Origin of the sequence: Streptomyces sp. NPDC085944, from assembly GCF_040686295.1 — a bacterium.
GTDB lineage: Bacteria > Actinomycetota > Actinomycetes > Streptomycetales > Streptomycetaceae > Streptomyces > Streptomyces salinarius.
Window position 1 is genome coordinate 222,667 of the sequence record NZ_JBFBJX010000013.1, and the last position, 41,641, is coordinate 264,307.

The 41,641-nt window shown below is 73.8% G+C and carries 41 protein-coding genes (1 of these 41 cut by a window edge); 21 read left to right on the top strand and 20 right to left on the bottom strand.

The annotated features are described in order from the left end of the window. From AB0P07_RS25550 to catB, 3 genes are all read left to right on the top strand, one after another. Nucleotides 1–234 carry the end of a DUF2264 domain-containing protein gene (locus tag AB0P07_RS25550; protein WP_365554461.1) on the top strand. Its footprint begins 1,662 nt before the window's first position, so 234 of the gene's 1,896 nt are visible here — the last part of the coding sequence; its start codon lies beyond the left edge, outside the window; its stop codon occupies nucleotides 232–234. 415 nt (nucleotides 235–649) lie between these two features. After that, entirely contained in the window at nucleotides 650–877 is a 228-nt protein-coding gene (locus tag AB0P07_RS25555; RefSeq protein ID WP_365554464.1) for a hypothetical protein, read from the top strand. A 135-nt stretch (nucleotides 878–1,012) separates the two neighbouring features. Further along, nucleotides 1,013–3,292 carry a catalase CatB gene (gene catB / locus AB0P07_RS25560; protein WP_365554466.1) on the top strand — a complete coding sequence of 760 codons (2,280 nt, stop codon included), beginning with the start codon at nucleotides 1,013–1,015 and terminating at the stop codon, nucleotides 3,290–3,292. A gap of 54 nt (nucleotides 3,293–3,346) precedes the next feature. Here catB and AB0P07_RS25565 read toward each other — a convergent pair whose 3' ends face one another. Then, the gene (locus tag AB0P07_RS25565) at nucleotides 3,347–4,228 is read right to left on the bottom strand and encodes a YegS/Rv2252/BmrU family lipid kinase (protein WP_365554469.1); all 882 of its coding nucleotides are present in this window, start codon (nucleotides 4,226–4,228) and stop codon (nucleotides 3,347–3,349) included. Nucleotides 4,229–4,300: 72 nt separating this feature from the next. Further along, nucleotides 4,301–5,899, bottom strand: coding sequence for an FAD-binding oxidoreductase (locus AB0P07_RS25570; protein WP_365554471.1), 1,599 nt, complete (start codon nucleotides 5,897–5,899; stop codon nucleotides 4,301–4,303). 71 nt (nucleotides 5,900–5,970) lie between these two features. Here AB0P07_RS25570 and AB0P07_RS25575 point away from each other — a divergent pair, with 71 nt between their 5' ends. Together AB0P07_RS25575 and AB0P07_RS25580 are read left to right on the top strand one after the other, a co-directional pair. Further along, the gene (locus AB0P07_RS25575) at nucleotides 5,971–6,588 is read left to right on the top strand and encodes a helix-turn-helix domain-containing protein (RefSeq protein WP_365554474.1); all 618 of its coding nucleotides are present in this window, start codon (nucleotides 5,971–5,973) and stop codon (nucleotides 6,586–6,588) included. Then, on the top strand, nucleotides 6,585–8,195 hold the full coding sequence (locus AB0P07_RS25580; RefSeq protein WP_365554477.1) for a glycerol-3-phosphate dehydrogenase/oxidase: 1,611 nt from the start codon (nucleotides 6,585–6,587) through the stop codon (nucleotides 8,193–8,195). Before AB0P07_RS25575 ends, AB0P07_RS25580 begins: the two co-directional genes overlap by 4 nt. Nucleotides 8,196–8,322: 127 nt before the next feature. On the opposite strand, the gene AB0P07_RS25585 is transcribed toward AB0P07_RS25580, so the two are convergent. After that, the gene (locus AB0P07_RS25585; RefSeq protein WP_365554590.1) at nucleotides 8,323–8,601 is read right to left on the bottom strand and encodes a hypothetical protein; all 279 of its coding nucleotides are present in this window, start codon (nucleotides 8,599–8,601) and stop codon (nucleotides 8,323–8,325) included. 182 nt (nucleotides 8,602–8,783) lie between these two features. On the opposite strand from AB0P07_RS25585, the gene AB0P07_RS25590 reads away from it, so the two are divergent. After that, a complete protein-coding gene (locus AB0P07_RS25590) occupies nucleotides 8,784–9,149 on the top strand; it encodes an STAS domain-containing protein (RefSeq protein ID WP_365554480.1) in 366 nt (121 codons plus the stop codon). A 5-nt stretch (nucleotides 9,150–9,154) separates the two neighbouring features. On the opposite strand, the gene AB0P07_RS25595 is transcribed toward AB0P07_RS25590, so the two are convergent. Together AB0P07_RS25595 and AB0P07_RS25600 are read right to left on the bottom strand one after the other, a co-directional pair. Then, the gene (locus tag AB0P07_RS25595; protein ID WP_365554482.1) at nucleotides 9,155–9,583 is read right to left on the bottom strand and encodes an ATP-binding protein; all 429 of its coding nucleotides are present in this window, start codon (nucleotides 9,581–9,583) and stop codon (nucleotides 9,155–9,157) included. A gap of 223 nt (nucleotides 9,584–9,806) precedes the next feature. Then, the gene (locus AB0P07_RS25600) at nucleotides 9,807–11,153 is read right to left on the bottom strand and encodes an endo-1,4-beta-xylanase (protein ID WP_365554485.1); all 1,347 of its coding nucleotides are present in this window, start codon (nucleotides 11,151–11,153) and stop codon (nucleotides 9,807–9,809) included. Between the two features lie 278 nt (nucleotides 11,154–11,431). Between AB0P07_RS25600 and AB0P07_RS25605 the strand changes: the two genes are divergently transcribed. The 3 genes from AB0P07_RS25605 to csnA all read left to right on the top strand — a co-directional run bounded on the left by AB0P07_RS25605 (nucleotide 11,432) and on the right by csnA (nucleotide 17,886). Continuing rightward, on the top strand, nucleotides 11,432–14,011 hold the full coding sequence (locus tag AB0P07_RS25605) for a SpoIIE family protein phosphatase (protein WP_365554488.1): 2,580 nt from the start codon (nucleotides 11,432–11,434) through the stop codon (nucleotides 14,009–14,011). A gap of 133 nt (nucleotides 14,012–14,144) precedes the next feature. Next, entirely contained in the window at nucleotides 14,145–16,880 is a 2,736-nt protein-coding gene (locus AB0P07_RS25610; protein ID WP_365554491.1) for a SpoIIE family protein phosphatase, read from the top strand. 160 nt (nucleotides 16,881–17,040) lie between these two features. Next, nucleotides 17,041–17,886 carry a chitosanase CsnA gene (csnA, locus tag AB0P07_RS25615; RefSeq protein ID WP_365554494.1) on the top strand — a complete coding sequence of 282 codons (846 nt, stop codon included), beginning with the start codon at nucleotides 17,041–17,043 and terminating at the stop codon, nucleotides 17,884–17,886. Nucleotides 17,887–18,001: 115 nt separating this feature from the next. Here csnA and AB0P07_RS25620 read toward each other — a convergent pair whose 3' ends face one another. Further along, nucleotides 18,002–18,175, bottom strand: a complete 174-nt coding sequence (locus AB0P07_RS25620; RefSeq protein ID WP_365554497.1) for a CsbD family protein — start codon at nucleotides 18,173–18,175, stop codon at nucleotides 18,002–18,004. A gap of 154 nt (nucleotides 18,176–18,329) precedes the next feature. Here AB0P07_RS25620 and AB0P07_RS25625 point away from each other — a divergent pair, with 154 nt between their 5' ends. After that, nucleotides 18,330–18,476 (top strand): hypothetical protein, encoded by a 147-nt coding sequence (locus AB0P07_RS25625; protein WP_016325212.1) that lies wholly within the window; start codon nucleotides 18,330–18,332, stop codon nucleotides 18,474–18,476. Between the two features lie 37 nt (nucleotides 18,477–18,513). On the opposite strand, the gene AB0P07_RS25630 is transcribed toward AB0P07_RS25625, so the two are convergent. Continuing rightward, nucleotides 18,514–19,983 carry an MFS transporter gene (locus AB0P07_RS25630; protein ID WP_365554500.1) on the bottom strand — a complete coding sequence of 490 codons (1,470 nt, stop codon included), beginning with the start codon at nucleotides 19,981–19,983 and terminating at the stop codon, nucleotides 18,514–18,516. Between the two features lie 253 nt (nucleotides 19,984–20,236). Between AB0P07_RS25630 and AB0P07_RS25635 the strand changes: the two genes are divergently transcribed. Continuing rightward, nucleotides 20,237–21,601: an FAD-dependent oxidoreductase gene (locus AB0P07_RS25635; RefSeq protein ID WP_365554503.1), complete on the top strand. Its 1,365-nt coding sequence runs from the start codon at nucleotides 20,237–20,239 to the stop codon at nucleotides 21,599–21,601. Between the two features lie 102 nt (nucleotides 21,602–21,703). Here AB0P07_RS25635 and AB0P07_RS25640 read toward each other — a convergent pair whose 3' ends face one another. From AB0P07_RS25640 to AB0P07_RS25655, 4 genes are read right to left on the bottom strand one after another with little or no spacing between them, the layout of a single operon-like run. Continuing rightward, complete coding sequence (locus AB0P07_RS25640; protein ID WP_365554506.1) at nucleotides 21,704–22,078, bottom strand: hypothetical protein; 375 nt, start codon at nucleotides 22,076–22,078, stop codon at nucleotides 21,704–21,706. Nucleotides 22,079–22,131: 53 nt separating this feature from the next. Beyond that, nucleotides 22,132–22,656, bottom strand: a complete 525-nt coding sequence (locus tag AB0P07_RS25645) for a roadblock/LC7 domain-containing protein (RefSeq protein WP_365554509.1) — start codon at nucleotides 22,654–22,656, stop codon at nucleotides 22,132–22,134. A gap of 38 nt (nucleotides 22,657–22,694) precedes the next feature. After that, a complete protein-coding gene (locus tag AB0P07_RS25650) occupies nucleotides 22,695–23,480 on the bottom strand; it encodes a hypothetical protein (RefSeq protein ID WP_365554511.1) in 786 nt (261 codons plus the stop codon). Further along, nucleotides 23,477–23,884, bottom strand: a complete 408-nt coding sequence (locus tag AB0P07_RS25655; RefSeq protein WP_365554514.1) for a hypothetical protein — start codon at nucleotides 23,882–23,884, stop codon at nucleotides 23,477–23,479. The genes AB0P07_RS25650 and AB0P07_RS25655 overlap by 4 nt, the downstream gene beginning before the upstream one ends. Nucleotides 23,885–24,073: 189 nt before the next feature. Between AB0P07_RS25655 and AB0P07_RS25660 the strand changes: the two genes are divergently transcribed. After that, nucleotides 24,074–25,159: a YihY/virulence factor BrkB family protein gene (locus AB0P07_RS25660; protein WP_365554593.1), complete on the top strand. Its 1,086-nt coding sequence runs from the start codon at nucleotides 24,074–24,076 to the stop codon at nucleotides 25,157–25,159. A gap of 10 nt (nucleotides 25,160–25,169) precedes the next feature. On the opposite strand, the gene AB0P07_RS25665 is transcribed toward AB0P07_RS25660, so the two are convergent. Beyond that, on the bottom strand, nucleotides 25,170–25,964 hold the full coding sequence (locus AB0P07_RS25665; RefSeq protein WP_365554517.1) for an SDR family oxidoreductase: 795 nt from the start codon (nucleotides 25,962–25,964) through the stop codon (nucleotides 25,170–25,172). Between the two features lie 191 nt (nucleotides 25,965–26,155). Here AB0P07_RS25665 and AB0P07_RS25670 point away from each other — a divergent pair, with 191 nt between their 5' ends. Beyond that, nucleotides 26,156–27,316 carry a hypothetical protein gene (locus tag AB0P07_RS25670; protein WP_365554520.1) on the top strand — a complete coding sequence of 387 codons (1,161 nt, stop codon included), beginning with the start codon at nucleotides 26,156–26,158 and terminating at the stop codon, nucleotides 27,314–27,316. 125 nt (nucleotides 27,317–27,441) lie between these two features. Here the strand turns inward: AB0P07_RS25670 and AB0P07_RS25675 are convergent, their stop codons facing one another. After that, nucleotides 27,442–28,026: a maleylpyruvate isomerase N-terminal domain-containing protein gene (locus tag AB0P07_RS25675; RefSeq protein ID WP_365554522.1), complete on the bottom strand. Its 585-nt coding sequence runs from the start codon at nucleotides 28,024–28,026 to the stop codon at nucleotides 27,442–27,444. A 197-nt stretch (nucleotides 28,027–28,223) separates the two neighbouring features. Here AB0P07_RS25675 and AB0P07_RS25680 point away from each other — a divergent pair, with 197 nt between their 5' ends. Genes AB0P07_RS25680 through AB0P07_RS25690 form a run of 3 tightly spaced genes read left to right on the top strand, consistent with a single transcriptional unit; the run spans nucleotide 28,224 to nucleotide 31,932 of the window. After that, nucleotides 28,224–28,784, top strand: a complete 561-nt coding sequence (locus AB0P07_RS25680; RefSeq protein WP_365554524.1) for a 2Fe-2S iron-sulfur cluster-binding protein — start codon at nucleotides 28,224–28,226, stop codon at nucleotides 28,782–28,784. Further along, the gene (locus tag AB0P07_RS25685) at nucleotides 28,781–29,773 is read left to right on the top strand and encodes a xanthine dehydrogenase family protein subunit M (protein ID WP_365554526.1); all 993 of its coding nucleotides are present in this window, start codon (nucleotides 28,781–28,783) and stop codon (nucleotides 29,771–29,773) included. Before AB0P07_RS25680 ends, AB0P07_RS25685 begins: the two co-directional genes overlap by 4 nt. Nucleotides 29,774–29,802: 29 nt before the next feature. Continuing rightward, the gene (locus AB0P07_RS25690; protein WP_365554529.1) at nucleotides 29,803–31,932 is read left to right on the top strand and encodes a xanthine dehydrogenase family protein molybdopterin-binding subunit; all 2,130 of its coding nucleotides are present in this window, start codon (nucleotides 29,803–29,805) and stop codon (nucleotides 31,930–31,932) included. Between the two features lie 78 nt (nucleotides 31,933–32,010). On the opposite strand, the gene AB0P07_RS25695 is transcribed toward AB0P07_RS25690, so the two are convergent. Next, on the bottom strand, nucleotides 32,011–33,531 hold the full coding sequence (locus AB0P07_RS25695; RefSeq protein WP_365554532.1) for a hypothetical protein: 1,521 nt from the start codon (nucleotides 33,529–33,531) through the stop codon (nucleotides 32,011–32,013). 205 nt (nucleotides 33,532–33,736) lie between these two features. Here AB0P07_RS25695 and AB0P07_RS25700 point away from each other — a divergent pair, with 205 nt between their 5' ends. From AB0P07_RS25700 to tgmB, 3 genes are all read left to right on the top strand, one after another. Further along, nucleotides 33,737–34,057 carry a YkvA family protein gene (locus AB0P07_RS25700; protein ID WP_365554535.1) on the top strand — a complete coding sequence of 107 codons (321 nt, stop codon included), beginning with the start codon at nucleotides 33,737–33,739 and terminating at the stop codon, nucleotides 34,055–34,057. 118 nt (nucleotides 34,058–34,175) lie between these two features. After that, the gene (tgmA, locus tag AB0P07_RS25705; RefSeq protein WP_365554538.1) at nucleotides 34,176–34,367 is read left to right on the top strand and encodes a putative ATP-grasp-modified RiPP; all 192 of its coding nucleotides are present in this window, start codon (nucleotides 34,176–34,178) and stop codon (nucleotides 34,365–34,367) included. Between the two features lie 16 nt (nucleotides 34,368–34,383). Next, on the top strand, nucleotides 34,384–35,370 hold the full coding sequence (gene tgmB, locus AB0P07_RS25710) for an ATP-grasp ribosomal peptide maturase (RefSeq protein ID WP_365554541.1): 987 nt from the start codon (nucleotides 34,384–34,386) through the stop codon (nucleotides 35,368–35,370). Between the two features lie 45 nt (nucleotides 35,371–35,415). On the opposite strand, the gene AB0P07_RS25715 is transcribed toward tgmB, so the two are convergent. From AB0P07_RS25715 to AB0P07_RS25740, 6 genes are all read right to left on the bottom strand, one after another. Further along, nucleotides 35,416–35,631, bottom strand: a complete 216-nt coding sequence (locus tag AB0P07_RS25715) for a hypothetical protein (RefSeq protein ID WP_061440771.1) — start codon at nucleotides 35,629–35,631, stop codon at nucleotides 35,416–35,418. A gap of 108 nt (nucleotides 35,632–35,739) precedes the next feature. After that, nucleotides 35,740–36,225 (bottom strand): hypothetical protein, encoded by a 486-nt coding sequence (locus tag AB0P07_RS25720; RefSeq protein WP_365554544.1) that lies wholly within the window; start codon nucleotides 36,223–36,225, stop codon nucleotides 35,740–35,742. 295 nt (nucleotides 36,226–36,520) lie between these two features. Continuing rightward, on the bottom strand, nucleotides 36,521–36,781 hold the full coding sequence (locus AB0P07_RS25725) for a DUF5133 domain-containing protein (RefSeq protein ID WP_365554546.1): 261 nt from the start codon (nucleotides 36,779–36,781) through the stop codon (nucleotides 36,521–36,523). 171 nt (nucleotides 36,782–36,952) lie between these two features. Continuing rightward, nucleotides 36,953–38,722, bottom strand: coding sequence for an ABC transporter ATP-binding protein (locus AB0P07_RS25730; protein ID WP_365554548.1), 1,770 nt, complete (start codon nucleotides 38,720–38,722; stop codon nucleotides 36,953–36,955). 217 nt (nucleotides 38,723–38,939) lie between these two features. Then, the gene (locus tag AB0P07_RS25735) at nucleotides 38,940–39,485 is read right to left on the bottom strand and encodes a hypothetical protein (RefSeq protein WP_365554551.1); all 546 of its coding nucleotides are present in this window, start codon (nucleotides 39,483–39,485) and stop codon (nucleotides 38,940–38,942) included. Between the two features lie 28 nt (nucleotides 39,486–39,513). After that, entirely contained in the window at nucleotides 39,514–40,092 is a 579-nt protein-coding gene (locus AB0P07_RS25740) for an ATP-binding protein (RefSeq protein WP_365554554.1), read from the bottom strand. Nucleotides 40,093–40,273: 181 nt separating this feature from the next. On the opposite strand from AB0P07_RS25740, the gene AB0P07_RS25745 reads away from it, so the two are divergent. Together AB0P07_RS25745 and AB0P07_RS25750 are read left to right on the top strand one after the other, a co-directional pair. Further along, nucleotides 40,274–40,501 (top strand): DUF397 domain-containing protein, encoded by a 228-nt coding sequence (locus AB0P07_RS25745; protein ID WP_365554557.1) that lies wholly within the window; start codon nucleotides 40,274–40,276, stop codon nucleotides 40,499–40,501. 134 nt (nucleotides 40,502–40,635) lie between these two features. After that, a complete protein-coding gene (locus AB0P07_RS25750) occupies nucleotides 40,636–41,559 on the top strand; it encodes a helix-turn-helix transcriptional regulator (protein WP_365554560.1) in 924 nt (307 codons plus the stop codon). Nucleotides 41,560–41,641: the final 82 nt, after the last annotated feature.

Genomic DNA, 41,641 nt, shown 5'->3' on the forward strand with positions numbered 1-41,641 from the left:
GGCACCGCGTTCGTGCCGTGGGCGGAGCTGCCCCGGCTGTCCGGCGCGGCGGGCGGCACCTCCCTGCACGTCAGCCTGGCGGCGCTGAGCGGCGAACCGGTGAACGTCCCGGTGGCCGACGCGGTCGCGCAGGTGGTGCCCGGCGAGGACGGCGTGGAGGTCGTCTGGGCGGCCGACGGCGCCCGCACCCGGGTCTCGTTCGGGCCGGTGGGGGTGACGCACACGGAGGGCTAGGGGGTGTCGTTTGGATCGGGCCGGCTCCAGGCAAGGGTGCCGTGTGGTCGACCCGAGCGGGGGCGATGGGGGCCCCTCCCGCGCGAGCGAAGCCGAGCGTGGGGGAGCGTGCAACTGCAAGGGCGGAGGAGGGCGGCAAGGCGGAGCGTCGACAACCGACGACAACGCCGCTGGGGGCACCTCTCACGCCCTTCAGGCAGTGGGGGAGCGCGTGCCGGACCCCGCGACCCCGGCAAGAACCGAACGACGCCCCCTGGGCCTGTCCGGCGATTCGAGGGCTCCGACCCGTGTCCGCGGTCGGAGCCCTCCCGCATCCCCCACCCTCGTGCACCCTCCCCCGTGCGCCCTCCCCCGGTGGCGCGCCACGGTCGGGGCGGTGAGGCTGGAGCGGCACCCGTGAGAAGGAGCCGTCTCCATGCGCAAGTCGTCGTGCACCATGATCGCGGCCGTGGCCCTGTGGCTCCTGTGCGCCGCCGGAGCGGGGGCCGCGGAGCTCGGCGCCCCGGGCCTCTTGCGGCAGGTGACGGCGACCGAGTGCATCGAGGGCGGCGGAGTGATCATCATCTCGGCGGACGGGGACGGGACGGGGTCCTTCACGACGCTCTGCCGGGGCGGCATCCACGACGGACAGACCGTCACCTGAGCCCACCGCCTCCGTTCCTCGCGCCCATGCCTTGAGTCCCGAACGCTGGGTACGCGGTCACGGCCCACCACGGCAGTCGGTACCCGAACACGACCGGGCGCGTGCAGCGGCCCGCCCAGAAACGGAGAAAGGCCGATGAGCGAGGCCAACCCCCTCAAGCGAGCAGCCCGCAAGGTGACCGAGGGCCTGCACGGCGAGGCCGGCGGGCCGCCGGACGGGATTCCCGGCAGGCCCGGTCCCCAGTCGCCTCCCGTCGCCGAACCCACCGAGCCCTGCGAGCCGCTGCCCCCGAAGCCGGACCAGACGGGCCCGGACACCGTTTCGCCGACCGGACAGCCCACGGGCGCGGACCAGGCGCGGGTGGCACAGTCCGGCAGCTACCTGACGGACGCCCAGGGGACGCGCCTGTACGACACGGACCACTCGCTGAAGGCCGGGCCGCGCGGCCCCGTGCTGCTGCAGGACCACCATCTGCGCGAGAAGGTCATGCACTTCGACCACGAGCGCATCCCGGAGCGCGTGGTCCACGCCCGGGGCGCGGGTGCGCACGGAGTGTTCCAGAGCTACGGCACGGCGGCCTCGGTGACCAAGGCCGGGTTCCTGGCCGCCGACGTGGAGACGCCGGTGTTCACGCGCTTCTCCACGGTGGTCGGCTCGCGCGGGTCGTCGGACACCGTGCGGGACACCCGCGGGTTCGCGACGAAGTTCTACACCAGCGAGGGCGTCTTCGACCTGGTCGGCAACAACATCCCGGTCTTCTTCATCCAGGACGCCATCAAGTTCCCGGACGTCATCCACGCGGCGAAGCCGCACCCGGACCGGGAGATTCCGCAGGCACAGAGCGCCCACGACACCTTCTGGGACTTCGTCTCGCTGCACACCGAGGCGACGAACCACACCATCTTCTTCATGGGCGACCGGGGCATCCCCCGCTCCTACCGGATGATGGAGGGCTTCGGCGTCCACACCTTCCGGCTGGTGAACGCCGAGGGCGCCACGACGCTGGTGAAGTTCCACTGGAAGCCCAAGCTGGGCGTGCACTCACTGGTCTGGGACGAGGCGCAGATCATCAACGGTGTCGACCCCGACTTCCACCGCCGGGACCTCGCGGACGCCATCGAGGCGGGCGCGTATCCGCAGTGGGAGCTGGGCATCCAGACCTTCCCGGACAACCCGGAGCAGACCTTCGAGGGCATCGACCTGCTGGACCCGACCAACTTCGTGCCCGAGGAGCTGGCGCCGGTGCAGCCGGTCGGTCTGCTGACCCTGAACCGCAACCCGTCCAACTTCTTCGCCGAGACCGAGCAGGTCGCCTTCCACGTCGGGCACCTGGTGCCGGGCATCGACGTCACCGACGACCCGCTGCTCGCGGGGCGGCTGTTCTCGTACCTGGACACCCAGATCACGCGTCTGGGCGGTCCCAACTTCCCGCAGCTGCCGATCAACCGGCCGCAGGCACCGGTCAACGACATGCTGCGCGACGGCATGCACCAGAGCGCCGTGCACCGGGGCGTGGCGCCCTACCGGCCCAACTCCCTCGACGGCGGCTGCCCGTTCACCGCGGGAGCGGACACGAACGCGTTCGTCGAGGCTCCGGTGCGGGTGCCGGAGGGGAGGAAGGTCCGCGAGGCCCCCGAGTCGTTCGCGGACCACTTCAGCCAGCCGCGCCGGTTCTGGCTGAGCATGAGCCCGGTGGAGCGCGAGCACATCATCGGCGCCTACACCTTCGAGCTGGGCAAGTGCTACGAGCAGGCGATCCGGGAGCGGACGCTGCAGGTCCTGGCCAACATCGACCCCGAGCTGTGCGCGGGTGTCGCCGAAGGGCTCGGACTGCCCGCCCCGGAGCCGACCGTGCCGCCGGCCGACGTCGAGCCCAGTCCGGCGCTGTCCCAGGTCGGCGGGACCTGGCCACTGGACGGCAGGGTCGTCGGCATCGTGACCGGCGGGGCGGACCTGGAGGGCGTGGCGGCCGTACGGGAGGCGGTGCTGAACGCCGGGATGGTGCCGCTGGTCGTGGCGCCGACCGGCGGCACCCTCGGCTCCGGCGACGCCGCGCTGACCGTGCAGCGCAGCTATGTCACCGCACGGTCGGTCGAGTTCGACGCCGTACTGGTCGCGGGGACGCCCGACATGGGCGGCGACGCCTACACCCCGCGGGACTACAAGGCGGGTCCGGCGCCCGCGGGTCCCGGGACGGTCGACCCGCGGGTGAGCCTGCTGCTGTCGGAGGCGTTCCGCCACGGCAAGGCGATCGGGGTCTGGGCCGGCGGGACACCGGCGCTGGAGGCTTCCGGTGTGCCCACCGACGCACCGGGTGTGATCGTCGCCGACTCCGGCACGGCCGCGCTGGAACAGGTCACGGAGCTGATGGGCTCGCACCGGGTGTGGGAACGCTTCACCACGCCGCGGGGCTGATCCGCCGGGCCGTGGGGCCGGGCACCGGCGTCGGTGCCCGGCCCCCTGGTGTGTTCAGCACAGGACGCGCAGTGCGCCGGGCAGCACCCTGGCCGTGACCGGGACGACGGCCTCGACCTCTCCGTCGGCGCCGTAGGGTATCGCCCGGCTCGCCTCGATGCGGACCTCCCGGCCGCGCAGGACGTGCACTTGGGGCCGGTGGACGTGGGCGCCCGTCGCCAGTTCGTTCATCAGGGCGAAGAAAAGCCGCCGCGGCGCCTGGTGGATCATCACCACGTCGAGCAGGCCGTCGTCCACGCGGGCCGAGGGGGCGACGAGGCGGTTGAAGCCGTAGTAGCCGGAGTTGGCGGCGACCACGGTGTAGCCGGTGAAGGCGTGCTCCTCGCCGTCGACCGTGACGCGGTAGCGCGTCGCGCGCCAGCCCGCCACGGCCCGGACCGCGCCCGCGTAGTAGGAGGCGGCACCGCGCAGCAGGCGTGTGGTGTTGGCGTGCCGGTTGGCCACCGCGTCGACACCGGCGTACACGCTGCCGAGGACGACGGTGCGGTCGTGGACGGCGGAGGTGACCTCGACGGTGTCGACGGGCCGCGGGTCGCCGTGCAGCAGCACCTCGGCCAGCCGGGTCGGCTCGGTCGGCAGCTTCAGGGCGCGGGCGAAGTCGTTGCCGCGCCCGGCCGGGACCAGGCCGAGCACACCGCCGGTGCCGCTGAGGGCGCCGCCGATCCCGCCCGCCATGCCGTCGCCGCCGACGGCGAGCACCACCCGCCCCGACGCTCCGGCCCGCCGGGCGAGTTCGCGGGCGTGGGCGAGGCTGTGGCTGTACTCGGTCTCCAGCTCCGCCCCGGCCTCCCGCAGCAGCCGGGCCACCCCGAGCAGCGCGGCGGCCGAGGTGGCGCCGCCCGCGGTGGGGTTGACGACGGCGGTGAACTGTCGCATCGGTGTGCCTCCGGGCCGACGGGTGGTGCCGGACTGTTGTCTCACGGGGTCGGGGTGCTCGGTCGGGCGGGGTCAGTCCGCGGGCAGCAGGACGCCCGGACTGAGCAGTCCGGCGGGGTCCAGGCTCCGCTTGACCGCGCGCAGCGCCTCGACGCCGAGGGGGCCCGCCTCCCGGACGTACCAGTCGCGGTGGTCGGTGCCGACCGCGTGGTGGTGGGTGATGGTGCCGCCGGCGGCGAGGATCGCCTCGTTCGCTGCGTGTTTGGCCCGGGTCCAGTGGGACACGGCGTCCTCGCCCTGGGCGGAGACGACCGTGAAGTAGAGGGAGGCGCCGTTCTCGTAGACGTGCGAGATGTGGCACATGACCAGGGGCGGGGTGCCGGCCTCGGTGAGGGTGCCGGTGAGCGCCTCGCGGACGGCGGCGTAGAGGGCGGGGAGGCGGGACCAGTAGGCCGCCGTCTCCAGGGTCTCCGCGAGCGCGCCGGCGTCGAGCAGCGAGTCGCGCAGGTACGGCGCCGAGTAGCGGCCGTGGGCCCAGCACTCCCCCGGTTCGTCGCCGGCGAAGGTGCCGCCGCTCTCGCGCAGGACGTCGGCGGCGTCCTCGCGGCGGTGGGCGGTGTCCTCCTCGGTGCCCTCGAAGCCGACGACCGCGAGGCAGCCGGCGTCCTGCTGCTCCAGTGAGGCTCCGACGGCGTCGGGCTGGGCGAGGCCGATCAGGGTCTCGGTCTCGTCGGACAGCCGCAGCACCGTGGGCCGGGGGCCGTCCTGGGAGAGCCGGCGCAGGGCCGCGGCCCCCTCGTCGAAGGAGGCGAAGCGCCAGCCCTCGTAGCGGCGGACCTTGGGCACGGGCCGCACCCGCACGGTGACGGCGGTGATGACGCCGAAGGCGCCCTCCGAGCCCAGGACGAGCTGGCGCAGGTCGGGTCCGGCGGCCGAGCGCGGAGCGCGGCCCGTGTCGAGGGTGCCCGAAGGGGTGGCGAGGGTGAGGCCGAGGACCATCTCGTCGAAGCGGCCGTAGCCGGCGGAGGCCTGTCCGCTGGAGCGGGTCGCGGCGAAGCCGCCGACGGTGGCCCACTCGTAGGACTGGGGGAAGTGGCCGAGGGTGTATCCGTGCTCGGCGAGCAGCGCCTCGGCCTCGGGGGCGCGCAGGCCCGGCTGGAGGGTGGCGGTGCGGGAGACCTCGTCGAGGTCGAGCAGGCGGTTCATGCGGCGCAGGTCGAGGGCGACGAACGAACCGCCGTGCCCGGGGGCGAGGCCACCGACGACGGAGGTGCCGCCGCCGAACGGGACGAGGGCCAGCCCGTGTTCCGCGCAGGCGGCCAGTACGGCGAGGACCTCGTCGTGGCCGTCCGGCAGGACGACGGCGGCCGGGGTGTCGGCGGTGTCGCCGGCCCGCATCCGCAGCAGGTCGGCGGTGGACTTCCCGCGGGTGTGCCGGATGCGGCTCTCCGCATCGGTGCGCACGTCGTCCGCGCGGCCGCCGACGGCCGTTTCCAGCGCACGACGGGCACCCTCGCCCAGCGGCGAGACGGGTACGGCGATCTCCGCCAGCGGGAGCGCGGGGGCCTCTCGGGGGGTGACGCCGAGCAGCTCGCGCAGCAGTCCGGTCACCGTGTCGGGCAGCGGCGTCGCCCTGGCCGGGTCGCCCCAGCCGTTCCACAGCATGTCCATTGCCTGTCGTCCTCACGGTCGTTTCGGGGGATGCCGTCCGCACCGCCCCACCGGGCGTTACACTGTGACACATGACGCCCAACCGTCACAACCATGCGAGCAGGCAGACCCCCGCGGACAACGACACGGTGCTGGACGCCGTGCGCGACTGCGTGATGGCCGTCGGGGTGCGCCGTACGACGATGACTGACGTCGCCCGCCGCGCCGGCGTCTCCCGGATGACGCTGTACCGGCGCTGGCCGGACGTGCGGTCACTGGTCGGCGACCTGATGACCCGGGAGTGGATCGCGGTGGCCACAGGCGCGATCCCCGGGCCCGGTCAGCACACCGGCACCCGCTCGCGCATCGTCGACGGTCTGGTGGCCGGGGTGGAGGCGTTCCGCGCCCACCCCCTCTTCCGCAAGATCGTCGACGTCGACCCCGAACTGCTCCTGCCCTACGTCCTCGACCGGCGCGGGGCCAGCCAGGAGGCGCTCCTGGAACTGCTGGCCGACGCGCTGGAGGAGGGCCACGCCGACGGATCGGTGCGCCCGGTGCACACCGGGCGGCAGGCACGGTCGGTGCTGCTGGTCGTCCAGTCCTTCGCCCTGTCGCTGCGGACGATGACCGACGAGGACGACGCCGAGCTGGCCCCGGCGGCCCTCCTCGCGGAGCTGCGCACCGTCCTGGAGAGGACCCTCACGCCATGAGCACCGCCGACCGCCCTGCCGCCGGGGCCTCCCTGTCCGCCGCACGGCGCTCGCGCGAGCTGGCCGACACCGTCGGCGGCCCCGTCGTGGACGTCCTCGTCGTCGGGCTCGGCGCGACCGGCGCGGGCGCGGCCCTGGACGCCGCCGCACGGGGCCTGAGCGTCGCCGCCGTGGACGCCCACGACCTGGCCTTCGGCACCTCCCGCTGGAGCTCCAAGCTCATCCACGGCGGCCTGCGCTACCTCGCCTCCGCCCAGCTGGACGTCGCCCACGAGAGCGCGGTGGAACGCGGGGTGCTGATGGAGCGCACAGCGCCCCACCTGGTGCGCGCCCAGCCCTTCGTACTGCCGCTCACCCCGCTCGTCTCCCGCGGCCAGGCCGCCCTGGCGTGGGCGGGGTTCCGGGCCGGCGACACCCTGCGGCTCGCGGCGCGCACCGCCCGGGCCACGCTGCCCGCGCCGCGGCGCCTGTCCGCCGTGGAGACCCGCCACCTCGCCCCGGCGCTGCGCTCCGACCGGCTGCGCGGCGGACTGCTCTCCTGGGACGGCCGGCTCACCGACGACGCCCGGCTGGTGACGGCGCTGGCCCGGACCGCCGCGGCCCGCGGGGCACGGATCCTGACCCGGGTCAGGGCCCTGGAGCTGACCGGATCAGGCGCCCGCGTGCGCGACGAGCTGACCGGCGAGGAGGGGGTGATACGGGCCCGCGCGGTGGTCAACGCCTCGGGGGTGTGGGCCGGCGGCCTCGTGGACGGCATCCGGATTCGCCCCTCCCGCGGCACCCACCTGGTCCTGCGCTCCGAGCACCTCGGCACGCTCCCGGCGGGCCTTCACGTGCCGATCCCCGGCGAGACCAACCGCTTCGTCCTCGTGCTGCCCCAGGACGACGGCCGCGTCTACGTCGGTCTCACCGACGAGCCCGTGGACGGGGCGGTGCCCGACGTGCCCGACGTGCCCGAGACCGACGTCGGCTTCCTGCTCGACGTGCTCGGCTCGGTGCTGGAGGTGCCGGTCCACCGCGAGGACGTGGTCGGCGCCTTCGCGGGGCTGCGCCCGCTGCTCGACACCACGTCGTCGGACCGGCCCGGCGCCGGGCCCCGCACGGCGGACGTCTCCCGCCGGCACGCCGTGCTCACCTCGTCCGAGGGCGTGATCACCGTGGTCGGCGGCAAGCTCACCACCTACCGGCGGATGGCCGAGGACGCCGTGGACGCCGCCGTCGCCGCCCGGGGCCTCGCCGCCGGACCGTCCCCCACCGCCGCGCTGCCCCTGGTCGGCGCCGCCGCCCCGCACGCCCTGGCCCGGGTCCGGGCGCCGCGCCGCCTGGTGCGGCACTACGGCACCGAGGCGCCGGCGGTGCAGGCCCTCGCCGCCCGCGATCCCCGCCTCGCCGGGCGTGTGCTGCCGGGCCACCCCGTCACCGGGGCGGAACTGCTGTGGGCGCTGCGTCACGAGGGCGCCCTCGACGCGGCCGACCTGCTCGACCGGCGCACGCGCATCGGTGTGGTCCCCGAGGACCGCGCGGCGGCCCTGGACACCGCGCGCGACCTCGCCGGCGAGACGGGCGGCATCGGGGGCATCGGCGAGGTCACGGGCGACCGGGGCTGAGACCGGCCGCGGCTCCCGGTCCGTACGCGTCCGCCCGGCCCGACGGGCTGGGGCGTCGGGCCGGGCGGGTCGGCCGAGCGGGGTCGGCCGGCGCGGCAGGCGACCGGAGGGGCGGGCGCCTGCCCGGTCAGGTGCCGCCATCGTCCTCCTGGACGGCCTTGCGGAGCCTTGCCTCGATCTTGTGCCGGGACTGGCCTCCCTCCTTGACGAACTCCGTCATCGCGGTCCGCGCGTCCCGGTCCAGGTCGCGCCAGGCCCGTACGGCCGTCTCGTAGGTGTGGGACTGCCGCGGGGTCCACTGATGCTGCGTGGGTGACCCGTACGAGTCGCGCAGTTCCTCGACCCGGTGCTGTGCCAGGTCCGCCGCGCGGCGCTTGTGCACGAGCTCCTCGAATGTGTGTGCCACCACACCTCGACGGTAGTCAGTGGAGCGCCTGCGCGCGCGTCGAGCCCGTGGCGGCGGGATCTGCGGTGCGGGCCGATGCACTCCGGTCCGACCAAGTGGGCCACGCCGACGGCGAAGAGCCTTAACATCAAGCCACCGACGACGGCCGGGCGCGTCCGGCACAGACGAGAGCTGGGGGCAGCGTGGCGGAGATCGAGGGAGCGGCAGTACCGGAGCGGCTGCTGATCACCCGTACCACCACGGGCGACGGCGTCAGTCTCGTGATCCTCTCCGGGGAGGTCGATCTCGACGGCAGCGGTCAGCTGGGCGATGTCCTGCTGGCCTCGGTGGAGTCCGCGCCCGGCACGGTGGTGGACTTCGGCGAGGTGGGGTTTCTGGACTCCAGCGGCATCAACGTCCTGATCTGCGCACACCGGGCCGCCGAGTCCCGTGGCGTCTGGTTCCGGCTCGCCGCACCGCGCGATGCCGTCGAACGCGTGCTGCGGCTGGTGGGCGTCGACGCGCTCATCCCCTGCTACCCGAGTGTGGAGCAGGCCTTGACCGCCTGACCGCGTCAGGTCAGCGGCAGGTGCGCGTACACCGTTTTCCCCGTCGCGTGCGGCTTGGTGATGACCGCGTCGCACAGCCGCGTCACGATCTCCAGCCCGTGCCGGCCGACCCGGACGGGGTCGCGGGGCAGGAAGGTGGGGAACGCGTCCCCCGTGTCCGACACCGCGATCTCCACACCGTCGCCGACCAGGGTCAGCTCCAGCCGGCAGGGGCCGGGCGCGTGCCGCAGCGCGTTCGTCACCAGCTCGCTGACGACCAGCCGGGCGGCGTCCAGGAAGCTGTCCGCCGGCTGCACGCCCCGCTCGGCGAGACGTGCGGCGAATCCGCGCACGACGTCCCTGGCAGCGGGGATCATCGCGGATCCGCCCCTGAACTCCACCGCCGCGGACACGACGGAGCCGTCCGCGGTGTCGGGTCCGTGCGCCGGGGTCATACCGAGCCTCACCGTCCGGTCCGAAGCCGAGTGGGGAGCGAAGGCCCCGACTCTCACGATACGCACCGGCGCGCCTCCCACGGTCCCTTCGCCCCAACTTCCGCCGGACGCGCCGCTTTCCGAGCGGAACGCCCCGGCATCGCGGGACCGGCACCGCGCCCGTCCCGGTCGGCGCGGGACGGGGGCGGTGCCGGAGACGGAAGCGGTCGAACGGCCGGCCGGATCAGGAGGCGGTGCAGGTGCCGACCGTGGGCGCGGCGTCGGTGCCGTTCTTCGCCGCGGTGAACCCGAAGCTGGTCGAGGCACCGGCCGCCAGGGTGCCGTTCCAACTCGGCCGCACCGTCATGACGCTGCCGCTCCAGGTGGGTGTGCCGTTCCAGAGGGAGGAGACGGACTGCTGCGCCGGCAGGGTGAGCGTCACGGACCAGGTGCTGACCGGCTCGTTGCCCGCGGTGATGGTGACCTGGCCGTTGTAGCCGCTGTTCCAGTCCGCGGTCCTGGTGTACGTGGCCGTGCAGCTCGCGGTGCCGTCGCCCGGGTCACCGGGGTCTCCGGGGTCGCCCGAGCCGCCGAGGGCGGACAGGACGGCGTCGTAGGCCGGCTTCTCCTGGTAGGTGCCGTCGAACAGCAGCGGGGTGCCGCTGCTGCGCCACGAGTACTTGTCGGTGACGCCCCAGACGGTCATGCCGGTACAGCGGTCCACCGCGAGGCAGGCCTCGACGACCTTCGTGTAGTCGGCGGCCTGGGCCGAGCCGGAGCCCTCGATGTCCAGCTCCGTGATCTGCACGTCCACGCCGAGGTCGGCGAAGCGCTGGAGGTTTTGCCGGTAGTCGGACGGGACCGGGGAGTTGCTGTTGAAGTGGGACTGGAAACCGACGCAGTCGATGGGCACGCCGCGGGACTTGAAGTCCTTGACCATGTTGTAGACGGCGTTGCTCTTCGCGTTGACGCCGTCGGTGTTGTAGTCGTTGTAGCAGAGCTCGGCGGCCGGGTCGGCGGCGCGGGCGGTGCGGAACGCCTCCTCGATGAAGCCGTCGCCCAGCTTGTCCTGGAAGGGCGAGCTGCGCCGGGCGCCGCTGCCGCCGTCCTGGAACGCCTCGTTGACCACGTCCCAGCTGTGGATCTCTCCCTTGTAGTGCCCCATCAGGCCGTTGATGTGGTCCTTCATCGCCGTGCGCAGGTCGGAGGCGCCCAGTGAGCCCACCCAGGAGGGCAGTTGGGAGTGCCAGACCAGGGTGTGGCCGCGTACGTCCATGCCCCGGCTCTGCGCGTGGTCCACGATCCGTTCGGGGGAGGTGAAGGTGAAGGTGCCGCGGCTGGGCTCGGTGGCGTCCCACTTCATCTCGTTCTCGGGGGTCACCGAGCTGAACTCGCGGTCCAGCGTGGCGGTGTAGTCGGCCTCGCCGAGGTGGCTCGCCGCGACGGCGGTGCCGAAGTAGCGGCCCTGTCCGGCGGCCGCGGACCCGAGCGTGTCGGCGGCTTCGGCGGAGTGGGCCGCGGCCGTCAGCGCGGCGGCGGCCACGAGACCGGCGGTGGCCGCTCTCGACAGGCGTCTCAACGTCATGCCCATTTCATCCCGTTCCTTGAATCGGTGCGCGAAGGCCGTTCGGAAGGGCGGAAGCCGCCGAACCTCGCCGCAAAGGTCGAAAGTTTCGGTCTGATTTCCGAATGTCGCGGAGGAGATTACGGACTCCCCTGCGCCGGGTCAACGCCCCGTGACGGTGACGTCACGGTCACCCGTGCGGCCCGACCGCGTGCGCGACCGGGCCCGGGGGGCGCATTCTGGCTGTGTCGCCCGCGCAGCCCGTGTCGCCCGCGCGGCGGCGGCGCACGGACGAGGTGGGGCCGATGAGCACAGGCGCCGACGACGCCGGGCCGACCGGCCGGGTGCCCGGACGGCTGACCGCGGCGCTGATCGACGCGTCGACCCGGGCGATCGGGGCGGCCGGCGGCCATGTGGGCGGGGTGTACCTGCGCTCCCCCACCCCCGGCGTGCTGCGGCTCGCCGTCCTGGCCGGACTGCCCGGTGCACTGTTCCGCCCCTGGTGGCGCCTGCACGCCGACAGCCCGTTCCCGGTGGCCGACGCCTACCGGCTGGGGGTCCGCGTGGTGCTGCCCAACGCCGCCGAGACCATGCGCCGGTACCCGCAGTTCGCGGCCGGTCTGCCCTTTCCCTTCGGGTCCCTGTACGTGCCCGTCGCCGGTGCGAGCCGGACCTACGGCGTGCTGACCGTCCTGCGTCCCCCCGCACCGCACGCCGCCGACGTGCTGGAGGGCGCGGACCGCGTGGCCGGGCTGGCGCAGGACCTGGGCGCGGCCCTGGACCGGCTGGACGCCGAAGGTGCCGCGCCGCCGGTCGTCTGGGAGGGCGAGCCGCTGTGCGTACGACCGCCTGCCTCGGGCCGGCCCGCGCAACGCGCCGGAAGTTTCGGCTGGGATCCGGACACCGGCGCCGTCACCCTCGACGAGCCGCTGTGCGCCCTGCTCGGCATCGCGGCCGGGGCCGCCGGAGTGCCGGCGTCGCTCGGGACGCTCACCGGGGTGCTGGCCCCCGACGACGGTCACCGGATCGCCGCGGCGCTGCGGGACACCACCGCGGGCCGGCCGCCCCGGCTGCCCCTGTACGTGCGCACCGTGGACGGTTCACTGCGCCTGGTGGAGCTGTGGCGGCCGCGGTGGGCGCCGCCCGGCGGGCCGGTGCGCGGCGCCGTGCGCGACCCCTTCGACGGCACCGTGGCCGACGCCGCGGCCGACCTGCTGCCGGAGGGTGTCCTGTGCGTCGACCGGCTCGGCACCGTCGTGTACGCGAACCCCCGCGCCGCTCGCCTGCTGGGCGCGCCGCGAGCGGGGCTGGTCGGCCGCTTCCTGTGGGGGGCCGTGCCCTGGCTGGACCAGGCCGCCTACGAGGATCATCTGCGCGGCGCCCTGCTCTCCCCGGAGCCGGTCCGCTTCCACGTCCGGCGACCGCCCGACGCCGGCCGGCGGACCGCGCCGCAGCCCTACGAGGGCGACTGGCTCGCCGTCAGCGTGTATCCCGGGCCGGACTTCCTGACCGCCACGCTCCGCCCGGCCAACCGGGTGGCCGACGCGTCGGCCGGCCGCACGCCCGAGCACGGCGTGCCGGAAGGGGGCGCAGCCGAGGCGGCCCCCGAGCCCGACGTGGGCGACCCGGCGCCGCCGGTCGCCGCCACGGCACCGGAGTACCGCCCCATCGTCCTGGCCGTGGCCCTCACCGAGGCGGTCACCGCACGCCAGGTGTCCGCCGTGGTCGTCCGGGAGCTGCTGTCGGCGTTCGGCGGCCGCCGGCTCGCGATCTACCTGCTCCAGGACCGGCACCTGCATCTTGCGTGGGAGACGGGCTTTCCGCCCGGCTTCCTGGCGCCCTTCGAAGGGGTGCCGCTGGACGCCCGGCTGCCCGGGGTGGAGACGCTGACCAGCGGCCGGCCGCTCTTCTTCGACACGATGCAGGACCTGGCCGCCGCGTATCCGGGCATTCCGCTGGACGCCACGGAGGGTGCCCGCGCCTTCCTGCCGCTGATCGCCTCCGGGCGTCCGGTCGGCTCCTGCATCCTGGGCTTCGAACGGTCCCGGGGCTTCGGCGCCGAGGAGCGCACGGTACTCACGGCCCTCGCCGGCCTCATCGCCCACGCCATGGAGAAGGCCCGGCGCTACGAGTCCGAGACCGCACTCGCCCGCGGGCTGCAGGAGGTGCTGCTGCCCCGGCGGCTGCCCGCGCACCCGCTCCTGGAGACCGCGGGCCGCTATCTGCCCGGCACCCAGGGCATGGAGGTGGGCGGGGACTGGTACGACGTGGTGGCCTCGGGGGAGAGCATGGCCCTCGTCATCGGGGACGTACAGGGCCACGGCGTGCAGGCCGCGGCGACCATGGGGCAACTGCGCAGCGCGGTGCGCGCCTTCGCCCTCGGCGACCGTCCGCCCGACGAGGTGATGAGCGGCGTCAACCGCCTGCTGGCCGATCTGGACCCGGGCCTGTTCGCGAGCTGCTGCTACATCCGGCTCGACCCGGCCACCGGACGGGCCTGCGCGGCGCGGGCAGGACACCCGCCGCCGCTGCTGCGCCACCCGGACGGACGCACCGAGACCCTCGACCTGCCCGGCGGGGTGGTGCTCGGGGTGGACCCGCGCGCGTCCTACCCGCTGACCGAGTTCACGGTCGAGCCCGGCGCCGTCCTCGCCCTCTACACGGACGGTCTCGTGGAGCGGCCCGGCGCCGACATCGACGACGGGATCAACGCGCTGCGCCTCGCGCTGGCCCGGGCCGGCGCGCCCGCCGTACGGCCGGGGAACCGTTCGCTGGCCGGTGTCGCGGACCGGATCGTCGTGACCGCCCGCCACACCACGGACCGCCCCGACGACATCGCCCTGCTGCTCGCCACCCGCCGGGTCCGCCCCGGGAGCCCCGGGTGAGGCCCGCCGTGGACGACCCGACGGCGCCCGGCGGAAACGCCCGGGTGCCCCGTTGGGCGGTCCGCCGTGTCCCAGGGGGCGCCCCTCGCCTCCGGGGGCCCGGCAGTGTAGACATGAGCACATGGTCCGACTGATGGGTCGATCGGGAGAACGGTCACCCCGTCGTCCCGGCGGCCCGCACGTCCGACACCGGCAGGACGCGGACCGGTCACGACGGGGAGCGGACGCGGGGCGGCCCGCCTCGGCGCTGCGCTCGGCGCTGTCCGGACGCAGCGTGGCCGGCCAGGTCTTCGTGATGAACGTGGTCATCGTGCTGCTGCTCGTGGTGGCCGCGGCGGTCGCGCTGGTGCTCCAGGTGCGGCACGACAGCCAGGTGGAGGCCCGCAACCGTTCCGTCTCCGTGGCCTCGACGTTCGCCAACTCCCCCGGCATCCTCGAGGCGCTGCGCAGTCCCGATCCCACGGCGGTGCTCCAGCCCCGCGCCGAGGCGGTGCGCAAGGCCACGGGCGTGGACTTCGTGGTCGTCACGAACTCCGAGGGCATCCGCTACACGCATCCCAAGCCGGACCGCATCGGCAAGAAGTTCGTCGGAAACATCGCGCCCGCTCTGGCCGGGAAGACGGTGACCGAGGAGATCGAGGGCACCATCGGACCGCTCGTCCAGGCCGTCGTGCCGGTCAAGGCGGCCGGCGGGAAGGTGGTGGGCCTGGTCTCGGCCGGCATCACCACCGAGAACGTGGGCGGGGTCGCCGACCGCCAGCTGCCCCTCGTACTGAGCGCGGCGGCCGTCGGACTGGCCCTCGCGACCGGGGGCACGGCCCTGGTGAGCCGGCGGCTGCTGCGGCAGACGCACGGCCTGGGGCCGAACGAGATGACCCGGATGTACGAACACCACGACGCCGTCCTGCACAGCGTCCGCGAGGGCGTGCTCATCGTCGGCGGCGAGGGCAGGCTCCTGCTGGCCAACGACGAGGCGCGGCGCCTGCTCACCCTGCCGCCGGACGCCGAGGGCCGGCACGTCGGCGCACTCGGGCTGCCGTCCGACCTGGCGGAGCTGCTGGCCTCCGGCCAGGCCGCCACCGACGAGGTGCACCTGGTCAAGAACCGGCTGCTGGCCATCAACCTGCGGCCCACCGACGTCCGGGGCGGCCCCGCCGGCAGCGTCGCGACGCTGCGCGACTCGACCGAGCTGCGGGCCCTGTCCGGCCGGGCCGAGACCGCCCGGGAACGCCTGGACATCCTGTACGCGGCCGGGGTGGGCATCGGCACCAGCCTCGACGTCACCCGCACCGCCGAGGAGCTGGGCGAGCTGGCCGTGCCGCGGTTCGCGGACTACGTCACCGTGGACCTGTTCGACACCGTGCTGGCCGGCGGTCAGCCGGACTCGCTGACTCCGCTGCGCCGGATCGTGCGCAGCGGAGTCAGCGACGAGGTGCCGCTCTATCCGGTGGGCCGGCAGATCCGCTACGTCGACTCCTCGCCGCAGGGCCGCACGCTGCGGACCGGCCGGGCCGTCCTGGAGCCCCGCCTCGGCGAGGCACCGGGCTGGCAGGCGCAGGACTACGAGCGCTCCGCGCAGGTGGTGGAGTACGGCGTCCACTCGCTGATCACCGTCCCGCTGCGTGCGGGCAGCCTGGTGCTCGGGGTGGTGAGCTTCTGGCGCTCGGTCAAGCCCGAGCCGTTCGACGAGGACGAGCTGGCTCTCGGCGAGGAACTGGTCGCGCGGGCCGCGGTCTCCATCGACAACGCGCGCCGGTACACCCGCGAGCACAGCATGGCGGTGACCCTCCAGCGCAGTCTGCTGCCCCGCAGGCTGCCCGACCAGAACGCCCTGGACGTCGCCTACCGCTACCTGCCCGCGCAGGCCGGGGTCGGCGGGGACTGGTTCGACGTGCTGCCGCTGTCCGGGGCCCGGGTGGCGCTCGTCGTCGGCGACGTCGTCGGGCACGGGCTGCACGCCGCGGCCACCATGGGCCGGCTGCGGACGGCGGTGCACAACTTCACCGCTCTCGATCTGCCGCCCGACGAACTGCTCGGGCTCCTGGACGAGCTGGTCGGCCGCATCGACCAGGACGAGGCGGCCGACGACAGCACCGCCCCGGTGACCGGTGCGACCTGCCTCTACGCGATCTACGACCCGGTCGCCGGCTCCTGTGTGATGGCCCGGGCGGGCCATCCGCCGCCGGCCCTGATCCGGCCCGACGGCACGGTGGAGTTCCCCGAAGTGCCCGCAGGGCCCCCGCTGGGCCTGGGCGGTCTCCCGTTCGAGACGACGGAACTGCGGCTGGCGGAGGGCAGCCGGCTCGTGCTGTACACCGACGGGCTGGTCGAGGACCGCATGCACGACATCGACGTCGGTCTGGAACAGCTGCGCCGGGCGCTGGAGACGGCCGGCGAGACGCCCGAGGAGACCTGCCGTACCGTCCTGGACGCCCGGCTGCCGGACCGGCCGGGCGACGACATCGCGCTGCTGGTCGCCCGCACCCGGACCCTGGGCCCCGACCAGGTCGCGGAGTGGGAGGTCCCGAACGATCCGGCGGCGGTCGGCGAGGTGCGTTCCCAGGTCACCCGGCGGCTGGGCGACTGGGGCCTGGACGAGCTGGTGTTCACCACGGAGCTGATCCTCAGCGAGCTGGTCACCAATGCCATCCGGTACGGCGGCGAGACCGTCCACGTCCGGGTGGTGCGCGACCGCAACCTGATCTGCGAGGTGTTCGACAGCTCCAGCACCTCGCCGCATCTGCGCTACGCGGCCATGACGGACGAGGGCGGGCGCGGCCTGTTCCTGGTCGCCCAGCTCGCGGAGCGCTGGGGCACCCGCTACACGCCGGCGGGCAAGGTCATCTGGGCGGAGCAGCCGGTGCCCTGACGGGCCGCGGAGGCGCTCCCCCCCAACGGACCCGGGAGCCGCGGGCCCCTCGGTCCGTACCGATTTCGTGCGGGACGGGTGTCCGGCGCGCCGGTTGTCTGGTAGGAAACTTTCCTATCAGTGCCCGGCACTCCCGCCCCCCACCACACCTGGAGATTCCGTGAGGCACCCCTTCCCCGACCCGGCGCGCCCCGCAGGCCCCTCGCGCCGTACCGTCATCGCCATGGCATGCGCGTCCCTGGCGACAGTCCCTCTCCTCACCCCCTCGCGAGCCGCGGCGGCGTCCGCGCGCGCGACGGGGCTCGACGACCCGGCGAAGAAGGAGATCGCCATGCGACTGGTGTCGAGCGCGGAGAACTCCTCGCTCGACTGGAAGGCTCAGTACCGCTACATCGAGGACATCGGCGACGGCCGCGGCTACACCGCGGGCATCATCGGCTTCTGCTCCGGCACCGGCGACATGCTCGACCTGGTGGAGCTGTACGCCGGGCGCAGCCCCGGCAACGTCCTCGCGCCCTATCTGCCGGCACTGCGCCGGGTGGACGGCTCCGACTCGCACGAGGGCCTCGACCCCGGCTTCCCGGACGACTGGCGCCGGGCCGCCGACGCGGACCCCGAGTTCCGCCGGGCGCAGGACGACGAGCGCGACCGCGTCTACTTCGACCCCGCCGTACGGCGCGGCAAGGAGGACGGGCTGCGGACGCTGGGGCAGTTCGCGTACTACGACGCGATCGTCATGCACGGCGACGGCGGCGACCCTCTGAGCTTCGGCAGCATCCGCGAGCGCGCCCTGGGCCGGGCCCGGCCGCCGGCCCGGGGCGGGGACGAGGTCGCCTACCTGCACGCCTTCCTCGACGAACGGGTGTGGGCCATGAAGCAGGAGGAGGCGCACAGTGACACCAGCCGGGTCGACACGGCCCAGCGCGTCTTCCTGAACGAGGGCAACCTGGACCTCGAGCCGCCGCTGGACTGGCACGTGTACGGGGACGCCTATCACATCGGCTGACCCCGTGCCCCGGTGAGGCCACCGGTTCCTTTCCGGGGCCGCCGGGCACGACACGGGCCGCGGATCCGGCCGTTGCCGGGTTCCGCGGCCCGTGTCCGTCCGTTCCGTTCTGGTGTCAGTGCCGGAACGCGTCCTTGCCCTTCTCCTTGGCCTGCCGGGCGTCGCCCTTGGACTGCGCGGCGCGGCCCTCGGCCGTCATCCTCTCGTTGCCGACGGCCCGGCCGGCCGCTTCCTTGGCCTTCCCCTTGGCCTGCTCCATCTTGGCCTTGGACTTCTCATTGCCGGCCACAGTGGTTCACCTCTCGGTGTTGGCGTGCGGTGTCCTGCCCGGCGGGTCGCCCCGCGCGGCGGGTCCAAACGTGCGAACGCCCGGCAGGGGTGTCCGGCGGGGCAGCGGGTACGAGCAGCGGCAGGAAAGCACGTCGTCGACTCGGAGGAACGTCATGGCCGGAGTACTGGACCGGATCAAGCAGTTCGCGCGCAGTCCGCAGGGCCGCCGGGCGGCGGAGCAGGTGCGCCGGGCCGCCTCGGACCCCCGTCGCCGCGCGCAGGCCCAGGAGATGCTGCGCAGGTTCGGCAAGCGCCGCTGAGCGCCGACTCGCCGCCTCGCCGCCCGGAGGCGGGCGGTCAGTTCTGGCCGGCGTGGATGTGACTGTGGGACGTCTCCGGCGGGCAGTTCCGGTCGTGACCGGGACGGTTGCGCCGCCAGTCGCGGACCGCGACGGCCAGCGCGCACAGCATGGCGGCGACTCCGGTACCGACCGACAGGGCCACGGCCGCGTGGTAGTCCTCGTGGGTGGCGTTCAGCGTCAGGTAGAAGAGCCCCGGCAGCGCGGCGGTGCCCACGGCGCCGCCCAGCCGCTGGCCGGTCTGCAGGGCACCCCCGGCCGCGCCCGCCATCCGCACCGGCACGTCGCGCAGCGTCATCGTGATGTTGGGGGAGATCACGCAACCGCTGCCCAGCCCACCGAGCAGCAGGGCCGGGGCCGCGAACCAGGCGGCCACCCCGGAGGGCGCGAGCCAGAGCAGCAGCGCGGTCGCGCCCAGCCCCGCCATGACGGCGACCAGTCCGCAGACGGTCAGCAGGCGCCCCAGCCGTTCCACCAGCCGACCCGCCACGGCCGCGGCGACGGCCGAGCCCACCGCGAACGGGGTCACCGCCAGGCCCGACATGAGCGGTGAGTAACCCAGCCCGTTCTGGAAGAAGAGCGCGAAAACGAGCCACACTCCGCTGAATCCGACGAAGTACAGGGCGCCCAGCCCCGCGCCGGTGGCGTAGCCGCGGGTCTCGGTGAGCAGTCCCGGCTCCAGGAGCGGCTGGCCGCCCCGGCGGGCGACGCGTCGCTCCCAGCGGGCGAAGGCGACCAGGACCAGCGCTCCCACCGGGAACAGCCACCACGCCTCGGTCAGGCCGCCGCCCTCGGCGAGGACCAGCGGCAGCATCACCGCCAGGATCCCCGCGCCGAGCAGTGCCACCCCCACCGGATCGAGGCGTCCGGGGCCGCCGGGCGCGACCCGGGGCAGCAGGCGGAAGCCGAGGAGCAGGGCGAGCAGGCCGACCGGCACGTTCACGTAGAAGATCCATCGCCAGCCCTCGGGGCCGGCCAGCGCCAGGATCAGGCCGCCGACGACCGGCCCCACGGCGCTGGACACTCCTACGGTGGCACCGAAGAGGCCGAACGCGCGCCCGCGTTCCGCGCCCCGGAACAGCTGCTGGATGAGGGCCGAGTTCTGCGGTGCCAGGCTGCCGGCGGCGACTCCCTGGGCGAGCCGGGCGGCGACGAGCAGTTCGATGCCGGGCGCGGCCCCGGCCGCGGCGCTGAAGAGGACGAAGGCGGCCAGGGCGACGAGGAAGACGCGGCGCCTGCCGAACGCGTCGCCGATCCGCCCAGCGGTCACCAGGGTCAGGGCGAACGCCAGCGCGTAGCCGGAGACGACCCACTGCACGGACGCCGGCGAGGTGTGCAACCCCGCCTGCATGGAGGGCAGGGCCACGGCGACGATCGTGACGTCCAGCAGGGTCATGAACCCGGCGACCAGGGTGACCCACAGGGCCCGCCACCGGCGGGGATCGGGTTCGTCGTCCGGACGCTGCACACGGGCTCCCCTCGTGAGGCTGCACGGGACGCGCCACTTCGCCCCCCGCCTGCGTCACCCGTGACCGGACCTTCAAACACGGGTCCCGCCCGTGCCCCGTCCGGGCCGCCGAACCCCCTACCAAAACCTGAACCATGAGATCCCATAAGGTGCACTTATGACCTCATAGACCGGACCCGCGTACCGACTTAGGCTTGCCTTAGCTTAGGCTTCCCCGAGAGTCGATCTGTCACCGCTCGAAGGGAACATCAACATGCCCCGCCCACTGCGGGTGGCCATCGTCGGATCCGGCCCGGCCGGGATCTACGCCGCTGACGCCCTGCTCAAGTCCGAAGTGGCCGCCGACCCCGGTGTTTCCATCGACATCTTCGAGCGCATGCCCGCCCCGTTCGGACTCATCCGGTACGGCGTCGCGCCCGACCACCCGCGCATCAAGGGCATCATCACGGCCCTGCACCAGGTGCTCGACAAGCCGCAGATCCGCCTCTTCGGCAATGTGAACTACCCGAGCGACATCAGCCTGGACGATCTGCGCGCCTTCTACGACGGTGTGATCTTCGCCACCGGCGCCACGGCCGACCGGGCGCTGTCCGTCCCCGGCATCGACCTCGACGGCTCCTACGGCGCGGCCGACTTCGTCGCCTGGTACGACGGACACCCCGACTTCCCGCGCACCTGGCCGCTGGAGGCGGAGAAGGTCGCCGTCCTCGGCGTGGGCAACGTCGCCCTGGACATCGCCCGGGTCCTCGCCAAGACGGCGGACGAGCTGCTGCCCACCGAGATCCCGCCGAACGTGTACGAGGGACTGAAGGCGAACAAGGCGCTGGAGGTCCACGTCTTCGGCCGCCGCGGCCCGGCCCAGGCGAAGTTCAGCCCGATGGAGCTGCGGGAGCTGGACCACTCCCCCAACATCGAGGTGATCGTCGACCCCGAGGACATCGACTACGACGAGGGTTCGATCGCGACCCGGCGCGCCAACAAGCAGGCCGACATGGTTGCCAAGACCCTGGAGAACTGGGCCATCCGCGATGTCGGCGACCGGCCGCACAAGCTGTTCCTGCACTTCTTCGAGTCGCCCTCGGAGATCCTCGGCGAGGACGGCAAGGTGGTCGGCCTGCGCACCGAGCGCACCGAGCTGGACGGCACGGGCAACGTCAAGGGCACCGGCGAGTTCAAGGACTGGGACGTCCAGGCGGTCTACCGGGCCGTCGGCTACCTCTCCGACCAGCTTCCCAAGCTGCCCTGGGACATCGACTCGGGCACGGTCCCGGACGCGGGCGGCCGGGTCGTCCAGGAGTCCGGGGAGCACCTGCAGTCGACGTACGTCACCGGCTGGATCCGGCGTGGCCCGGTCGGCCTGATCGGCCACACCAAGGGCGACGCCAACGAGACGGTGTCCAACCTGCTGGACGACTACGCGAACGGCCGTCTCCAGACGCCCGCCTCGCCGGCTCCCGAGGCCGTGGACGCCTTCCTCGCCGAGCGGAACGTCCGTTTCACCACCTGGGACGGCTGGTACAGGCTCGACGCCGCCGAGAAGGCACAGGGCGAGCCGCAGGGGCGTGAGCGCGTGAAGTACGTCGAGCGCGAGGACATGCTCCGGGAGAGCGGCGCCTGAGCCTCGGTGTCCGGCACCGGCCGCCTCCTCGGGGTGGGGGCCGGTGCCGGACCTGTCCGCCGGGGCCGTCCGGGTGCGTCCCGGGCGAACGCGGGGGCGGGTTCAGACCTCCAGGTCGCTCTCGATCCGGCGCAGCTGGTGGCGGGCCATGGCCAGGTTGGCGCGGCTCGCGTCCAGCACCAGGTAGAGGAACAGCCCGTTGCCGCCGCGGCCCTTGAGCAGGCGGATCATGTGGTACTGGGTGTTGAGCGTGATGAGGATGTCCTCGATCTCGTCCTTGAGCCCGAGGTGCTCCATCGTGCGCAGTTTGGACCGCACGACGTCGGTGTTGCCCGCGGCGGCGACCTCCAGGTTGAAGTCCTTGCCGCCGCCCAGGGTGCCGAGCGCCATTCCGCTGGTGTAGTCGACGAGCGCGACGGCGGTCGCTCCGTCGATGGAGCTGAGGCATTCCTTGAGCGAGGTCTCCAGGTTGGCCATGGTGGTTTCCTTTCCGGACGTGATCGGTGTGCGTTCGGTACGCGATCGGTGGGTCAGGTCGGCCGGTGGTGGCCGCCCGCCTGGGGAGCGGGCTGGTGGGCGGGGCGCTGCGGGGTGCGCACCGGCAGGGTGCCGATGGGGCGGGCCGGCCGGTCGGGGAGCGCCGTGACGGGTTCGGCGCCCGGGGCGCGGCCGCGTTCGGGACCGAGGCCGGCGGCGACCAGCTCCCCGATCCGCGCGCCGCTGCGCCGGCCCTCCAGGTGCAGCCGGCCCACGTTGACCCGGCCGTCGGCGAGCAGGGTGAGCACGGCGGCCGGACCGGCGGCGTACGTGGCGACGTAGCCGTCGGCCCCGCGCAGCAGCAGTTCGCGGAAGCCGCCGCGGGCGGTCGCCTCGGCCATGCGGTGCGCGACGCCGAGGGCGGCCGCGGTGAGCGCGGCGAGCCCCTCCGGCTCGGTGCCCGGCGCGTCGTGGGCCAGGACCAGCCCGTCCACGGTGGCCGCGAGCGACCCGGTCAGTTGGGGCACGCGGTTGCGCAGCCGGTGCAGTTCGTCCAGGACGTCGCTCTCGACGGCCATGAGCAGTCTCCTTTCGTCGCGCCTGCGACGCGCGCGGATCACAGGGCCTCCAGGGCGTCTCGGAGCCGTCGCAGCAGGGCCGTGTCGGGGTCGTCCCACACGACCCCCGGCGGTTCGGGTCCGGGCGGCAGGGGCGGGGCCGCGGGCGCCGCCGCGCGGACGAGGCCGTCGGCGGCCAGGCGGCGCAGTTCGACGAGGGTGTGGTAAGTGCGGCAGGCGAGCGCAGAGGCGATCTGCGCGGCGGTGCGGACGCCGTCGACCTGGGTCAGGGTGCGGCCCCGCCGCACGGGCAGGGCGGCGGTCCCGGTGCCCGGCACCCGGGTCAGCGGAAGGGTGTCGATGGCGGGGTCGGGCCATATGCGGTCCAGCAGCGCGCGCCGGCGTCCGGACTCGCGCACGACGACGTCCACCGGCACGGAACGGACCGCGCCGAGCCAGTGCACCGCGCCCGGCCGGAAGCGCTGCGCGCGGGTGTCGTGGGCCAGGACGAAGTAGGCGGCGTCGAACAGCGCGCCCAGGTGACAGACCTCCAGCGCGCCGGCGGCGAGCCTGCCGCTGTCCACGAGCCGGTGGCCGACCCGGTGCTGTGTCCCGCCCCGGTCGACCGCCTCCCACCAGCCGTCCGGCGGGACCGCGCCGCTGCGGGTGAGCAGCGCGCCGAGGTCGGGGGCGAAGGCCGACTCCACGTGCACGACACGGCCCGCCTTGAGGTAGACGATGCCCCGCTCGCCCGACAGGGCGCCGGTCGCCCCTTCGGCCGCCAGGGCGCCGAGGGCGTCCGCGGTCGTCTCGTACGCGGTCCAGGTGGTGGTCACCCGGGTCATCCGAGCACCAGCCGGTCGGCCATCTCGGCCAGCCGGATGCGGGCCAGGGCGAGGTTGCCGTCGTTGCGGTCGAGCCACAGGTGCAGGAAGACGGTGCTGTCGAACGGGGTGCTGACGAACCTGAGCAGGTGATAGGCGTCGCCGGTGGTGGCGATCAGGTCCTCCACCGGGGGTTCCTGCCCGGGCTCGGCGCCGCCGGCCTCGGCGCCGTCCGCCGCCAGGGAGCCGCTCTCCGCGACGTGCCGGCCCAGCTCCGCCGTCTCCGCGGCGGTAGCCTCCCAGTCGCCGCCCGGCGCCTCGCCGACGGCGCCGAGAGCGAGCCCGCTGATCCAGTCGACCAGCGACGCGCCGCGCGCGCCGGGCAGCCTCATGGCTTCCAGCAGACTCTCGTCGATTCCGGGCACGCCGGATCCCCTCCCCTGCACGGCAGTACCGCGAACGTGACGACGACACTACGGAAAGTGCACGCATCAGGTGAGTGCTTTGGCATTTTCCAGAGGAACATGCCCGCGCCGAGGGATACTGCGAGGTTCGGCCCGGTGCACGAGCGGATGGACGCGCGTGGCCACACCGAGACGGGCAACCCGGCGGGCATGGCCCTACTGCATCTCTCCCGTCGCGGGAAGCACACGAAGGACACATCGGCGAACGCACCGGCTTGCGAGGGGCCGGACGACGACTACGGTCCGGACGCCGCCACCGAGGAAGCCGCGCCGGACTCCCCCACCGAACTGCCGAAACGTTCGTGGATCGCGCTGCTGCGGCGTGTGGTCGCCGAGTTCAAGGACGACGAGCTGACCGACCGCGCCGCCGCCCTGACCTACTACGGGATCCTGGCGCTTTTCCCGGCCCTGCTGGTGCTCGTGTCGCTGCTCGGCATCGCCGGGGACTCGGCCACCCAGGAGGTCCTGGACAACGTGAAGAAGCTGGCGCCCGGCTCCGCGCGGGACGTCCTCACGAACGCGGTGCAACAGCTGCAGGCCAGGGCGGGCCTGGGCTCCGCGCTCGCAGTGGTCGGTCTGGTGGGTGCGGTCTGGTCGGCGTCCGGCTATGTCGCCGCCTTCATCCGGGCGGCCAACGCGGTCTACGACATGCCCGAAGGGCGCCCGGTGTGGAAGGTGCTGCCGCTGCGGGTGGGGCTGACCGTGGTGCTGCTCGTGCTCGCGGTGGTCAGCGCGCTGATCGTGGTCTTCACCGGGAGCCTCGCCCGGCAGGCGGGCACCGCCCTGAGTATCGGGGACACCGCCCTGACCGTGTGGTCGATCGCCAAGTGGCCGGTGTTGGTCCTGCTGGTCACCTTCATGATCGCGATCCTGTACTGGGCCGCGCCGAACGCCCGGGTCAAGGGCTACAAGTGGATCTCCCCGGGCAGTCTGCTCGCGCTGCTGATCTGGCTGCTCGCCTCCGCCGGGTTCGCCTTCTACGTGGCCAACTTCGGCTCGTACAACAAGACGTACGGCACCCTGGCCGGCGTGATCATCTTCCTGGTCTGGCTGTGGGTCACCAACCTGGCCGTCCTGCTCGGCCTGGAGTTCGACGCGGAGCTGGCCCGGCAGCGGGTCATCGACGTCGGACACCCGCCCGAGGAGGAACCGTACGTGGAGCCGCGCGACACACGGGCCTGGGACGAGGCGGACCGGCGACGCGCCGCCGGGGACGAGTGCGAGGGACCGGCATGAGAAGGGGCGCCTACGGGAGGATCGAGTCGACGTAGCCGCCGTCCACCCGGACGGCGGCCCCGGTGGTGGCGGACGCGAGGGGGGAGCTGAGGTACACCACCAGGTTGGCGATCTCCTCGGGTTCGATCAGCCGCTGGAGCAGCGACTGCGGCCGGTGTTCGCGCATGAAGACGCGCTGTGCCTCGTCCCAGGGCAGGTCGCGGTCGACCAGCTGGTACACGAAGTCCTCGACACCCTCGGTGTGGGTGGGGCCCGCGATGACGCAGTTCACCGTGACGCCGCTGCCCGCCGCCTCCTTGGCGAAGCCGCGGCCGACTCCCAGCAGGGCCGTCTTGGAGACTCCGTAGTGGATCATCTCGGCCGGGATCACGACGGCCGAGTCACTCGCGATGTACAGCACCCGGCCCCAGCCGCGGTCCCTCATCCGGGGGAGATGGGCGCGCGTCAGCCTGACCCCCGCGAGGACGTTGATCTCGAAGTAGCGGCGCCACTCGTCATCGCCGATCTCCAGCGCGGGCGCGGCGCCGAAGACACCGAGGTTGTTGACGAGGACGTCCACGTCGGGCAGGGCGTCCAGGGCCCGCTCGGCGCCCTCCGCGGTCCCGAGGTCGGCGGCGACCGGCACGAACACGCCGTCCGGCACCTCGGCCCGCAGCCTCTCGACGCTCTCCGCCAGGCGCCCGGCGTCGCGTCCGTTGACGCCCACGGTGGCACCGGCCCGGGCCAGCCCGGCGGCGATCGCCGCCCCGATGCCCTGCGAGGAGCCCGTCACCAGTGCGGTGCGTCCGGCGAGGTCGAGGTTCATCAGGTCGCTCCTGTCGTGCCGTACGGTCGGTCGGGTTGCTCCTGCCCACCTTCGCCCACGCACGTCGCGGCCCGGTCGGCCGCACCGTGCGCCGCGCCGCGGCACGCCCGGTCGGCGGACCCCCGGTGCTCTCGGCTGACCTGCGGCGACAATACTTGCCTACGTCCGTGCCCCTGCTGCCCGATGGACCCATGCCGACCTCTCCCACCGCCCGCCCCACGTATCCGCCCACGCTGTGGGCCGCTCGCGGCCGCCATGTCGGCTCCGCGGCCGAGGACACCGTCCGGCACACGCTGCAGCGACTCAAGGACGACCACGTCGTCGACGACTTCCTCGAACCGCCCGACGAGCCGACGCAGGAGTCCGGACCGGCGGGGACGCCGGGGCCGCGGATCTTCGAGGCGCGCTGGAGGGTTCCCGGGGACGTGACCGTGCGGGCCCGGCTGATCCTGGAGCCGGCCTCGGCGGGCGGGCAGGAGTGGACCCTGCTCGCGGAGGCCGAGGAGGCCTGGGACCTGGCCTGGCCCTCCCCCGCGACCGTGTTCTGGCCGGACGACCCGGACGTCACCTGGGACCGGGACACCGCCACGGGGCTGCGGCTGCGGGGCATCAACACCCTGCCGGACGACGACAGGGCCGTACGCAGGCTGATGAAGGAAGCGGGGCGCAGCCCCTGGAACGTCCACGTCGTGGTGCACGAGGCGATGACGCCGGACCACCGCGGCCGGGTTCCGCTCGCGCAGTGGCTGCCGCCCGGTCTGCGCCACCGGGTGGTCGAGCACCGCGCCGCGCCGCAGCAGTTGCGGGTGGTGAACTGGGCCCTGGACGACTTCGGCGTCCAGGTCCCGCGCGGCGGCGCCGTGGTGCTGCCCGGCACGCCTGCCCCGGACGACTACGCGGCCGGTGACTTCTCCGTCCGCACCGTCTTCCTGGACGGCTCCGAGCCCACCGCGCTGATCGCGGCGGTGACCTCCTTCGCCGCGCTGGCCAGGCCGCTGCCGGACGACGCGGTGGCGGCGCTCGGCTCGCTGCGGGAGGACTGGCGGCTGCTGACGCTGGAGGAGGAACTGGCGCGGGAGCGCAAGCTGGTGGCGATGTACGCCGAGGCGCTCGAGGCGATGACCCAGTCCCGTGACCTGTATCGGGAGGCGGCGGAACGGGCGGCCGAGGCCCTTGCCGTGTACCGCGAGTCCGCCGGCGCCGCCCCGGCCGGGCCGCCCCCGGCCGATCCACCGGCGTCCCCGCTGCGCGGGCTGACCCGCACACTGGACCGGTTCCGGGCCGCCAGCCGAACACCGCGCCCCCGGTCCGACGACGGGGCCGCCGGCGAACCGCCCCGGTCCGGCGGGTGATCCCGCCGCCCGGCCGACGGGCGTGACGCTCCCCCGGCCTCAGCCGACCGTGGTGGTCATCCGGCCCCAGCTGAACAGGGGGAAGCGGTCCGTGTCCGCTCCCAGGGCATGCTGTTCGGTGGGGGTCAGGGGCGTGCGTCCGGTGGCCGCGCGAGCGTAGTGCTCGTCGCCCCAGTCGATCGGCACCGGGCGGCCCAGCAGGCCGTCCAGGGGGCGCGGACCGCGGCGAGCCCGGCCGGTGCCGGCCCGGGCGCGGCGGGCAGGGCGACGGTCAGGTCGAGATGGTGGACGGTGGCGTCCACGGCCAGGGTGAGCATGAGGTCCCCGGCGGTCAGGACGTGCCCCTGGGTGAGGACCGGCCGGTCCGGCGCGGCGGCGCCCGCGGCCCGCGCGGCGGCGGCGAGGGTCTCCAGGCAGACCTCCTTGAGCTGCCCGAAGTCGAGGAACATGCTCACGGCGACCCGGTTGTGGCGTCGGCCGTGGGCGGCGCCGACCGGGTTCGGTGCCCAGTGCGTCCAGTAGGTGACGGCGTCCCGGTCGGGCGGGGCGGCGGCCGGGGTGTGCAGCGCCACCAGGGCCCGCCGGGCGTCGGCGAGGAGGTGGAACATGAGGTCGCGCACCGCCCACCCGGTACAGCCGGTCGGCAGCCACGACTCCGCGTCCCCGAGCGGGCGGACGACGCCCGCCAGCGCCTCGTAGGAGTCGCGCACGACGTGCGCCGGTTCCGTGAGGTCTCCGCATCGCGTGGTCGTGGCATCACCCTGGGGACGCCGTCTTGATCGGCCCGCGCCGGTCGAGGACCGCGGCTGCCGGGGCCCGGCTGAGGGCACCCTCACGTGTCATCCGGCGCGAGGGGGATACGCGGACGGCACAGGAGCCCGGCCCGTCCCGGAAGGTCAGTGACGCCATGGACAGCCAGCACGAGAGCCCCGCTTCCCGCCCACCGGAGTCCTCCCGTTCTCAGACCACGCTCCGCGTCAACGGCAAACCGCACACGCTCACCGTCGACCACCGCCGGGTCCTGCTGGACCTCCTGCGCGAGGATCTCGGCCTGGCGGGCGCCAAGAAGGGCTGCGACCACGGGCAGTGCGGCGCCTGCACGGTTCTGGTCGACGGGCGGCGGGTCAACAGCTGCCTGCTGTTCGCCGTCGCCCTGGACGGCTGTGAGATCACCACGGTCGAGGGCCTCGCCGGGGACGGCGAGAAACCGCACCCGCTGCAGCGCGCCTTCCTCGATCGTGACGCCTTCCAGTGCGGCTACTGCACACCGGGCCAGATCTGCTCCGCGGTCGGCGCGCTCGCCGAGGCCGCGGCCGGACACCCCTCCCACGTCACCGACCCGGCGACGCCCTCCGGGGCGCCGGTCGAGCTGGACCGGGAGGAGATCCGGGAGCGGCTGAGCGGCAACCTGTGCCGGTGCGGTGCGTATCCGCGCATCGCCGACGCGGTCGAGGACGTGATCCCGTGAAGCCCTTCGCCTACGTACGCGCGGGCAGCGTCGAGGAGGCCACCGACGCGTTCGCCGCCCACCCCGGCGCCCGTTACCTCGGCGGCGGCACCAACCTCGTCGACCTGATGAAACTGGGCGTGGAGACGCCGGCCGCCCTCGTCGACGTCACCCGGCTGCCGCTGGACACGGTGGAGGAGCTGCCCGACGGCTCGCTGCGGGCCGGGGCGATGGTCCGCAACAGCGACCTCGCCGCCCACCCCGCCGTGCGCGACCGCTACCCCGCCCTGTCCCAGGCGCTGCTGGCCGGCGCCTCCGGGCAGTTGCGCAACGCCGCCACGACCGGCGGCAACCTGTTGCAGCGCACCCGCTGTCCCTACTTCCAGGACGTGTCCAAACCCTGCAACAAGCGCGAGCCCGGCACCGGCTGCGGCGCGCTGCAGGGCGTGCACCGCGACCATGCCGTACTGGGCCATTCCGACCAGTGCGTCGCCACCCACCCCTCGGACATGGCGGTGGCACTGGCCGCCCTCGACGCGCGCGTGGAGCTGCGCGGCCCCGAGGGCGGCCGCAGCGTGCCCGCGGCCGACTTCCACCGGCTGCCCGGCATGCACCCGGAGCGGGACACGGAGATCCACCCCGGTGAGCTGATCACGGGCGTGGTGCTGCCCGCGGCCACCGCCGGACTGCCCTCGGCCTACCGCAAGGCCCGCGACCGGGCGTCGTACGCCTTCGCGCTGGCCTCCGTCGCCGTCGTGCTGCACCTGGCGGACGGGGTGGTGGAGCGGGCCGGGATCGCCTTCGGGGCGCTGGCGCACCGGCCCTGGCGGGCCCGGCGGGCGGAGGACGCGCTGGTGGGCGCGGCGCCCACCACGGCGGCGTTCGAGCACGCCGTCGACCTGGAACTGGCCGCGGCCGAACCGCTGCGGGACAACGCCTACAAGGTGCCGCTGGCCCGTCGGCTGGCCCTTGACGTACTGGGCCGGCTCGCTCCGCCGGCCACCACCTGACGGACCCCGGCGTCCACGAGGAGGACTCCATGACCGCCACCGATGCCGTCCTGGGCGCTCCCGTCGAGCGCCGGGAGGGGCGGGAGAAGGTCACCGGCACCGCCCGCTACGCCGCCGAGTTCGACGCGCCCGGCCGGGCCCAGGCCTGGCCCGTGCCGGCGACCGTCGCGCGCGGCCGGGTGACCGGCGTCGACACCGCGCCGGCGCTCGCGCTGCCCGGCGTGCTCGCGGTGCTCACGCACGAGAACGCGCCCCGCCTCGGCGATCCCGACGACCCGACCCTGTCGGTGCTGCAGGGCCCGCACGTCCCGCACCGGGGCTGGTTCGTGGGCGTGGTGGTGGGCGAGACGCTGGAGGCGGCCCGCGCCGGTGCCGCCGCCGTGCGCATCACCTACGAGGAAGAACCCCACGACGTGGCGCTCACCGCCTCGCATCCCGAGGCGTACGTCCCCGAGTCGGCCAACGGGGGATTCCCGGCCGTCACCGAGCACGGCGACCCGGACGCCGCCTTCGCCTCCTCGGCGACCCGGGTGGACGTCGAGTACTCGGTGCCGCCGCTGCACAACCACCCCATGGAGCCGCACACCAGTACGGCGCGCTGGGACGGCGACCGGCTGACCGTGCACTGCTCCAGCCAGGGCACCACGGCGGTGCAGAAGGAACTGGCGCGCCTGTTCGGGCTGCCCGAGGATCGGATCACGGTGCGCGCCGAGCACGTGGGCGGCGGGTTCGGCTCGAAGGGCACCCCGCGTCCCGAGGTGGTGCTGGCCGTGATGGCGGCGCGCGAGACGGGGCGGCGGGTGACCGTCGCGCTGCCGCGCCGCTACCTGCCGGCCGTCGTCGGGCACCGCGCCCCGACGCTGCACCGCCTGCGCCTGGGTGCGGACGCCGGCGGCCGGCTCACCGCCCTGGTGCACGAGGTGACGACGCACACCTCGCGGGTGAAGGAGTTCGTGGAGCAGGCCGCGGTCCCCGCCCGCGTCATGTACGGCACCCCCGCGCTGCGCACACTGCACCGCGTGGCGGCGCTGGACGTGCCCACACCGTCGTGGATGCGCGCGCCGGGCGAGTGTCCCGGCATGTACGCCCTCGAGTCCGCCATGGACGAACTGGCCGCGGAAGTCGGCGTCGACCCGCTGGAGCTGCGGATCCGCAACGAACCGGAGACCGAGCCGGACAGCGGAAAGCCCTTCAGCAGCAGGCACCTGGTGGAGTGTCTGCGCGAGGGCGCCCGGCGCTTCGGCTGGGAGGACCGCGACCCCCGTCCCCGCTCCCGCTCCGCCGGGTCCCTGCTCGTGGGCAGCGGGGTGGCCTCGGCCACCTACCCGGTACTGGTCTCCCCGTGCGTCGCCTCGGCGCGGGCGCTGCCGGACGGCGGTTTCCTGGTACGGGTCAACGCCACCGACATCGGCACGGGCGCCCGTACGGTGCTCGCGCAGGTCGCCGCCGACGCCCTCGGCGCCCCGCTGGAGCGGGTGCGGATCGAAGTGGCCGACAGCGGCATCGGATTCGCCCCGGTGGCCGGCGGTTCCTCGGGCACCGCGTCCTGGGGGTCGGCCGTGCACGGGGCGTGCGCCCGGCTGGCCGCCCGGCTGGCGGAGCACTCGGGGCCGCTGCCCGACGAGGGGGTCACCGCCGAGGCCGACACCTCCGGCGAGGCGGACGCCGAGAGCCCCTACGCCCGGCACGCGTTCGGCGCCCATTTCGCCGAGGTGACCGTGGACACCGTCTCCGGCGAGGTACGGGTGACCCGGCTGCTCGGCGTCTTCGCCGCCGGGCGCATCCTCAACGCCCGTACCGCCCGCTCCCAGTTCATCGGGGGCATGACGATGGGCCTGGGGATGGCGTTGACCGAGGACAGCACGGTGGACCCGGTCTTCGGCGACTTCGTCGAGCGAGATCTGGCCTCGTACCACGTGCCCGCGCACGCGGACGTCGCGGACCTGGAGGCGCACTGGGTCGACGAGGAGGACGACCACCTCAACCCCATGGGCAGCAAGGGGATCGGGGAGATCGGGATCGTCGGCTCGGCGGCGGCCGTCGGCAACGCCGTCCACCACGCCACCGGCATCCGCTTCCGCGAACTGCCGCTCACTCCGGACCGGGTGCTCACCGCCCTGCTCGCACACGAGCATCCCCCGGGCATGCTCGGGGTCTGAACACCAGCGTGCCCGTGGCCCGCGCCGGACGTCGTCCGGCGCGGGCCACGTCGTGCGGGCGTACGCGGGCGGACGCGCTCAGTCCGCCGCGGTACGGCTCGCCACGGCCACGCGGCGAGCCGGCCCGCGCCGCGCGGAGGCCGGCGCGGCCACCCGCACGCACAGCGCCGTCAGCGCGACGAGCGAGGCGGCCACGGCCACCGCGACCGCGATCCAGGTCGGGGCGAGCGTGAGGTCGGTGACCGGGGACACCCGCGCCGAGGCGGTGGCGCTCCCGTAGAGCTTGGCGGCGGCCAGCGCCGCCGGTCCCACCACCGCGGCGGCCAGCAGCGGTACGGCCGACCGCACGGTCAGCAGCAGGGCCAGCACCAGGCAGAGCGCCGACAGGCCGAGGGCCACTCCGTAGGCCTGTGCGGAGGCGTCGCCGCGGTGGAGCGGGAAGTAGACCACGCCGCATCCGGCCAGGACCGCGGCGGTGAGCCAGGCCGGCCACACCGGGCCCCGGGCGGTCCGCCGTGCCGCACGCGCCTCGTCACCGTCGCGCGCCGAGCGTGCCTTGTCGCGGTCGCGCGCGGCACGGGCGTTGTCGCGGTCGGGGGCGGCGCGGGGCTTGTCACGGTCGCGCGCCGAACGGGTCTCGTCGCCCTCGCGCGCCGCAGCGGTTTCCTCCCGGCCGTCGCGTCCGCGGCTGAACGGGCGTGGCCGCATGCGGCGTTCGCGGCCGCGGCGGTCCGCTCCCGCGAACGCGCCGCCGCGTCCCGCCGACCGGGCGGCGGGCTCGCGGCCGCCGTCCCCGTCGGCCGCGTCCTGGGCCGCCCGCAGCCGCCGGGCGTCGGGCCGCTCCGGGCGCAGGTGTCCGTCCTCGGCGAGCCGGCCGATCAGTTCGACCAGTTCCTCGACCGGCCGGCCGGTGGCGGCGGCCCGCACGGCTTCCTGACCGCAGTGCGGTTCCAGCGGCGTGCGGTGCAGCAGCGCCATCAGCCGGGTCACGTCCTCCACGGAGCGGCACTCCGCCGCGGCGCGGATCGCCTCGTCCGCGCTGTCCGAGTGGCGCGGCGGCCGGGTCAGCAGGCCCACCAGCCGGGTGACGTCCTCGACGGACCGGTTCACGCCGACGGCACGGAGCGCGTCGATCGTGGCCTGCGCGTACTGCGGCGACTTCTCCAGCGTGGTGATCAGGTCGACGACCTCCTCCAGCGGCCGGTCGGCCACGGCGGCGCGCACCAGGTCGCCGACGGGATCACCGTAGGCCCGCGCCGCCGCGTCGTGGACGTCGGCATGGGCGTGCGGGTCGGCGTGGAGGTCCGCGTCGGCGTCGGCCTCGCGAGGGCCGGGCCCGGGCTGCCGGGGGCCGGGACCGTCGGAGCCGGAAGCGGGGAGGTCGGGGTCGGGCTCGAGTTCGGGCAGGTCGTCGTCGAAGTCGACGTCCCACATGTCGCTGTCCCGCTCGGGTGAGGGCCGTTCCGCGGCGGTCCGGGCGCCGGGATCCGCCCCCGGCGATCGTGCCGTGCCGGTGGTCGTGGTCGTCTCCCCGGTGGGCAGGTCCACGGCGGATATGGCGTACTCGGGCGAGCGAGCTGATGAAGAGCCGGTGGTCATGATCTCTCCGTGTGATGGGGGTGCGGCCGCCCTGCGTCCCCGACATGCGACTCGCGCTGTGTGCTGCCATTACTAGGCACGCCCACGACGCCGTGCCACTCCGGTGGGCCAAGGGGATGAGAGACCCCGTCCGCCGGTCTTGCGGCCGCCGGGAGCGGGCATCCGGACACAAGGGCGCGTGCCGCGCGCCGCGAAGGAGGGGCCCGTGGATACGACCACTGTGATCGTCGTGGCGGTGCTGCTCGCGGCGCTCGCCCTCGCGGCGGCGGTCGCCGTGCTGGTGCGCCTGGTCCACACCCGGCGGGACCTCAGGCGGGCCGGCCTTCCCACGGGGCCGCGCTGGGTGTTCTGGGGCGCCGTCCTCTACCTGGTGCTCCCGGCGGACCTGTTGCCCGATCCGGTCTACCTGGACGACATCGGCGTGCTGCTGCTGGCGCTGCGCTCCACGCGCGGCCGGATCGGCGGCCGGCGCGGGGCCGGCGACCGGCGTCGGACCACCGGCCCGCCCGGTGACTACGCAGCGTAAGGAAACCAATCACCCGTTCGACTCGTATAAGTCTCTGGAAGCCGAAGGAAGTCGGCGGACCAGACGGCGGCGCCAAGGGCCGTCGTCTGATCGGCGCAGCACCGACTAGGGAGAGACGATGACACCGTTCGCGCTCAACTACGCACGGCCGGCAGTGGAGTTTCAAGCCACCACTCCGTACGTCTACGACTCCGGGCTGCAGTTGAACGTGCTCCTCGACGGGCGGGTGGCCGCCTGCGACCACGCGCTGCTGAGAGAGCTGGGGACCACGACCTCCACCGCGGGGTCGAAGACTCACTTCGACGACTGAACACGGGCCGCCGAGAATGACCGTGTTGATCCTGACCAGTGAAGAGGACGTCACCGCGGACATGGTGGTGGTGCACCTGAACGCGTCGGGAGTACCGGTGGTCCGCCTGGACCCCGCCGACCTCACCGACTCCGTCGCGCTGTCCGGCGAGTTCGTGCACGGCTCCTTCCGGGGCCATCTGTCCTCGGGGGGACGCCTGGTGAGCATCGGCGGGCTGCGGTCCGTCTGGGTGCGCAGGCCGGGCGGCGCGGCCACCCGGGCCGCCCAACCGTCCGCATGGCTGACCGAGGAGTCCGGCCAGGCGCTGTACGGCATGCTCCGCGGTTCGGGGGCGCGCTGGATGAACCAGCCCGATGCCGCGCACCGGGCCAGGTACAAGCCCTGGCAGCTGCGTCTCGCCCAGCAGTGCGGGCTGCCGGTGCCGGCGACGCTGATCACGACGTTTCCCCGGGCGGCCCGCGAGTTCGCCGAGCGCTACCCGGATCTGGTGGTCAAGCCCGTCTCGGGCGCCCATCCGCAGGATCCGCCCCTGGCCGTGCCGACCAGCCGGGTCCCGCCCGAGGCGGACTTCTCCGCCGTCGCCCACGGCCCGACGCTGCTGCAACGCCGGGTCGCCAAGCGTGCCGACATCCGGCTGACGGTGGTCGGCGAGGAGTTGCTGGCCGCTCGCAAAACGGCGCTCGCGCAGCTGGGCCCCGACGACGTGGACGTTCGTTTCACCGCCTCGGGCGAACCGTGGCGCCCGGCCGAGGTGCCGCCGCGCGTCGCCGAGGGGGTCCGGGCCTATCTGCGGGCGGCCGGGCTGGCCTACGGCGCCCTGGACTTCGCCGAGGACGGCGACGGCACCTGGTGGTTCCTCGAGTGCAACCAGTCGGGGCAGTTCGGCTTCGTCGAGGTGGACACGGGCCAGCCGATCGCCCGGACCATCGCCGACTGGCTGGCCCGGCCCGGCGCCGCGGATCCGGTGGAAGCGGGGGGTCCGGGCACGGTGGCGGCCGGGTGAGATCCGGTGCGCCCGTCACGGGGCCCTGCGCGACGTGGCCGTCCGTCAGCTCGGGCGCGGGCCGGGCAGCAGGGCGGTGCGCTGCCAGCCGGCGCCGGGGGACGGCCGGCGTTCGGCACCGGGCAGGTGTCCGGGGGCGCGCAAGGGACGCATGACCACCTCCAGTTCCCTGCTCACACGCTCGGCGTCCCGCCGCACCTGGTCGGGGACGTCACCGCGTTCGGCGACGAGTCGGTCGTAGATGGGGGAATCCTGGAACACCCGTCAACGTGCCTTTCGTGTCGTCCGCCCCCGTACGGAGGCGCGACTGAGCAGTCTAGGCGCCCGTTCACGCGGGGGTGCGCATTCCGCCAGGATGTGAACGGTCCTTCAGACACCGGTGGTGGAGCCGGGCCGCACGATCATGAGGACGGTCACCGTGGCCCACGACAGGTTGAACATGCCGGTGAACATGGCCAGCCGGGCCGTACGTGCCCGCTCGACGGGCCGCAGGTCGGTCAGTTGTTCCAGAAGCTCCTCCTGGCGCGGCAGGACGAAGGCGACCAGGAGTCCCGCGGCGGCCGCGGTGAGGGTGATGGACACGACGAGCCAGGCGTCGCCCAGGACGCCCATCGAGGCTCCGGTGGCGAAGCCGAGGACCGGCACGGCGATGCCGAGACCGGCGTAGACCCGGCAGATGCGGTGCAGCAGCCGGACGGTACCCACGTCCCCGGAGGCCGCCCCGCCTCCTCCCCCGGCGGTCACGCCCACCGGCACCCGGCGGACGGCCGCGGGGAACATGCCGGCCGCGACGGTGACGGGCCCTACGGCGAGGATGGCCGCCAGGACGTGAAGGGACAGCAGGATCTTGGTCATGGGCCGGGCTCCGGGAGACAGTTCGGGCGAGGCGGTGATCGAAGTCCAAGGTAGGAAGCCGGCGGACGGCCGCACAGCGGCGGAAACGACAGCTTCCAACGGATTCTCGCCAGCACCTCCGCCGAGGCCCTCCCGGAGCGGTTCCGCCGGGTGGTCGGGGCCACCCCGTACGCCCACCGTACGGCCTTCCGGGCGAAGGGCCCGGTCTCTGGGGCGGGTGCACAGGTTCCCGTGTCGTGGCGCGGACCGGGGCGTCCGGTTCGCACCACGACACGGGCCGTGCGGTGCGGGGATGTCACACGGCCAGCGACAGGCCGCTGTCCCCGTCCGCGTCCAGCGAGCGGACCTCCTGCGCGCACCCCTTGGCGAGCAGCAACGCGTCCGCCTTCGCCACCGCGTCGTGCACGGCGGTCGTCGCCATCATCACGCACAGGGTGTAACTGACGTCCGCCAACTCCCGCGCCGCCTCCGGCCTTTCCCTCTCCGCCTGAGCGATCCGCAGCGACGCGTACCGCGTCAGCAACTCCCTGACGACCTTCGGGTCCGGTTCGAGCACGAAGCGCCCCTCTCTCGGTTTTCGCTGCGTATGCCCGTACCCAGGGGAAACAGTCACATCACGCACGGCCGCGTTCACAATTGACCAGATCCCGTCCTTTCCTGTCTGAACGCCATCAGGAGCGGTCGACGAGTTGGTTGAAAGCGGACGGATGGGCGGTCCCTGCGACGGTCAGGCGACCTGACCGCTGTGCAGTGCGCTGTACGCTCCTCCCCCGGCGAGGAGTTCCTCGTGGGTACCGGTCTCCAGGATCCGGCCCTCGCCCATCACCACGATCCGGTCCGCGCCCCGCACGGTGGACAGCCGGTGCGCGACGACGAACGTGGTGCGCCCGCGCAGCAGCCGGGCCAGTGCCTGCTGGACCAGCGCCTCCGAGCGGGTGTCCAGCGCCGAGGTGGCCTCGTCCAGGATCAGCACCCGGGGGTCGCGGATCAGGGCGCGGGCGATGGCGAGGCGCTGGCGCTGTCCGCCGGACAGCCTGGCCCCGTGCTCCCCGACCAGGGTGTCCAGTCCGTGCGGCAGCCGGTCGACGAACTCCAGGGCGTTGGCGTCGCGCAGGGCGGCGCGCACCGTCTTCTCGTCGGCGTCGTCCATGCCGTAGGCGACGTTCTCCCGGATCGTGCCGTCGAACAGGATCGACTCCTGCGGCACCACCGAGACGAAGCGCCGGTAGGTGCGCAGGTCGAGGGTGTTCATGTCGGTGCCGTCGAGCAGCAGCCGGCCCGAGGTCGGCCGCAGGAAGCCGATCACCAGGTTGAGCACGGTGGACTTGCCGGCGCCGGACGCGCCCACCAGGGCGATGGTCTCGCCGGGTTCGACGGAGAGGGTGAAGTCGCTGACCGCGGGCCGCCCGTCGCTCTCGTAGAGGTGCCCCACGCCTTCGAAGGCGACGGCTCCGCGCAGCGAGGTCAGCTCCGCCTTGCCCTCGTTGTCCTCCAGTTCGGGCGCCTGGAGCACCTCGCCGACCGAACGGACGGACTCCAGGCCCTTGGTGATGACCGGGGCGAGGCCCGCCAGCGTGGTCGTGGAGTTGGTGAGGGTGGTCAGGAAGGCGCTGAGCATGACGACGTCGCCGGCGGTGACTCCCCAGACGCCGTAGTAGGAGATGAGCGCGGCTCCCGCGAGGACCAGCACCCCGACCACGTTGAGCACGACCCAGGACAGCGAACCGAAGCGGCCGTTGACCAGGTCCAGGCGCATCCCGGAGGTGAGCAGCCGGTCCAGGGTGCCGTCCATGCGGCGCAGCGCCTTGCCCTCCAGTCCGTGGGCGCGGGTGACCGGGATGAGCCGGGTCATCTCGGTCACCCGGGACGACAGGGTCTCGACCTCGTGGCGGAAGTGTTCGTTGTGGGTGCGCAGCCGGGCGCGGAGCCGGGCCACGAGGAGGGAGGCGGCGGGAACGACGACGAGGAAGACGGGCAGGAACTCGGGGGTGCGCACGGCGATGATGACGAGGCCGCCGGTGAGGACGGTGAACGCGCCGAGGCCGGTCTCGGCGGTCTGCTGCACCATCTGTTCCACCGTCTCCACGTCCCGCACGACCTTGGCCTGCAGGACGCCCGCGCTGACCCGCGAGTGGTAGCCGATGGAGAGTTGCTGCATACGCGTGCACAGCGCGGAGCGCAGGGCGGTACCCATGCGGCGCACGCTGCCGTAGAGAAGGCGTACATACAGCAGGTGCAGCGGGTAGTTGACCACCAGGATGAACATGATGATCCCGGTGCTGGTCCACAGGTCCTCGATCGGGCCGTGCTGCACGACGGTGTCGATGATGGCGGCGGTGATCAGGGGAAGCAGCCAGACGGGGCTGTGCTTGACGGTGAAGACGGCGACCGCGCCCGCCAGTCGGCGGCGGTCGGCACGGAACAGGTAGACGAGGGTGCGTATCGGGTGCTCGCCCCGGTAGCGGTGGTCGAGCGGCTTTTCGGGCGGCGACGCCATCGGCGTGGTCCTCCTGGTGACCGAGTGGGGAAAGCGCTTGCTTCCCGCGCTTTCCTACCCCGTCGGCCGGGAGTACGCCACACCGTTCCGCACCGTGGAAGGCCGTGACGGACGTTGAACGCCGCTGAAGGTCGCGGCAGGCCGCGGAGGGGACCCGCGCCTTCTCCCCCGTGGAGGGCGCGGGTCCCGGTCTCCTCGGCCCTCGAGTTCGCGGGGGTCAGTCCCCGAGGGTGCGGGCGAGTTCGGTGCTGGCGCGCATGATCTCGGTGTCGTCCTCGGCCAGCAGCCGCTCCAGCCCGTCCCGCCGGGCGCGGACGGCCTGCCGGGCCGCGCGCTCCCAGGCCACCGGGTTCTCGCGGTGGTTGAGCAGCTTGGGGTAGGCGATGGCGGTGGTCTCCCACTGCCGGGCGTCGGCGATGTTCTTCAACAGCTGGATGATCTGCGCCCGGCAGCTCACTTGGGGCCGCTGCGCCAGCTCCCACAGGAAGGGCACGGTCGCGGCGGTCGCCTGCTCGACGACGAAGCCGTACTGGCAGATGCGCTTGCGCAGGTCGCCGAGGGCGGCGCGGGCGGTCTCGGCGTCACCCCGGGCCACCTTGCGCAACAGCCGGGGAATGGCCGCCGCCGAGCCGGTGGAGTCCTGGATGTCGCTCCAGGGCACGCCGTCCAGGCCGGCGAGCAGGGCGGTGGTGCGGTGCGCGCCGGGTGGCGCGTGACGGTCGGTGCGCTGGATGCTCGGCTCGGGTGTCGGAGCGCTGCGCATGGTGTGGGGCCCTTCCGCGGCAGTCGGGTCAGGTGAGGGGGCAGGTCGACAACGTGGCCCAGACCGTCTTGCCCGCCGGAGGACGCGGGGCCCAGCCCCACTCCTCCGCGAGCGCGTCGACGATGCACAGGCCGCGTCCGTGCTCCCGGAGTGCGGAGCCGTCGGACGGGTTGAACACGGGCGCGTTGTCCCCGGGGTCGGCGACGGTCAGGGTGAGCCGGGCCGGGCCCAGGGCGAGCCCGAGCCCGATCTCCGGCACGCCGGCCGCAGTCGGCGGCACCGCGTGCGTCACGGCGTTGGAGACGAGTTCGGTGACCACGAGGACCGCGTCGTCACCGCGATGTTCGAGCGACCACCCGCGCAGCGTGTCCCGTGTGAAGACCCGCGCCCGGGCGAACCCCTCCCGGCTGCACCCGACGCGCAGCACGGCGGAGGCCGGGCCACCACCGAGGGCGAGGCGGCTCTCGTACGAGGCGGGCAGCGACCGGTCGGTCCGGCCGGCGGCCTCTCGCGCCGGGTGCGGGAGCCCTGCCGGGCGGCTCGTCGCGCCTGCCTCCGACACGGGTTCGCCGGGCGACCGGAGCGTTGGATGCGCAGGTGACGGCACAGCATCTCCCTGATGCGACGTCAGAACGGGACCTCAACCGGGGGGTTGACGCCACAGCTAGTATCCACGCTTAGAGCGCTCGCGTGCAATTGCACGAGAAATTGCGCGAAAAAGAGTCGGATGGGGGCGCTCGGGGACCGGCACGGCTCGGTCCGCTCCCCCGAACAGCAAGGAGACCGCGGTGCCACCAGTGCGCAACGGAGTGCAGGCCAGCTCGTTGGACGCCTGCTGGAAGAAGAGTCGGCACAGCAACGCCGAGGGCAACTGCGTCGAGGTCGCCCTCGTGGACGGAGGCATCGCGATGCGCAACTCCCGCTATCCGGACGGTCCCGCGCTCGTCTACACGCCGGCGGAGGTGGCCGCCTTCCTCGCCGGGGCCAAGGACGGCGAGTTCGACCACCTGCTGTAGGGCGGCGCGGGGCGGCGGTCCCGAAAGGAGGCCCAAACGGAGCCCAACTACCCGATTTCTACGGGCAGATGCGGCGAGCACCGATGGGATGAGATAGTGTTTCCTTCAAGTCTGCCGGTCTGCTGGGAGTCAGGATGTCCGCCGCGTCGCATCGCATCTCCCGTCTCGAGCCCTACCTGGAGCGGGCCGAGCCGGCTCCGACCCTGCTGAAGATGCTCGTCGGCGTCCAGCTGGCGGGCTTTCGCGAGGACGCCGGCCTCTCCCAGGACCAGGCCGCCCGCGACGTGGGGTTCAGCGGCGCGAAGCTCTCCCGCATCGAATCGGGCAAGGGCCGCAAGCCTCCCACGGAGACCGACGTACGCGCGCTCCTCGAGCGGTACGGCACCGACGCCTACGAGGCCTCGGTCCTGCTCAGGCTGTTGCAGCGGGCCGGCGAACCGGGCTGGTGGCAGCGGTACGACAAGCGTCTGATGCCCGAGTGGTTCGACCGCCTCGTCGGCCTCCAGGAGGCCGCGTCGACCATCCGTACCTTCGAGATCCAGTACGTCCCCGGTCTGCTCCAGACCCCCGCCTACACCGAGGCCGTGGTCCAGCGCGGGCTGCCGAACGCCGCCGCGGGGGAGGTCCGGCGCCGCGTCGAGCTGCGCAAGCGCCGGGCGGAGTTGCTGAGCCGCGCCGACGCACCGCAGTTGTGGGCGATCATCGACGAGTCCGTGCTGCTGCGCGTGCTGGGCAGCCGCGAGGTCATGCGGGAGCAGCTGGAGCACCTCGTCCGGATGGCGAAGCAGCCCCATGTGACGCTGCAGATCGTGCCGCTGGACGTGACGAACGCGTCGGCGCCCGCGATCCCGGTCACCTATCTGCGTTTCGGCGGCGCCGATCTGCCCGACGTGGTCTATCTGGAGCACATCAAGAGCGCCAACTTCCTGGAGGACCGGGACGAGACCGAGGAGTACCGGGTCGCGCTGGACCGGCTGGCCGACGAGGCGCTGACACCGCGCGAGTCGCTGGACCGGCTGCGCGAGACGATCGCGATGCGCTACGCCGCCGACAAGTAGCGAGCGACGACGCCCGGCTCCTCCTTCACGTCGTCCGTGCCCTTCTGCATCGCGCTCGCGGTACGGGACATGGGGATGACGC

Coding starts and splice junctions, on each gene's coding strand:
- AB0P07_RS25555 (WP_365554464.1), top strand. CDS start 650: ATGCGCAAGTCGTCGTGCACCATGATCGCGGCCGTGGCCCTGTGGCTC.
- catB (WP_365554466.1), top strand. CDS start 1,013: ATGAGCGAGGCCAACCCCCTCAAGCGAGCAGCCCGCAAGGTGACCGAG.
- AB0P07_RS25565 (WP_365554469.1), bottom strand. CDS start 4,228: ATGCGACAGTTCACCGCCGTCGTCAACCCCACCGCGGGCGGCGCCACC.
- AB0P07_RS25570 (WP_365554471.1), bottom strand. CDS start 5,899: ATGGACATGCTGTGGAACGGCTGGGGCGACCCGGCCAGGGCGACGCCG.
- AB0P07_RS25575 (WP_365554474.1), top strand. CDS start 5,971: ATGACGCCCAACCGTCACAACCATGCGAGCAGGCAGACCCCCGCGGAC.
- AB0P07_RS25580 (WP_365554477.1), top strand. CDS start 6,585: ATGAGCACCGCCGACCGCCCTGCCGCCGGGGCCTCCCTGTCCGCCGCA.
- AB0P07_RS25595 (WP_365554482.1), bottom strand. CDS start 9,583: ATGACCCCGGCGCACGGACCCGACACCGCGGACGGCTCCGTCGTGTCC.
- AB0P07_RS25600 (WP_365554485.1), bottom strand. CDS start 11,153: ATGGGCATGACGTTGAGACGCCTGTCGAGAGCGGCCACCGCCGGTCTC.
- AB0P07_RS25605 (WP_365554488.1), top strand. CDS start 11,432: ATGAGCACAGGCGCCGACGACGCCGGGCCGACCGGCCGGGTGCCCGGA.
- AB0P07_RS25610 (WP_365554491.1), top strand. CDS start 14,145: ATGGGTCGATCGGGAGAACGGTCACCCCGTCGTCCCGGCGGCCCGCAC.
- AB0P07_RS25625 (WP_016325212.1), top strand. CDS start 18,330: ATGGCCGGAGTACTGGACCGGATCAAGCAGTTCGCGCGCAGTCCGCAG.
- AB0P07_RS25635 (WP_365554503.1), top strand. CDS start 20,237: ATGCCCCGCCCACTGCGGGTGGCCATCGTCGGATCCGGCCCGGCCGGG.
- AB0P07_RS25640 (WP_365554506.1), bottom strand. CDS start 22,078: ATGGCCAACCTGGAGACCTCGCTCAAGGAATGCCTCAGCTCCATCGAC.
- AB0P07_RS25645 (WP_365554509.1), bottom strand. CDS start 22,656: ATGGCCGTCGAGAGCGACGTCCTGGACGAACTGCACCGGCTGCGCAAC.
- AB0P07_RS25650 (WP_365554511.1), bottom strand. CDS start 23,480: ATGACCCGGGTGACCACCACCTGGACCGCGTACGAGACGACCGCGGAC.
- AB0P07_RS25660 (WP_365554593.1), top strand. CDS start 24,074: ATGGCCCTACTGCATCTCTCCCGTCGCGGGAAGCACACGAAGGACACA.
- AB0P07_RS25665 (WP_365554517.1), bottom strand. CDS start 25,964: ATGAACCTCGACCTCGCCGGACGCACCGCACTGGTGACGGGCTCCTCG.
- AB0P07_RS25670 (WP_365554520.1), top strand. CDS start 26,156: ATGCCGACCTCTCCCACCGCCCGCCCCACGTATCCGCCCACGCTGTGG.
- AB0P07_RS25680 (WP_365554524.1), top strand. CDS start 28,224: ATGGACAGCCAGCACGAGAGCCCCGCTTCCCGCCCACCGGAGTCCTCC.
- AB0P07_RS25690 (WP_365554529.1), top strand. CDS start 29,803: ATGACCGCCACCGATGCCGTCCTGGGCGCTCCCGTCGAGCGCCGGGAG.
- AB0P07_RS25695 (WP_365554532.1), bottom strand. CDS start 33,531: ATGACCACCGGCTCTTCATCAGCTCGCTCGCCCGAGTACGCCATATCC.
- tgmA (WP_365554538.1), top strand. CDS start 34,176: ATGACACCGTTCGCGCTCAACTACGCACGGCCGGCAGTGGAGTTTCAA.
- tgmB (WP_365554541.1), top strand. CDS start 34,384: ATGACCGTGTTGATCCTGACCAGTGAAGAGGACGTCACCGCGGACATG.
- AB0P07_RS25720 (WP_365554544.1), bottom strand. CDS start 36,225: ATGACCAAGATCCTGCTGTCCCTTCACGTCCTGGCGGCCATCCTCGCC.
- AB0P07_RS25730 (WP_365554548.1), bottom strand. CDS start 38,722: ATGGCGTCGCCGCCCGAAAAGCCGCTCGACCACCGCTACCGGGGCGAG.
- AB0P07_RS25735 (WP_365554551.1), bottom strand. CDS start 39,485: ATGCGCAGCGCTCCGACACCCGAGCCGAGCATCCAGCGCACCGACCGT.
- AB0P07_RS25750 (WP_365554560.1), top strand. CDS start 40,636: ATGTCCGCCGCGTCGCATCGCATCTCCCGTCTCGAGCCCTACCTGGAG.